This window comes from Rothia aerolata (genome assembly GCF_014635585.1).
Classification (GTDB): domain Bacteria; phylum Actinomycetota; class Actinomycetes; order Actinomycetales; family Micrococcaceae; genus Rothia; species Rothia aerolata.
In genome coordinates this window covers 993,833-1,051,503 of sequence record NZ_BMDC01000001.1, presented here as the reverse complement: position 1 = coordinate 1,051,503, position 57,671 = coordinate 993,833, and the positions used below count along the sequence as shown (strand labels likewise).

Sequence of the window (57,671 nt, the reverse complement as noted above, 5' to 3'; positions counted from 1 at the left end):
GGAGTGCAGAGCAATCCAACCCACGTGGCGGCCCATAACCTCTGCCACCATGGCACGGTGGTGGGACTCGCCGGTGGTGCGCAGGCGGTCCATAGCGTCGGTTGCAATGGAAACCGCGGTGTCGAAACCGAAGGTGTAGTCGGTTGCCTGAAGGTCGTTGTCAATGGTCTTGGGAACGCCAACCACGGGCAGGCCCGCGTCAGCCAGGCGCTTAGCGCCTGCCAGGGTGCCCTCGCCACCGATTGCAACGATTGCATCGATCTCGTTGCGTTCCATCATGATTTCGATGTTTTCGGGGCCGCCGTTGGGGCCGTCGAAGGGGTTGGTGCGGGAGGTACCCAGAATGGTGCCGCCCTGGCGAGCCAGACCGCGAACCTTGGTGCGGGGAAGGTCCATGTAGTCGCCTTCCACAACACCGCGCCAGCCGTCGCGGAAGCCAACGAACTCGTGGCCGTAGGTCTTGACGCCGTTGAGCACGGCACCGCGAATCACAGCGTTAAGGCCGGGGCAGTCGCCGCCTGAGGTGAGTAGACCAATCTTCATGGATTTAGATCTCCTTCTCCGCGAGCTGGGCTCGTGGATTTGTTTATTTTTTACTCCGCGTTGGTGTTGCGTTTATGTGCCTTTTGTCGGTGCGTAACCTAGGGCTACACACCGCAAAATCGCAATTTTTCGCGGAAAATGTCTCGAAACCCATTCTAGTGCTTTTGGGCTTGTGTTGACAGGTGTGGGGTGCGGTGGGTTATGGGTTTTTTGAAGCGCTTAGTCACAGTGTTAGGTGTGTTTTTCACCTGAACTCTTAAACGCGAACGGTGGATTTTAGGCTTAAATCAGCCGGATTTAAGCCTAAAATCCACCGTTGGGCGCAGAGAGATTACTTCGCAGTTGCCAGCAGCTTCTGAATGCGCTCGATTCCCTCGGCAATGTCGTCGTCGCCCAGAGCATAGGAGAGGCGCAGGTAGCCGGAGGGGCCGAAAGCCTCACCGGGCACCACGGCAACCTCTGCCTCTTCCAAGATAATTTCAGCCAGCTCGGCAGAGGTCTGCGGGGTCTTACCCGCAATGGTCTTACCCAGCAGCCCCTGCACGTCGGGGTAGACGTAGAAAGCACCCTTGGGGGTGGGGCAGACGACGCCGTCAATGGCGTTGAGACCCTCCACAATCATCTTGCGGCGGCGGTCGAAAGCCCGGTGCATCTCTTCGACGGCGTCCAGGGAACCAGAAACAGCCGTCAACGCAGCCATCTGAGCAACGTTATTGACGTTAGAAGACAGGTGGGACTGTAGGTTGGTGGCCGCCTTGACGACGTCGGCGGGACCGTAGAGCCAGCCCACGCGCCAGCCGGTCATAGCGTAGGTCTTGGCCACACCGTTGAGAATGACGGCGTAGTCAGCCAGGGCGGGCACAGCCTTGATAATCGAGGTGAAGGGGGTGCCATCGTAGGTGAGGTGCTCGTAGATTTCATCTGAAATCACGAAAACGCCCTTCTCAAGAGCCCACTCGCCAATAGCCTTGGTCTCTTCGGGGGTGTAGACCGCACCGGTGGGGTTAGACGGCGATACAAAAATCAGAGCCTTGGTCTCGGGGGTGTAAGCCTCATCGAGCATTTCGGGGGTGACCTTGTATTCCTGCTCAGAACCGGCAAAGACCTCAATGGGGTTGCCGCCGGCCAGGCGGATAGCCTCGGGGTAGGTGGTCCAGTAGGGAGCGGGGAGAAGGACGTCGTCGCCTTCGCCGATCACGGTGGCGAAAGCCTCGTAGACCGCCTGCTTACCGCCGTTGGTGACCACAATCTGTGAAGGATCAATGCTCACGCCGGAATCACGCAGAGTTTTCTCCGCAATGGCCTTCTTCAGCTCGGGAAGACCCGCAGCCGGGCTGTAGCGGAAGTTCTTCGGATCCTCGAGAGCCGCGCGGGCGGCGTCCACAATATAAGCCGGAGTGGGAAAGTCGGGCTCACCGGCACCAAAGCCGATAACCGGGCGTCCCTCAGCCTTGAGCGCTTTAGCCTTGGCGTCAACGGCCAGGGTGGCAGAGGGGGCAATTGCCGCGATGCGAGGGGAGATACGAGCCGAGGGCATAGTGTCACTTCCTGAATTGAGAGAGTTGGTCTGCTTTCTATCGTAAGTGGGCTGGCGATAAAAAGCAGTAGTCACAAGCGCAGCCACCTAAAAAACTGCCCGAAACCCCGCTGATCTCGTGAAATGCGCAACGCCGAAGAAACTCAAATTGCCAAAGCCGCATAAATACTTTAGAGTGGTACATGTTGTTCGCAACCGAACAGCGCTGGCCTACGCCCAAAAGCATGGCCAACCCGAACGAAAGTTCAAAGGGTGGTGGCTCAATTGGTAGAGCAGCGGTCTCCAAAACCGCAGGTTGCAGGTTCGAGTCCTGTCCGCCCTGCAAAACAGCTCCCATAAAAATTCACTCAAAGCACGCAAGAAATTGCGTGCTTTATGTAAAAGAAATCATGAAAGGGGCGGGCCGATATGGCTGAAACTGCCGCTAACGGAACCGCCGCGAGTAAACGCGATTCCGGCGAAGAGAAGCGTCGCGGATTCTTCGGTCGAATCTTCCAATTTTTCCGCGAGGTTATCGCGGAGCTCAAGAAGGTAGTAACCCCTACCGGTCGCGAGCTCTTTAACTACGTGGTAATTGTTCTGGTTTTTGTGCTCTTCATGATGTTTTTGATTTTTGGTCTGGACTGGGTCTTTGGCCAGCTAGCATTCTGGGTGTTCGGTAACGGACCACTGAGCTAGAATTTATAAGAAAATTTTCAGCGCGTAGATGTAGCGCAAGCTGGTAACTGATCAAGAAAGTAGGAGAGACCGTGTCAGAGCAGGAAGTTCAGCACGAAGCTGAGGAAGTCGCAGAGACTTCCGAGCAGGCTACCGCCGAAGACGCGCCTGTAGAAGCTGTTGAGGTTGCCGCAACCGAGGTTATCGAAGAGGCTGAAGAGGCAGAGGCTGCTGAAGAAGCACCGGCTGTTGACCCTCTCGAAGAATTCAAGTCCAAGCTGCGCCGTCAAGAAGGCGACTGGTACGTGGTTCACACCTACGCAGGCTACGAGAACCGCGTGAAGACCAACCTCGAATCCCGCGCTCAGACCCTGAATGCTGACGACGATATCTTCGAGATTCAGGTTCCTATGGAAGAAGTCGTGGAAATCAAGAACACCACCAAGAAGCTGGTGCGCCGTGTTCGTATTCCCGGCTACGTGCTGGTTCGCATGAACCTTACCGATGAGACCTGGGGCGTTGTTCGCCATACCCCCGGTGTAACCGGCTTCGTTGGCCAGGATGCCTATAACCCGGTTCCCCTGCGCCTGAACGAGGTTGTCGATATGCTGGCACCGGTCTTTGAGGCAGAGCAGGCTGAAGCTGGCGTTGCCGCTGCTCCGGCACCTCAGATTGAGACCGGTTTCGAGGTGGGCGAGGCAGTAACCGTCAAGGAAGGTCCTTTCGAGGGCATGCCCGCAACCATCTCTGAAATCAAGCCCGAGTCTTCATCGCTGGTTGTGCTCATTTCGGTCTTCGAGCGCGAGACCCCGGTAACCCTGAACTTCAACCAGGTTTCCAAGGTCTAAAAACTTTAGCTCTGAGAGCCCGTTGCCCCTTGGGGTGGCGGGCTCTTTTGCGTTGGGGTTGTTTGTACTGGGGTGTCGTGGTGCCGACGGCGGTTTGTACAGGATTGTCTCGGGTGTACAGAGGTAACTCTGTACGTGTGAGATAACCCTGTACAAACGACTTTCGAGTCGGCCTGAGGGGTTCTAGCCAACTGGCATCGGGGCTGGCTTAAGGGAGGTTGGCGGAACCCCTCAGACCGTCTAGGAATCGAAGTGGACGAAGACGGCGCTGTGCTTAAGTAGACACTGCCCGAGCCCCGCACCCGTGGCTTAAAGCAGGGCGAAGCGTTAGAATATTGGTTTGTATGTGCGTTCCCACGCTTGGTTCGCGCATGCCCGGCAACCGCGCCACGGTTGCCACCCGCCAGCGTCACGCTCCTGTGCGTTGGTTCATCAGCTAAGAAAAGGATGCTTACATTGGCTCCCAAGAAGAAGGTCGCAGGCCTCATTAAGCTGCAGATTCAGGCAGGTGCGGCAAACCCCGCTCCTCCAGTTGGTCCCGCGCTCGGTCAGCACGGCGTCAACATCATGGAATTCTGCAAGGCTTACAACGCTGCAACTGAATCCATGCGCGGCAACATCGTTCCGGTTGAAATCACCGTGTACGAAGACCGTTCATTCACCTTTATCACCAAGACCCCTCCGGCATCCGGCCTGATCAAGAAGGCTGCCGGCGTTGCCAAGGGTTCAGGCGTGCCCCACACCCAGAAGGTTGGCTCCATCACCGAGGCTCAGGTTCGCGAGATCGCTGAGACCAAGATGCCCGACCTCAACGCAAATGACATCGACGCAGCAGCGAAGATCATTGCGGGCACCGCACGCTCCATGGGCATCGAGGTTAAGTAACTCGACTCGCTCAACCAAACATCCGTTTGGAATTTTGAACGTATAAAGCCCCGAGAAACGGGGCATGTGGCAGAGTCCAGCGCGGCTCATTGAGACCACAACTGCATAAGGAGATAAGCAGATGGCAAAGCGCAGCAAAGCGTACCAGGCAGCTGTAGCCAAGATTGAAGAGGGCAAGTTCTACACCCCCGCTGAAGCGGTTGCACTTGCTAAGGAAACCTCTTCCACCAAGACCGACGCAACCGTTGAGGTTGCAATGCGTCTTTCCGTTGACCCCCGCAAGGCAGACCAGATGGTGCGCGGCACCGTTAACCTGCCCAACGGCACCGGTAAGACCGCCCGCGTCGTCGTTATCGCAGAAGGCGATAAGGCTGCAGAAGCAGAAGCAGCAGGCGCAGACTTTGTTGGTTCAGACGAGCTGATCGCTAAGATCGCCGGTGGCTGGACTGACTTCGATGCAGCTGTTGCTACCCCCAACCTCATGGGTAAGGTTGGCCGCCTGGGTAAGGTGCTCGGTCCCCGTAACCTGATGCCCAACCCCAAGACCGGCACCGTGACCATGGACGTTACCAAGGCTGTTAAGGACATCAAGGGCGGTAAGGTTGACTTCCGCGTTGACCGTAACGCTAACCTGCACTTCATCATCGGTAAGGCATCCTTCTCCGCTGAGCAGCTGCAGCAGAACTTCGAGGCTGTTCTCGAAGAGGTTAACCGCCTGAAGCCCTCATCCTCAAAGGGTCGCTACATTTCCAAGGTCACCGTGGCAACCACCTTCGGTCCCGGTGTACCCGTTGACCCCTCAGAGGTAGCTGCCTAAGTTTTTCTTAGTGCATAGCTAGCTCAAGGAGCTCCCCTCCCGCCCCGGGAGGGGAGCTTCTTTGTCTTCTGGGGTAGCGGTGAGAGAATAGGAAACTATGGCAGAGTCAGGGCTTGTAATCGAGAATCTCTCAAAGCGTTTTAGCCAGCGGGGCGAGACGGTGGATGTTTTGCGCTCGCTGAATCTTGCTCTGGCTCCCGGTGAGCTCGTGACCGTCATCGGTGCCTCCGGTGCCGGAAAGACTACCCTGCTGAAGGCTATCGCGGGGCTTGAGAAGTCCGATGCCGGAAGTATCACCTTTGCCGGGCAGCCCCTAAAACGCGGGCAGGTCAGCTATATCTTTCAGAAGCCCATTCTCTACCCCCATCTCACCGCCCGGGAAAATATTTTGTTTGGAACCCGGCTGAGGGGTTTTACTCAAGAACTCGACCGGGACTTGCTGGACTACCTGCTGGACATTCTCCAACTCCACGATTTGCAGAACCGTAAGCCCGCCCAGCTTTCGGGTGGCCAGGCCCAGCGGGTGGGTATTGCTCGGGCCCTGATCCGCAAGGCGCCGGTGGTGCTCTTCGATGAGCCGCTCTCGAGCGTCGATGAAGAGCTGTCTGCAACCATCAGAACTGAAATTCAGCAGCTTCACACTGATCTTGGTTTTTTGGGGTTCTACATTACCCACGATCAAAATGAGGCCCTGCAACTGGGCCAGCGCGTGGCGGTTCTCGCCCACGGAGTATTCGAGCAGGTGGGTAGCCCCGCCGAAATCTTGCAGAGACCCGCTAGCCTCTCCGTCGCCCGGCTCACCGGCTACCCGGCGCTGAGCGAAGTTGAAACCAAGGAGGGCACGGTCGCGGTGCGCGCCACCGCGCTCAGCCGCGGTGAGGCGGAGAACCGCAGTGACGTCGTCCTGCGAGAGTCCCGCCTGACCCTCGGTGGCCTGCTGTGCGCCGGCGAGTTGGCGGCCGATACCTTCTGGACGGCGCGCGGGGGAGTGCGCGTGCGCCTTTCGGCAGGGACAGTGCTGAGGTGGCTGGAGAACCCAACCGCCGAGGCAACACCCGCGGAGCACTATGAGGTGGGAATCAAAGCGGCAGACGTTCACCTCTTCACCGAAACACCGTGATTAAGGCCGCTTAAGGCTGGTCGTTCTTGTCTTAGAAGCTCCCGCTGTGGTTGAATAGAAGAACCAAAGACCGCCGGTCTGTGCCCGCATGCGAGAGCAAGCAGGCAGATAAGAGTTCACAAGAACCGCCCGCGTAGGTGATAGAAGTAAACACAGAGGATTCTGAGGAATCTAAAACTATGCCTGTGTTCAACCTCGTCGCTTGCGCGCCGAGGTTTTTTTATTGCCGAAGGTAATGAGAGCTCGACCGGTGACCAAGAATCGGAAGGAATACCATGGCGACACAGGAAAAGATCGCTGCTGTTTCCGAGCTGAAGGAACGCTTCGAAGGCTCAAACGCAGTTGTTCTCACTGAGTATCGTGGTCTCACCGTGGCAAAGCTCAAGGAGCTGCGCCGCGCACTGGGTGCTGAGACCGAATATGCCGTGGTGAAGAACACCCTTGCTGGTATCGCAGCAAAGGAAGCTGGCATCGATGCATTCGAGGGTCAGCTTGCAGGTCCTAGCGCAATTGCATTCATCAACGGTGAATTCATTGACGCTGCTAAGGCACTGCGTGACTTCGCCAAGGAAAACCCCCAGCTGATTATCAAGAGCGGTTACTACGACGGTGAAGCTCTGGATCAGGCTGGCGTTGACCGCTTCGCAAGCCTCGAATCTCGCGAGGTTCTGCTGGCAAAGGTTGCAGGTGGCGCAAAGGGTGCACTCTCCAAGATTGCACGCACTGTCGACGCTCTGCGCATCAAGCTCGAAGAGTCAGAGGGTGCAGCTCCTGCAGCAGCAGAAGAAGCTCCCGCAGAGGACGCCGAGTAAGTTACTCTGCTTCCCCGCTGAGTATTCAGCTCGCTCGCGCATAGCGGGCAAAACCCACAGATTTCAAATGTAGGTCAAGCCCTACACCTGATAAAGAAGGAGCCTAAATAATGGCTAAGCTCTCCATCGAAGAACTCATTGAAGCATTCAAGGAACTCTCCCTCGTAGAGGTTTCCGAATTCGTTAAGGCATTCGAGGAAGAATTCGACGTTACCGCAGCAGCACCCGTTGCAGTTGCAGGCGCAGCAGGCGGCGACGCTGCTGCAGCTGACGAGAAGGATGAATTCGACGTTATCCTCGAGTCCGCTGGCGACAAGAAGATTGCAGTTATTAAGGAAGTTCGCGCACTGACTTCCCTGGGTCTGAAGGAAGCTAAGGACCTGGTTGACGGCGCACCCAAGCCCATCCTCGAAGGCGCTTCCAAGGAAGACGCTGAGAAGGCTAAGGAGCAGCTCGAGGGCGCAGGCGCAACCGTTACCCTCAAGTAATTCGGTTCTTCTCGATAGGTTTTCTATCGAAAGTCTTTGTATCGCAGGGCGGTACCGTGCAAACGGTGCCGCCCTGCGGTTTTTATGTTTGAGAAGTTGGCGTGGGTACCTTAGGCTTAATGTGACAAACGTTTGACACAAAGGATGCTGGGTGTATGTCTGAGCCTACGATGAGTCTGCAAGCTGAGGAAGTTCTTCAGAAAGCTGAAGATGCCTATCAGAAGTATCGCGAGCAGGTGGTAGCCGACCCCGACTATCCCGCCCTGCACCTGGCACCCCCGGTAGGCCGGCTCAATGACCCTAACGGCCTGGTATTCAAAGACGGTGTTTACCACGCCTTCTACCAGTTCTCCCCCATCCACCCCACCCGCTCGGTTTTCTGGCGGCACGCGACGTCCACGGATCTGACCCACTGGAAGGACGACCAGACCGCAGTTGCCCCCACCCACTGGTACGACAAAAACGGTTGCTACTCGGGATCGGGCATCGTTACCCCCGAAGGGCAGCTGGAATTTTTCTACACGGGCAACGTTAAAGATGAGCAGGGCAACCGCGAGACTTACCAGAATCTTTTTACCTCTTCAGATAACGGTGAAACTTTCGAGCGTTATCCGCAGAATCCCCTGATCTCGGGCCCGGCTCAGGGCTATACCGCCCACTATCGCGACCCCCATGTTTTTCTTCGGGACGGCGTGTGGTGGGCTGTTCTCGGCGCGCAGCGGGAGAATGAGACCGGGGCGATTGTCTACTACACCTCCGAGGATCGCCGCCAATGGAGCTTTGGTGGGGAGTTTGAGTTCTCTGACCCCTCGCTGAACAATTTTGGTTATATGTTTGAGTGCCCGGTGCTCTTTCCTCTGAAGGATCAGCAGACCGGCGAGATATTTGACGTTTTGCTGTTTTGCCCCCAGGGCTTGGGGGCCCAGGGCGAGCTGTACAACAATATTTTCCAGTGCGGTTATGTGGTGGGGCACCTGCGGGGGAACCGTTTTGAGGTGACCACCTCTTTCACGGAGCTTGATGCCGGATTCGAGTTCTATGCCCCGCAGGTGATGAGCGGGCTCAACCAAGATGGCGCGAGCGCAACCCTGCTGGCCTGGATGGGCAATGCCTCTCAGGATGACCAGCCCTCCTGGGGCAATCACTGGGTGCACATGCTGACCTATCCGCGTACCCTGACTCTCAGTGGGGGTAAGGTTTTCCAGGCGCCGGTGGAACAGCTGGAAGATGCTCTTGAAGAAGTCTCAGCTGAGCTTGATAAAACCGGTAGCCTGCAGGCGCTGGCGGGGGAGCGGACCTTGAGGATCTCCGCTACCGCTGACGTCTCGGCCGGGCCGGTCGAGCTGGTCATCCGAGACAAAAAAGGGGAGGCCCTGGTGCTCACCCTTGCGTCTTCGTCCGCCGAGATGAGCCGCGCCGGAACCCGCTATACGGTTGGCGGAGAGCGGCGCCGTCGAACCCTGGCTGAGGCGGGCACCCACACCCTTGACCTGCTGGTGGACGCTTCGGCAACCGAGGTTTTTCTTGATGACGGTGCGGAGTCGTTTACCGCGCGAACCTACTTTCACGGGGCTATTGAGTCTATTTCTCTTCGCACAGCCACGGGAGAGTCTGCTGGGGGTTCTGTGAAGGACCTTCGGGTGTGGTCTTTGAAGAAGTCCCGCTAGCGGGTAATAGGCAGCGTAGAGGGCGAGGCAGAATAAGTAACGCCCGTTACAGCTGTCTATTTTTTGTGGTAGTATGTCAAACGTTTAGCATATTCTTCTGAAATGCATTAATCGCACACCGGGGTGCCCTGATGGACTAGCCGGTGCTGACACCCGAGGAGATAGCATGGATCATAAATCCGTGGCTCAACAGGTACTTGCCGATGTCGGCGGTGTAGACAACATTCAGGCTGGCGCCCACTGTGCAACCCGCCTACGCCTAGTGCTCAAAGACCAGAGCAAAATCAACCAGGCTGGCCTGGACAACAATGAGGACCTCAAGGGAACCTTTGAAAATTCCGGCCAGTATCAGATTATTGTGGGCCCCGGCGATGTGAACGAGGTCTACAAGCACATGGCGGCCGCCGGCATGAAAGAGGTCTCGAAAGACGAGCTGAAGTCGGTGGCGGCGTCCAAGGGAAATATCGGCACCCGCTTTTTGAAGATGGTCTCTGATATCTTCCTGCCCATTATTCCAGTGCTGGTGGGCGCCGGTATGCTCATGGCGCTCAACAACGTGTTGACTGCGCCCAAACTTTTTGACCCCGAGCTATCTTTCGTTGAGTTGTACCCCACCTGGGCAGGCTTTGCGGAAATCGTTAATATGCTCTCGGCCGCGGCCTTTGCCTTCCTGCCTATTCTGGTGGGCTTCTCTGCAACCAAGGTCTTTGGCGGAAATCCCTACCTGGGTCTGACCATGGGTGCTGCCATGGTTTCACCCGCTTTGGTCAACGGTTACGAAGTAGCGAATGCTCTCAAAGACGGAACCATGACTTACTGGGATGTCTTTGGTTTGCAGATTGCCCAGTCAGGCTACCAGGGCACTGTGCTCCCCATTCTCTTTGTGGCCTTTATTTTGGCTAATATCGAGAAGTTCTTCCATAAGATTCTGCGCGGGGTTATCGACTTTATCTTTACCCCTACCTTGACCCTGCTGATTACCGGCTTTTTGACCTTCATGCTGGTGGGCCCCATCTTGTTCCGGGCGGGCACTATGCTGGGCGACGGTATCAACTGGCTTTACACCGCGGCGGGTCCCGTGGGCGGCTTCCTTTTCGGTCTCTTCTATTCACCGATTGTGATTACCGGCCTGCACCAGTCCTTCCCGCCGATTGAGCTCCAGCTCTTTACCCAGGGTGGTTCTTTCATCTTTGCTATCGCCTCGATGGCTAACGTAGCTCAGGGCGGTGCTGCTCTGGGCGTCTTCCTGACTACCCGTAACGAGAAGATTAAGGGCGTTGCCGGTGCGTCGGCTCCCTCGGCTTTCCTCGGTATTACCGAGCCTGCCATCTTCGGTGTCAACCTGCGCCTGCGCTGGCCCTTCTTCATTGCGATGGGAGCCTCGGCTATTGCTTCAACCATCATCGCTCTTACCGGCGTGAAGGCTTCTGCCCCCGGTGCAGCGGGTTTCCTGGGCTTTGTTTCTATTGACCCCACGGTGGGCGGAGGCTGGCCGGCTTTCTGGACCGCAATTATTGTCTCGGCTGTGCTGTCTACTGCGGCCTCATTTATCTGGGGACGACGCGTTGCTGCCCAGGAAGCCAAAATCGAGAAGAAAGTCGAGGAGACCAAGGCCGAGGCCGCTGCGGCAGCCCCCGCTATTACTGGTACCCCCGGCTATGAGCTGACAGCCCACATGGCAGGTACCGCTCTGACCCTGGCTGAGGTTTCTGATCAGACTTTCGCCACCGGCGCACTGGGCCCCGGTGCCGCTATTGAGCCTGTCGAGGGTAAGCTGGTAGCACCTGCCGACGGCAAGATTACCGTTGCTTTCCCCACCGGCCACGCCGTGGGTATGCGCACCTCCGAGGGTCTGGAACTGCTGATGCACATCGGCTTCGATACCGTTGAGCTCGACGGTAGGTTCTTCACCCCCAAGGTGAGCAAGGGCCAGGAGGTTGCCCACGGTGAGACCCTGGTGGAGTTTGACATGCAACAGATCGCTGCCGCTGGCTATCCTCTGACCACCCCGCTGGTCATCACCAATGCCAAGAAAGCTGTAGAGCAGACCGGTTTTGCCTCCGGCGTGGGCTCCGGAACTGCCCTCGACGCCGGTGATGCCTTTGTCAATGTTGAGGCCAAGGACGCCGCCGGTGCGGCTTCTGCGGCAGCCACAGGTTCTACCGCTGTGAAATAAGCTCTGTCCTAAAGTTAAGAGAAGCTACAAAACAAGCCTGCCAGATCGACCGGTCTGGCGGGCTTGTTTTATAATTGGTCTTATTATTCACATCACTAGCCAGTAATTCGCAACACCCCCGTGCTGGCTCTACTCCAGCATCTTTACCCCCGGCTGCTGGGCCTAAAAGAGGTAAACCCGTGACCGAGAAAATCCCCTTCACCGTTCGAGAAGCTACCGAGGCCGACTACCCCGGCGTGGTGTCAGCCCTGACCGATGCTTTTGAGGCTGATCCCGTGATGAGCCAGGCCATGGGCGGTGCCCACCGGGCTAAGAAAGTCAAAGCTCTTTTCGAGCACCAGATTTCCTCCACCTACGGCCCCAAGGGAAATATTGATATAGCGGTGGCCGAAGACGGTTTCGTGCTGGGGGCGGCCCTGTGGATTGATCCTCAGGCCCAAAAAGGGGGCTTTCTGGATGACCTGCGCTCCCTGCCCTCCTATGCCAGGGCCCTGGGCTTTGCCCTGCCCGCGGCGGTGGTCACCGAGATGAAACTGCTGGCCATGCGCCCGCGTTTTCCCCACTGGTATCTCTACACCATCGGGGTGCACACCGATGCCCGGGATCACGGTGTGGGCGGAGCCCTGCTTGACTTCCGCACGGCACGGCTGGGGGAGTACCCCGCCTATCTGGAAGCCTCGACCTTCCGCTCGGCTGCCCTCTACCGCAAGCGCGGGTTCGTGGAGCTGGGCCGCTACCGGTCAGAAGTGCCTGCGGTGGGTATGTGGCATCCGGCGCCGGTGAGCGCCATAGATTCCGCCCTCTAGCGGAGTGTAGCCCCCCGATGCAGGGTCACCGGCAGCACCTCGGTCTTACCGGCGCAGGCTGCCGGGTCTGCCTGCTGCTCAATTAGCCGTAGAAGGTGGGTGACTGCCTGCTCGGCTATGGCATCTAGCGGCTGAACCACGGTGGCCAGATGGGGCAGCAAAGAGCGCACGGTGGGGGTACCATCAAAACCCACCACCTGAAAGTCCCCGGGCACAGCTTTGCCGGTTTTATAGGCCCACTGTACCGCCATAGTGGCGTAGGAGTCGTTGGATGCAAAGACCGCATCAATGTCCGGGTGCTGCTCCAGGTAGGCATAGATGTGGGCGCGGTGTTCCTCCGGCGGGGTATCGAAGCCCAGTTCCACCACCTCGGGCTGCAAACCCGCCTCGGCAATCACCTGCCGGTAGCCCCGCTGGCGCAGATTATGGTCAGAAATCCTCGAAGTAAAATGCACCACGCGCCGCGCACCGCCCTCAAGAAGCGCGCGCGTTGCCTGCCGGGCGCCGTCCACATTATCGCAGCGGATATTGGGGTAGCGGCCGGTCTCCTCGCGGTCAATCGTCACCAGGGGAGCGGCCAGGTAGGGGGCGTTAGCTACCACGTCAGAGTGGGCGCCGGTAATTACGCCGTCTACCTGGTTGGCCAGTAGCATGTCCAGGTAGCGGGCCTCGGTTTCGGGGTGGTCTTGGCTGTTGCAGAGCACCACCTTGTAGTCGTGGTCTGCCAGCTTCGACTCAATACGAAAGGCAAGCTCTCCGTAGAAAGGGTTAGCCACGCTGGGAAAGACCAACCCAATCACGTGAGACTTGGACTCCTGCAGGGAGCGGGCAATGGCGTTGGGGCGATAGTTAATCTCGGCCATCGCCTGCTGCACGCGGTCGCGGGTTGCCTGGCTGATATAGCCACGGTTGTTGAGCACGCGGGAGACCGTGGTGGGGGATACGCCGGCAACACGGGCTACGTCGTCTAGCTTGGGCTTAGCCACGGGGAAACTCCTTATGAAACGCGGGCAAACACTTAATTATATGGGTGCTTAGTGCGTTTCGTGCCAACGGACCCTTGCCCGACCACCGCTGAGAAGGCAGAAAAGCTAGATGACTAGGGGAATCATTTCTACCTGCTCACCCGCCGCTGTGCCCTGCGGTGGCACACGAACCAGCGCGTTGGCACGGGCAAAGTCTGAGAGCATGTGGGAACGGGCGTTGTGCAGTAGGGGCTGGGCAGAGTCGCCGGAGACAATGGCGGGCAGCAGGCGGTCGTCTTTCTTTCTAAAAGCGGGAACCGGCTCGGTCAGAGCCACCAGCTCGCGGGCCGGTTCCTCCTGCCCGTTGCGGCCGGCCACAAAGGCCGGCAGGTAGGAGTAGAGGCTGGTGTGGGCCGCAAGCGGGTTGCCCGGTAGACCGAGGACGACGCGCGAGTCGGGCAGCACCGCCATCAGGCAGGGGTGGCCGGGGCGGGCCGAGACCGCCTCAAAGGCATAGGTGCCACCCAGCTCAGCGATGATCTTGCGCAGCATATCCACCTCTGAGGTGGAGGAACCGCCGGTCAGCACCAAAAGTTCTGAGCCCCTGGTTTCTTCAAACCAGGCGGTGAATTCCTGCCAGTCATCGTGCAGGCGGGCTGTGCTTTCCACCCGGGCACCCAGGGCTGAGAAAATAGCGGGGAACTGCACCGAGTAGGCATCACGCACCTCGCCGGGGCCGGGGATGCCCTCGGTAATTACTTCGTTGCCGGTGTAGGCAATGGAGACCGCGGGGGCTGTGAAAACAGGTAGCGTATCAAAACCGCAGACCGCCAGGAAAGCGAGCAGGCGGCTGGTGATGGTCTGCCCGGCACGGGCTGCCAGGCTACCCTCGGCCAGCTCTTCTCCGGCACGGCGCATGTCTTGACCGGGGGCCGGTGCACCCGCGCTGGAATCTAGAACCGCGCCGTCCTCACTGAGCACCGCAGATTCGACCCGTAGAACCGCCTCGGTGCCCGGAGGAATCAGGCCGCCGGTAAGAATCGGGGTGGCCTCGCCGGGGTGCAGCTCAAGGGTCTGCTTGTGGCGGTTGACCTTCTCATCGGCGAAAACCTGGGTCTTGAGGGCCCAGGGGGGCGTGCCCGCCACGGCATAACCGTCCATGGCCGAGGAATCGTAGTGGGGCAGGGGAATGGGCGTGTGCACGTCTTCTGCCAGCACCCGCCCCAGCGTCTGATCAAGCGGCAGGCGGGCAGTTTTCTGCGAGGAAGCCCCCAGCCGAAAGGCGGCAGAGATAGCCTCGTTCCAGGGAGTGTGGTGCATGAAAACCTCGCTTGATGTCTGAGGGGCGGGAAGAACTAGAAGGTGGGCTGGCTGAAGCCCAGGGACCGGGCGCTATCCCAGGTGTCAACATCGTCGGTGGAGCCGGCAGGAAGCTCAAGAGTCTCATAGTCGAGCGCCCCTAGCAGGCGGCGCACCGACTTATTTTCTGTTTCACCGGAAAAGGCCCGGCGCAGTGCCTCGGTACGGTAGATTCCCGCCAGGGGCTGGAAGCTGCCCTCCACCACACCGGCAAAGCCCACGGTGGCCTCGTCTGCCGCTGCGGCGGCGTCCACTAGAACCTCAACAGCGCGCGCTACAGCTGGCATATCGACCGCCAGCAGCAGGGTCCAGGCAGCTGAGTCTGCGGGCAGGGCTGCCAGTCCCGCCGCCAGGGCGGCTGCGGGCCCTGAGAAGGGCGGGTCTTCGCGGGTGAGAATGACGTGCGCGGGCACGGGCAGGGTTTCAGGCCCCACGACGACGGTCTGGGCGGCCGAATCTACCGCCGCCAGGGTGGAGCCCAGCAGGGTCTGGCGACCGTTGGAAAGCCCCGCCTTGGGGGTTCCGCCCAGGCGGGAGGAGCGGCCGCCGGAAACAACAATGGCGTTAAAGTCCACGGGCTATCCTCCGGCAAAGGGCGGCATGACGTCCACGCGGTCGTCTTCTGCCAAGACCTGCGAGAGCTCGGCGGATTCGCCGTTGACCAGAAAGCTGCACTGGGTGAGTACCCGCTCAAGAGTCATTCCCGACGGCGTGCGGCCGGTGTGGCGGGAAGAGAGCAGACGAGAGAGATCGCCCACCGTCTGACCGCCCGCCAGCTCGGCCAGGGATATTTCTTCGCGGGGGATGCCAGCGGCAGAGCGCGCGGCAGCAAAAAAATTAATCTTCACGGGGTTAGCCTCCAATAGCGCTCATGGAGCGGCTTGCTTCAGCAAAATCTTCGGTGTCAAAGCCCACGGAATCTTTACCGTGGGCGGCGGGCTTGGCCCACATGGCCTCGCGCCAGCGGATTGCTACCTGTTCGTCACTGGCATCTGAGCGCAGCAGGTCCATGAGGTCGGTCTCGGTCTGGGAGAAGAGGCAGGAACGAATCTTGCCGTCTGCGGTGAGCCGGGTGCGGGTGCAGGTGGAGCAGAAAGGCTCGGTGACCGAGGCGATGATTCCCACGGTGCCCAGTTTGTTCTCCGCCGAGAATTCCTTGGTGTTGCGGGGGTAAACGTCCCAGATTTCGGCGGGAGCTGACCCGCGAGGGCCCGGCTCCTGGTGCAGGGTGTACTTCTCGGAGAGCAGGTCGCGAATCTGGGCCGCGGTGATGGTGGATTCGCGGGACCAACGGTTATCGGCGTCCAGGGGCATCTGCTCGATAAACCGCAGCTGATAGTCGTGCTCCATAGCCCAGGCGAGTAGGTCGGGTGCCTGGTGGTCGTTGACTCCGGGCATGAGCACCGCGTTGATCTTGATGGGTTTCAGGCCGGCCTGAGCTGCGTAGTCCACCCCGCGCAGAACGTCTTTGAGGCGGTCGCGGCGGGTGAGCTCGGCAAAGGTCTCGGGGCAGATGCTGTCGAGGGAGACGTTAATGCGGGTGAGGCCAGCGGCAACCAGCTCATCGGCCTTTTTATCCAGGCCCATGCCGTTGGTGGTGATAGAGAGGGGAACCTGCGGGGCAAAGGCGCGAATTTCTGCGAGAATCTGCGCTAAATCCCTGCGCAGCAGGGGCTCACCACCGGTAAAGCGGATTTCTTCTACGCCCAGGGTCTCAATGCCAATGCGGGCCAGGCGAACGATTTCGTCTTTGCTCAGAACCCTGTCATTGGGAAGCCAGTCCAGACCCTCGGCGGGCATGCAGTACTGGCAGCGCAGGTTACATCGGTCGGTCAGAGAGATACGCAAGTCGCTGGCGACCCTGCCAAAGCGGTCTTCGAGGGGGCCGGTGAGTCTCTTCTCATCGGGCATCGTGGATGTCTCCCGGGTTACCACCTGCAGGCGGGGGCCTGCAATCAGAGTTCCCGAGTTTGATCCTTGTGCCATATGCCACCTTCGTAAAATTTGCATGTGCCTGGTTATATTTAGACTAGTCGACTTTTAAAGTTTCCCCCACCGCGGGAAGATAAATTGCGACCAGCCACACGTCTTAACCACCGGCACCGAAGGACTATTCCATTGTTCAAGATTTCTTCTTCTCAATCTCTTGTGGCGGTGGCATCTGCGGGTGCTCTAGCGTTGCTTTCTGCCTGCGGTGGGGCCGAAACAGCACAGCAGGGGGAGCTGACCGGGCAGGTGCAGGTGTTTGCTGCTGCCTCCCTCAATTCCGCCGGGGCCGAGCTGGAGAAGACCTTTGAAGAGGAGAACCCCGGGGTGGATGTTTCTTTCAACTATGCGGGGTCTTCTCTGCTGGTGCAGCAGATGGAGCAGGGCGCTGCCCCCGATCTGCTGATTACCGCTGATACGGCGACCATGGACGGCGCCACCGCCTCGGTGCCCGATCTCGCCGATGCACCGGTGCAGACCCTGGCAACCAACCGCCTGGTGCTGGTTGCAGCTACCGGAAACCCGGCGGATATTCACTCGGTGCAGGATCTTGGGCGGCAGGGCGTGACCGTTGCCCTCTGCGCCGCTGAGGTTCCCTGCGGAAACCTTGCCCAGCAGGAACTTGACCAGCAGGGCGTGCAGCTCACCGGAGCCACCGAAGAGCAGAATGTCTCAGAGGTCGCCACCAAGGTAGCAACCGGGGCGGTGGACGCCGGCTTTATCTACTCCACCGACTCCGCCGCCCTCCAGAAGAGCCAGGACGTTACCGAGATAGCCCTGCCCGATCTCGAAAGCAATGTGTACCCCCTGGCCGTGACCGCCAGTGGGCAGCAGAACGAGGCCGCTTCCGCTTTTTCCCGGTGGCTCAGCGAGGAAGAAGCCCAGCGGATTCTCGCTGATTTTGGCTTTGGCTCGCCCAGCTCTGCCGAGTAAACTGAGAAGCCTATGACTTCTTCAGCTCACCGGTCGGTTCCCGCCGCCTTCACTGTGCCTGCCCTGCTGGGCGTTTTGGTGATTGCGGGGCCGTTTCTGGGGCTGATGGTGAACATTCCCTGGACCGAAGCCTGGCAGCTGATGACTTCCCCTGAGGCTCTGAGCTCGGTGAAGCTCTCGGTGGCCACGGCCCTGATTGCCACGGTAATCTGCGGCCTGCTGGGGCTGCCGCTTTCGCTGTATCTGACCAAGGTGATAGACCGAAGCCGCTACCGCAAGCTGGGGCTGGTTCTCTACGCCCTGCTCTACACCCCGGTAATTCTTTCGCCGGTGGTTTCTGGCCTGGCTCTGACCTTTTTCTGGGGTCGGCTGGGGCTGGTGGGTTCTTTGCTGGACGGCGCCGGGGTGGTAATTCCCTTTACCTCCACCGCGGTGGTGGTTACCCAGGTGTTTGTGGGCCTGCCCTTCTTTGTGGCAACGGCTGTTACCAGCCTGCGGGCCGTTCCCGCCGAGTTCGAGCACATTGCTCTGGTCGAGGGGGCTACCCCCTGGGAGGTCACCTCTAAGGTGCTCCTGCCCGTGGCCGCTCCGGGACTGGCCACCGCCTTTCTGCTCTCTTTCGCCCGGGCACTGGGAGAGTACGGCGCCACCGTGACCTTCGCGGGAAACATCGCAGAAAAAACCCGCACTATCCCGCTCAACATTGAGCTCATGCTCTCCTCTAACCTCATGCCCCAAGCACTGGGTTCGGCTCTTCAACTGATGAGCCTCTACCTGATAGTGCTGGGCATTGGGCTGTTTCTGGTGAGCTTGCGCAGAATCAGGAGCCGCGCGTGAACCTCACCCTCAATTCTCGCCCTATCGCTGGTGCTGATAGTTTTTCGCCCGAGGAGTATCGCAGTCTGGTGCAGCAGAACCTGCTTCCCCACCTGCCCAGCGAGAGCGAGACGGTTGCTATAGAAAAAGCGGTGGGCAGGGTTCTGGCCGAGGATTTCTTTGCCCCGGCAGACCTGCCAGCCTTTGCCAATTCGCAGATGGACGGCTACGCGCTCACCGACGCTGCCTGTCTGCGTTCAGACCGCGTCTTTACCGTGGGAGCCGACGTGGCCGCGGGCTCCGCTGCCAGCGGCCTTGAGGTGAGCAATGACCTGGTCTACCCGGTGATGACCGGCGCCCCGCTACCCGCCGGTTACGTGGCGGTGGTTCCCGAAGAAAAGGCGCGCCCGCTGGGGCAGACTCAGGGCTCTTTTGCCGTTGCCGGCTCCCGGGTGGAGCTACCCCGCACCAGCCCCGACTCTTTCGTGCGGCAGGTGGGTAGCGACGTCCGCGCAGGAGAGCTGTTGATTGAGGCCCAGACCCCTCTGACCCCGGTGCACTGCGCGCTACTGGCTGCCCACGGTCAGGCGGAGGTATCTGTACACCGCCGCCTGCGGGTGCTGGTGCTGACCGGCGGAGACGAGGTGACCTCGGAGACGAAGCTGGCGTCGGGAAAGATACGCGATGCTAACGGCCCGCTCCTGGGCCGTCTGCTGGAGGGCGCGGGGGCACAGACCCGGCGGGTGCAGATTAGTGATGACGCCGCCGCCCTGCTGGCTACCCTGCGGCAGGTGCTGGATGAGTTCGGCCCTGACCTGGTGCTCTCCAGCGGTGGGATCAGCCACGGTAAATTCGAGGTGGTTAAAAACGCGGTGGGCCTACTGAAAACCGGAGCCACATCAGGCCTTGAACTGGCTGCCAGCTGGTTTGGCCACGTTGCCCAGCAGCCCGGAGGCCCCCAGGGCCTTATCCTGCTGGGTCGGGGAGATGACCGGCCCTTGCTGCCCTGGCTGGGTCTGCCCGGCAACCCGGTGAGCACCCTGGTGACCTATACACTGGTGGTGGAGCCGCTGCTTGCCCGCTGGCAGGGAATCTCCCTGCCCGCCCGATACGGTAGGCTGGCAGAGCCTGCCGAAATCCGGGGCAGGGCGGGTAAAACAGAGTTCCGCCGAGCCCGGGTGAAGACGGTCTATGCCCCCGACGGTACCTCTTCCAGCGAACTGACGGTAGACGAGCAGACCGGCTCCCACCTGCTCCACCGCGCCTCCCGAGCAAACGCCCTGGTAGAAATAGAACCGGAGGCCACCTACAGCGCCGGAGCCAGCCTGCGCTGGTACCCCCTGAACACCCCGCCCCTCACGCAGACTCTCTAAGGAGATCACATGGCAGAAGAATCTCACCTGACCCACGTGCGAGAAGACGGCTCGGCTCACATGGTCGATGTCACCGAGAAGAAAGAGACCACCCGCACCGCGGTGGCGGAGGCGACCGTGACCACTCGCAGCGACGTCGTCCAGCAAATTTTTGAGGCAGACCTACCCAAGGGCGACGCCCTTCCGGTGGCGCGCGTCGCCGGAATTATGGGGGCCAAGAAGACCCCCGAGATTATTCCGCTCTGCCACCCGCTACCGCTGGGCAAAATCACCGTGGACTTTGAGCGGTTAGAGGACGGCATGCGGATTGAGGCCGCCGTGAAAACCCGCGGGGTTACCGGGGTCGAGATGGAGGCGCTGACCGCGGTCTCCACCGCCGCGCTGACCGTCTTTGACATGATTAAGGCAGTAGACAAGCACGCGGTTATCTCAAATATCCGCGTGCTGGAGAAGTCCGGCGGAAAATCCGGCGACTGGTCGGTAGAACGGTAAAGCCATGAGCAGAGATTTTGTCATGCCCACCGATTTGACCGGCCTGGTGATTGTGGCATCCACCCGCGCTGCCCGCGGTATCTACGAGGATAGGTCGGGGCCGCTGGCGGTGGAATGGCTGCGCTCGCAGGGTATCGAAACCCCCGATGCCACGGTGGTTGAAGACCGCGAGATTGAAGACTATTTTGCCCGGCTGGTGGCAGACCGTTCGCAGCTGCCCACCGTGATTCTCACCAGCGGCGGAACCGGGCTGAACTCCGACGACCGCACCGTGGAGGCGGTGCGCCCCCACCTGGATAAAGAGATACCGGGGGTTATGCACGCCTTCTGGACTGAGGGGCTCAAAACCACCCCGGCCGCGGTGCTCTCGCGCGGAGTTGCCGGAGTGATTGATAAAACCTTTGTGATGACCCTGCCCGGCTCCCGCGGAGGAGTCAAAGACGGCTGCACGGTGCTCGAACCCATGCTCAGCCACATTATTCGCCAACTAGAGGACTACCATGACCACTAATTCATCCCCCGAAGCTGACCCCAACGGTCTGGAACCCACCGAGTCCACCGTGGTGCACACCGCCATTACCGAAGAGCCGCTGGAGCCTCTGATGCTGGCGGCTCGCGCCGAGGTGATGACAGAGAAGATGGGCGCCCTGGTGGTCTTTGACGGTATTGTGCGCAACCACGATCACGGCGAGTCTGTGGCCGGGCTTTCCTACTCTGCCCACCCTCAGGCAGACCGCTTTATCGCTAGGGTGGTGGAGTCGGTTGCCGAGTCCTTTGAGGGGGTGCGCCTGTGGGCGGTGCACCGGGTGGGCCCCATCGCTATTGGCGAGTCTGCTCTGACTGTTCTTGCCGCTGCCGCCCACCGGGGCCGGGCCTTTGAGGCCTGCCAGAAGGCGGCAGACCGGATCAAGGCCGAAGTGCCCATCTGGAAAGAGCAGGAGCTGACAGACGGCCGCATCGAGTGGGTGGGCATTGACACCCAGACCGAGAAAAATCATGACTGAGACCTTCACCTCCACCGAGTACAAGCTCTACGGGCGGCAGATGCTCCTGCCCGAACTGGGTACTGCGGGCCAGCTCAAGCTCAAGAAGGCCCACGTGCTGGTGGTTGGCGCCGGGGGACTGGGGGCACCGGCCCTGCTCTATCTGGCCGGGGCGGGCGTTGGAACCATCACTGTGGTGGACGACGATCAGGTGGAGCTCTCTAACCTGCACCGCCAGGTGGTTCATTCCTTTGCCACGGTGGGCAACTCCAAGGCCGAATCGGCAGCAGCTAGCCTGCGCGCGCTGAACCCGACCATCGCCGTCCGCACTATCAAAGAGCGCCTGACCGAAGCTAACGCCCAGCGACTGCTGGGCGGGGTGGACGCGGTGCTCGACGGCAGCGATAACTTTTCCACCCGCTACACCGTTTCTGAGGCGGCAGCCCGCTTCTCTATTCCGCATATCTGGGGTGCGATTCTGGGTTTTGACGCGCAGATGAGCGTTTTCTGGGCGGGCAGGGGGCCGGTCTACGAAGACCTTTACCCGATGGCTCCCGCAGAGGGCTCCGTTCCTACCTGCTCCACCGCCGGAGTCATGGGAGCTATGGCGGGGGTGGTGGGAACCTCGATGGCGATGGAGGCTATCAAGGTGCTTGCCGAAATCGGTACCCCGCTGATGGGGCAGGTTGGCTACTATTCGGCGCTTGAGGGTCGCTGGGATTACATTCCGCTCAAGGCTAGACAGCGGGAAGTTGCGGCGGAGGAGAAGGAAGCTGCCAATACTCCTCAAAATGCAGAACCGCAAAAAGTAGCTGTAACAAAACGTCATATTGTGGATGAGTTCATGGTTACACCTGTCCAGGCGGAGAAAACAAGGTGCACTTATGTAGAATATCGGGAACTGGCCCAGCTAGAAGATATTGTGCTTCTTGACGTGAGGGAACCTGCTGAGTTTGCCGCCCTCTCCCTTCCTGGAGCGCAGAACCTCCCCCTGTCGGTGCTTGAAGAGCTCAAGCAGAAAAATCAGTTGAAGAGCTTTGTTTCTGGGAAATATCGCTTGGGCTATCAAGTAATTGTTGTCTACTGCGTGGGTGGCCCTAGGGCAGGTCTTGCTGCCCAGATGCTCCGCGATGCGGGAGGTCGAAAAGTCTACGAAATGACAGACGGTTTGCCGGGTTGGCTGATGAGCCAAAAAAGCCAGTGATGCAAGGGTGGAGCCCCTCTAATTAGCGCACATTTTTATTTGGTATTTTTGATGCTCAATTGCCGATAAGGTAAGGGCATGACTCAAGTATCATCATCACGCCGTGCCACCGGCGCCGAGGTTTCAGGCCCCGATGGTCCGGTCTCAGACCAGCTGATTAAGTTCGGAAAGTTCTTCTCAAAGTGGGATGAAACCCAGGACGGCCGCGCGGTATTCCGCGAGGGCGGCCGCCGCGGCGACGTCTTCTACCGTGACCGCTGGAGCTACGACAAGGTAGTCCGCTCCACCCACGGTGTGAACTGCACGGGCTCTTGCTCCTGGCAGGTGTTCGTCAAAGACGGCGTGATCACCTGGGAGGCCCAGGCCACCGACTATCCCACCGTTGGCCCCGACCGCCCCGAGTACGAACCCCGCGGTTGCCCCCGCGGTGCTTCTTTCTCCTGGTACACCTACTCGCCCTCCCGCGTGAAGTATCCCTACATCCGCGGCCCCCTGCTGGAGATGTACCGCGAAGCCAAGGCCATGCACGGTGGCGACCCCGTTCTGGCCTGGAAGTCTATCGTGACCGACCCCGCTAAACGCGAGCGCTACGTCAAGGCCCGCGGTAAGGGCGGGCTGGTGCGGGGCACCTGGACAGAGGCCCTGGAAATCGTTGCGGCGGCGCAGATTCACACCATTCAGGAGTACGGCCCCGACCGCAATATCGGCTTCTCACCGATCCCCGCTAAGTCCATGACCTCCCACGCCTCCGGTGCTCGCTATATTGAGCTCATCGGCGGTGTGATGACCTCCTTCTACGACTGGTATGCGGACCTTCCGGTGGCTTCTCCCCAGGTCTACGGCGACCAGACAGATGTGCGCGAGTCCGGCGACTGGTGGGATGCCACCTACCTGATGATGTGGGGCTCTAACATTCCGGTCACCCGCACCCCCGATGCCCACTGGATGGCTGAGGTGCGCTACCGCGGCACCAAGGTTGTTACCGTCTCTCCGGACTACGCCGATAACACCAAGTTCGCCGATGAGTGGCTGCCCGCCCAGCCCGGTTCTGATGCTGCTCTGGCGATGGCGATGGGCCACGTGATTCTCAAGGAAAACTTTGTGGACCGGCGCGTGGAGTTCTTCGAGGACTACACCACCACCTTCACCGACTTCCCCTTCCTAATTCGCCTGGAAACCCGCGAAGACGGCAGCAAGGTTCCCCACAAGTTCGTCAAGGCTTCTGATCTGGCGGCCGGCCGAGATTTGGCTGACCCCGACTTCAAGACCGCCCTGCTCGACCGCGCGAACGGCGAGGTGGTGATTCCCAACGGTCAGATGGGCCACCGCTACAACGAGCAGGATATGGGTAAGTGGAACCTGGACTTGCAGGGGGTCAAGCCCGCCCTGTCTGTTGCTGACATTCCCGGCGGCGCTACCGGCGTCACCGAAATCTCCATGCCCGCCTTCGACACCCCCAACGGCGAGGGGCAGGTGGTTAAGCGTGGCGTACCCACCATCCATGTGGAGGGTATGGAAGTCTGCACCGTCTTTGACCTTATGCTGGCCCAGTACGGCGTCGACCGGCCCGAGCTGCACCTGCCCGGCCGCTTCGCCCGCGACTTCGACGACGTCGAGGTGCAGTACACCCCGGCCTGGCAGGAGGAAATCACCTCCGTGCCCGCCGAAGCCGTGATTCGCGTGGCCCGCGAGTTCGCGCAGAACTCCATCGACTCTGGCGGCCGCACCATGATTATTCTGGGTGCCGGTATCTGCCAGTGGTACCACGGTGATGCTACCTACCGAGCTATTCTCTCCCTGCTGCTCATGTGCGGCTCCGAGGGCCGTAACGGCGGCGGCTGGGCCCACTATGTGGGCCAGGAAAAGGCCCGCCCCATCACCGGCTGGCAGAACATGGCAAACGCCCTGGACTGGGTTCGGCCGCCGCGCACCCAGGCAGCAACCTCCTTCTGGTACATGCACACCGACCAGTGGCGCAACGACGGTTACTCCACCGACTACCTGCAGTCGCCCCTGGCCAAGGGCGAGCTCAAGGACGTGCACACCGCCGACATCGTGGCGCGAACCGCCCGCATGGGCTGGATGCCCTTCTACCCGCAGTTCAACCAGAACTCCACCGTACTGGCAGAAGAAGCCGAGGCCGCGGTGGCAGCCGGCACCGCGTCGTCCCCGGCGGACTACGTGGCGCAGAAGCTGAACAACGGCTCCATGGAGTTCTCTGTGGAGGACGTCGATAACCCGGTGAACTGGCCGCGCACCCTTATGCTGTGGCGCAACAACCTGCTGGGTTCCTCGGCGAAGGGCGAGGAGTACTTCCTCAAGCACCTGCTGGGCACCCACAACTCCGTGATGGGCGAAGACACCGTGGAGTCTAAGCCCCGCGAGGTTGTCTGGCACGAGAACGCCCCCGAGGGCAAGCTGGATCTGTTGGTGACCGCGGACTTCCGCATGACCTCCTCGACCCTGTCTTCAGACGTGGTATTCCCGGCTGCTACCTGGTACGAGAAGTACGACATTTCCTCGACCGATATGCACCCCTACATCCATGCCTTCACCCCGGCAATCGACCCGCCCTGGGAGACCAAGACCGACCACCAGACCTTCAAGGAGCTGGCATGGATCTTCTCGCGCTTGGCGGCCAAGCACCTGCCGGCGCGTAAAGACATTGTCTCGGTACCCCTTCAGCACGATACCCCCGGCCAGCTGGCCCAGCCCGGCGGCCACGCTCCCGACTGGAAGAACCAGGGCGTTGCCGGTGTGCCCGGCAAGAACATGCCGGTCTTTGCCCTGGTGGAGCGCGACTACCCGGCCCTCTACGATATGTACACCTCGATTGGCCCCCTGCTCTCCAAGCTGGGTACCACCATCAAGGCTGTGACCGTGGATGTCAACGACGAGCTGGCGAAGCTGGCCGAAGAAAACGGTGTGATGAACTCGGGTAAGGGCGCTGGCATGCCCGCCATCGATACCGACTGGAAGCTCTCCGACGCCATCTTGGCGCTCTCGGGCACCTCTAACGGCCCCGTGGCTGTCAAGGGCTTCAGGGAGCTGGAGAAGCGGGTGGGCAAGAAGTTCCTGCACCTGGCTGAGGGTAACGAAGAAAAGCGCATTACCTTCCGCGATACCCAGGATCGGCCCTGCCCCGTCTTCACCTCCCACGAGTGGTCGGGTTCAGAGACCGGAGGACGACGCTATGCCCCCTTCACCCTGAACACCGAGCAGCTCAAGCCCTTCCACACCCTGACCGGCCGTATGCACTTCTTCCTCGACCACGACTGGATGTTCGAGATGGGGGAGCAGATGCCCATCTACCGCCCGCCGCTGGATATGACCAAGCTCTTCGGCGACCCGGTACTGGGAGACCAGCAGGACGAAGTGACCATCTCGGTGCGCTACCTGACCCCGCACAACAAGTGGTCAATCCACTCCTCCTACCACGACAACCTCTACATGCTGGCTCTCTCTCGCGGCGGCTCCCACGCCTGGATGTCCCCGGGCGATGCCGCAAAGATCGGCGTCAAAGACAACGACTGGATTGAGTGCGTCAACAACAACGGCGTCTTCGTGGGCCGCGCGGTGGTCTCCCACCGCATGCCCGAAGGCGTGGTCTACGTGCACCACGCCCAGGAACGCCTGGTTGACATTCCCAAGTCAGAAACCACCGGTAAGCGAGGCGGTATCCACAACTCCGTCACCCGAATCCTGGTTAAGCCCACCCACCTGATCGGCGGCTACGCCCACCAGGCATATGCATTCAACTACCTCGGCGCAACCGGTAACCAGCGCGATATCGTCTCGGTTATCCGTCGTCGTAAGCAGGAGGTCACCTACTAATGCGAGTTATGGCTCAAGTTTCCATGATTATGGCACTGGATAAGTGCCTGGGTTGCCACACCTGTTCGGTGACCTGTAAGCAGGCCTGGACCAACCGTGCCGGTACCGAGTACGTGTGGTTCAACAACGTTGAAACCCGCCCCGGCCTCGGCTACCCCAAGCGCTATGAAGACCAGGAGCAGTGGAAGGGCGGCTGGACCCTGAACAAGCGGGGCCGGCTGGAGCTGAAGGCGGGTAACCGCTTCAAGAAGCTCTTTACCATCTTCGCCTCACCCATTCAGCCGCAGATGAGCGACTACTACGAGCCCTGGACCTACGACTACCAGAACCTCATTAACGCCCCCCTGGGCGATGACTTTCCGGTAGCTAAGCCCAAGTCTCTAATTACCGGCGAAGACACCGCCATTGACTGGTCTGCTAACTGGGACGACGATTTGGGCGGCACCTTTGAGACCGGCGATCAAGACCCCATTGTGCAGAAGATCCGCCGCGAGTCAGAAGAGAAGATCAAGTTCGAATTCGAAAAGACCTTCATGTTCTACCTGCCTCGCATCTGCGAGCACTGCCTGAACCCCTCCTGCATGGCATCCTGTCCCTCCGGCGCAATCTACAAGCGCTCTGAAGACGGTATTGTGCTGGTAGACCAGGATCGTTGCCGCGGCTGGCGCCAGTGCATCACCGGCTGCCCCTACAAGAAGATTTACTTCAACCACAAGTCGGGTAAGGCAGAGAAATGTACCTTCTGCTACCCCCGTATTGAGCACGGTATTCCCACCGTGTGCGCGGAGACCTGTGTGGGCCGTATGCGCTACATCGGCATCTTCCTCTACGACGCAGACCGGGTTTCCGAAGCGGCGTCCGTGGCCGACGAAAAGGAGCTCTACCAGGCTCAGCTGGACATCATGCTCGACCCCTTTGACCCCGAGGTACTGCGCGAGGCCAAGAAGCAGGGTATTCCCCAGTCCTGGCTTGAGGCCGCGCAGAAGTCGCCGGTCTACAAGCTGGCCAAGGAATGGAAGATCGCCCTGCCGCTGCACCCCGAATACCGCACCATGCCCATGGTCTGGTACGTGCCGCCGCTGTCTCCGATTATCGACCTGCTCAAGGAGCAGGGCCACGATGCCGAGTCTAAGGACAACCTCTTTGGCGCCATTGATTCTCTGCGTATTCCGGTGGAGTACCTGGCGGAACTCTTCACCGCTGGTGACACCACCGTGGTGGTCAACGTGCTGAAGAAGCTGGCTGCCATGCGCGCCTACATGCGCGACATCACCCTTGGCGGCGTGGGCAAGGAGGAAATCGCCCAGGCTGTGGGTATGACCGGCGAGCAGATCTACGAGATGTACCGCCTGATGGCTATCTCTAAGTACTCTGAACGCTACGTGGTTCCCAAGGCCCACATGGAAGACGCCCACAACCTTGAGGAAATCGGCTGCTCCCTGGATACCGACGGTGGCCCCGGCATGCTCTATGACGATGCCTTCTCCGGTACCGGCGAGCGCCCGACCCCCATCTCCACCGGCTCCTACGCCAACACGGCCCGTGCCGATGGGAAGGTGAACATCTTCGCCTGGGACGGCAAAACCCGCCCCGACGCCATGTTCCCCGATACCAAGGGTTCAACGAGGGTCTAATCGTGGCAGGTTTCTTTTCTAAACTGCTGGGCAAGGCGGGTGCGGTAACTGAACCGGCCCGCCCCGCCAGCGGTGACCCTTTTGATATTGACTGGGGCGAGGGTGCTGAGACTGACGCGGTGATTTACCAGGTCTCCTCGGTGCTAATGCGCTACCCCTCCGAAGAGGTGCGCGACCTTCTTCCGGAGCTGAGCCGACTGGCGTCGTCCATCGATAACCCCGCCTTTGAGCAGGCGGTGGCTGACGTGGCCGACTGGTATCATTCGGCCCCGCTGGCCGACATTGCCGCGGAATTTACGCAGGAGTACGACCTCTCGCGGCGTCACGCCTTCCACCTCTCCTACTGGACCGAGGGCGATACCCGCCGCCGCGGTGAAGCCCTGGCCCGCTTCAAGAAGATGTACCGAGACTCCGGTATGGTTACCGACCTCCACGGTGAGCTACCCGACCACCTGCCGCTGGTGCTTGAGTTTGCGGCGCTGGTGGATCGAAAGGCAGGACGCGCGGCGCTTCAGGCCTACCGGCCCTCTTTGGAGATGCTGCGCTTGGCTTTGCGCGACGACGCACTGGCCTTCCACGGTCTGCTCGAGTGCATCTGCGCAACTCTGCCGGGCGAGTCGCCGGAGAACGCGCAGCAGATCCAGGAGATGGCTGGCTTTGGACCGCCCACAGAACAGGTGGGTCTGGACTCCTCTGACCCCCGTCTTCTACCTCTTCTTCAACCCTCAACTACCCCCTCTGTAAGGAGCAACCCATGAGTATCCTAGATATCTTTCTCTGGGGTGTGTTGCCGTATGTTGTAGTAGTCATTCTGGTGGGTGGCACCATTTGGCGTTACAAGTATGATCAGTTCGGCTGGACCACCCGTTCTTCTCAGTTCTACGAATCTAAGCTGCTGAAGTTTGCCTCGCCGCTCTTCCACTACGGCATGCTGGGTGTTTTTGGCGGCCACGTGGTGGGCCTGATGATTCCCCAGTCCTGGACTGAGGCGGTGGGCATTACCGAAGACATGTACCACATTGGTGGTGCTTTGATTATGGGTATTCCTTTTGGCCTGGTCACCCTGCTGGGTCTGATTGTGATGGTCTTCCGCCGCCGCACCAACAAGTCGGTTTTTGCCGCCACCACCGTCAACGACAAAATCATGTACGTTCTGCTGATGGCCACCATCGCCTTTGGCATGGCTGTTACCGTCATTAGCGCTTTCCAGGGGCCCCACGGCCACAACTACCGGGCCGATATTTCCCCCTGGTTCCGTTCCCTCTTTATCTTCCAGCCCGAAGTTTCGCTGATGCACGACGTCCCGCTGGAATTCAAGATCCACATCATTTCAGCCTTTGTGCTTTTTATTCTGTGGCCCTTTACCCGCCTGGTGCACGCTTTCACCGCACCCTTCCACTACCTCTTCCGCCCCTACATCGTCTACCGCTCCCGCGGTGGCGAAAAGCCCGGTGGCCGTCGAGGTTGGGACCCGGTGGGTACCTCAGACCGAGAATCACTTCTGAAATAGTTTCTTTGAGATAGATTGCGAAAATAATGTCTACACACACCGCTGAGCGCGACCCGCAGCTCAAAGGTCAGCTCAAAAACGTCATCATGGCAACCCTCGCCTCCACCATTGGCTTCTGGGGTTGGACCATGATTGGCCCCCTGGCGAAGTCCTACTACAAAGAGGCTTTCAACCTCACCCCCGGTCAGCTATCGGCCCTGATTGCTATGCCCGTGATTGTTGGTTCGGTAGCGCGTATTCCCGTGGGCGCTCTCACCGATAAACTGGGCGGCCGAATTATGTTCACCTGCCTGCTGGTACTCACCTCAATCATGGTGCTGGTTACCGCTCTGGTGGGCCAGACCGGTAACTACCCGCTGTTGATGGTCTCGGCCTTCTTCCTGGGTATCGGCGGCTCTATCTTTGCCGTGGGTATTCCTTTCTCGGCCTCCTGGTATGAACCCCACCGCAAGGGCCTGGCAACCGGTATCTTCGGCATGGGCATGATCGGTACCGCGGTGGCAGCTTTCTTCAACCCCCGCATGGTCAATGCCTTTGGCTACTTTCCCACCCACCTCATCATCGCTGCCATTGCGCTGATTTACGCGGTGATCGTGTGGTTCTTTATCGAGGACTCTCCGACCACCAAGGGTAAGAAAGCCCAGCCCATGCTACCCAAGATCAAGCACGCCCTGGGCGATATCGCCACCTGGCAGCTGTGCTTCATCTACGGCGTGATCTTCGGTGCCTTTGTTGCCTTCTCCAACTACCTGCCCACCTACATGGGCAACGTCTACAACTTTGACGGCGTTGCAGCGGGTACCTTCGCAGCTATGTTCGCTGCCTTTGCCGTGATTGCCCGCCCCTTCGGTGGCATTGCAGCAGATAAGCTGGGCCCCCGCCCCGTGACCCTGGTGATGTTCACCGCCGTCATTGTGCTCTCGCTTTTGATTGCCCAGCAGTTTGCTTCCCCGGCTATCTACTACGCCCTCTTTATCATCATGGCGATTTTCGTGGGCTTTGGCACCGGTACTGTCTTTGGCTGGGTAGGCCGGGCAGCCAAGCCCGAGGACACCGGAACCGTGGGCGGCCTGGTTTCTGCTGCCGGCGGCCTGGGTGGCTACTTCCCGCCGTTGGTGATGGGCGCTGTCTACGGCGCTACCACCCATTACTTCTGGGCGCAGGTTGCCCTGGCAATTACCGCCGGTGTGGCTCTGCTGATTTCGCTCTTTATCAAGAACGGAAGCAAGCCCAAGGCTAAGTAAGCGGGATTGACAGTATGGTAGCTGGCTCGCTCAGTCGCCACCCGGCTAGTTGACTAACGGTGCGCTGGCAGGCTAGTTGGACCCCAAGCCTCCTCTGCTAAGGAGCCGGCTTCTACACACATGTGCTGTGTAGGAGCCGGCTTTTTCATGTCGGCTCCCGGTTTGTACAGGTTTGTCTCGGGTGTACAGAGATATCTCTGTACACCCGAGACAAACCTGTACAAAATGACGGCGTGCCTTATGCCCAACCGGCCACATTTGGACGGGCTGAGGAATACTTCACACAGAAAATCTGTGGATAACCCTAAAAGAAGAAGAAAAACGCCGGGTTTTATCCACAGATTTTGAGCTGGGCCACCGCGAAAGGTTATAGCGGGGCACACTGTTCTCATGAAAACAATCGACGAAATTTTCCCGCTGATTCACACCTATCGGGATTTGAGGGAAGCACGGTTTTCCGATGCCACCATTCAGAGTCTGGTCTATCGGGGAGAGCTTGCAAGAATCCGTCGTGGGGTCTATGTCTACCCGAGCCAGGTGGCAGAGCTTAAGAAGTGGGAGCATCCGCTTCTGCACGTGGTGGGGTACTTCAAATCGGTGCCGAGAACAGTCTTTTCTCATCAGTCTGCTGCTATGCTCAATTCGCTTTCACTGATTAGCCTGCCCCAGAGGATTCATGTGTACTGTAGGCCAAATTCCAGGGGCTCAACGCCGGGAATTGTAAAACACGTGAAGCTCAAACCTACTACCGAAACACGGCTGACCCGGTGTGGTGCGGTAACCACCGATATTGCAACAACCGTGATTGATTGTTGCTGTGTGCTGTCTTTCCGCGAAGCGGTGGTTTTGGCAGACTCGGCCCTGAGGATGCAGCTCATCGAGATAGAGACTTTGAGAACCAAGATGCTGGAATACCAGGGCCACCATCGAAAAGCAGTGGCAAGGGTGGCCAGGAGCATGAGTAACAAGTCTGAGTCGCCGGGGGAGACCCTTACCCGCTTGCTTCTTGACGAAATGGGGGTTTCCTACCATGAGCAGGTGTGGATTTCGCTCGGGGGTCGAATGTATCGGGCTGACTTTTATCTGCCTGACTTCTCGGTTTATGTGGAGTACGACGGTCTGATCAAGTACACCTCTTTCGGCCCCACCGATCAGGCGGTGATGCACGAGAGACAGCGGGAAAAAGACTTCCTTAACTCGGGGGAGAGGATTTTTCGGGTCACCTGGAATGAGGTCTTTAAAAATCCGGGTCTCTTCAAAAACCAGCTTTCGCGCTACCTCGCCAGCTTATAGCGGCGTCGTCGCTGGCTCCGCGGGGAGAGAGATTCCCCTTTTGTACAGGTTTGTCTCGGGCGTACAGGGTTACCTCTGTACACCCGAGACAAACCTGTACAAAATGACAGCCTCCAAGATAACCCTGTACAGAATGACGGCGAGCCGGGTAGTACCCTCCCCGAGGTCTAGGGGAACTGGTGCTTACCTCTGTTGTGTGGCACACTTTAAGAGTTGTTAATAGCCGCTCATCACGCGCGGGAGAGACCGGTCTTTTGTGAGGCTAACCCAGGCAAGTCCGGGTAGGCCGCAGAAAAGCTGGCGCCGAAGGAGCAAGATCTTCCCGGGAAACTCTCAGGCAAAAGTACCGCGTAGTGTAGGCGACTCTGAAGAGGGGCACACGAGCCCCACCGCAGGGGCAAACCTGGCTTTTGCCGTCAAAGGCAGAAACCGGGCTAAAACTCTCAGGTTAGGAACAGAGCGGGGAGATCAAGACCCCAGAACCGGGGTCGAGAATCTGACCAGGAGTTTGCTCTATGTCATTCATTGACCGCCACCTTGGCCCCCGCGAATCCGACCGTGATTTTATGCTCAAGACCGTGGGTTTTGAGACCCTCGACGAGTTGGTTGACACCGTTGTTCCCGACTCCATCAGGCTTGAGGATGACCTTGATTTGCCCGCACCGCTGAGTGAGAGCGAGGCCCAGGCGAAGCTGGCTGAGTACGCAGCGCAGAATACGGTGATGAACCAGATGATTGGCGCGGGCTACTATGATTCCATCACTCCCGCGGTGATCCGCCGCAATATTCTGGAGAACCCGGGCTGGTACACCTCTTACACTCCCTACCAGCCGGAGATTTCCCAGGGCCGCCTGGAAGCCCTGCTGAACTTCCAGAACGTGGTCATGGAGCTGACCGGCCTGGAGATTGCCAACGCCTCCCTGCTCGATGAATCCACCGCTGTAGCCGAAGCGGCTGTAATGATGCACCGGGCAAATAAGAAGGTTAAGAACGGCTTCTTTGCTATTGATTCCCGTTGCCTTCCCCAGACTCTTTCTGTGGTGCGCGGTCGAGCTGAGGCTCTCGGCATCGATTTCGTGGTGACCGATTTTGCTGACGGTCTGCCCGAGGGCGACCTCTACGGCGTCGTCCTCTCCTATCCCGCTCACGACGGCGAGATCCGCGACATCAAGCCCCTCATCGACCAGGCCCACGAGCGTAACGCCCTGGTGACCGTTGCCGCTGACCTGCTGGCGCTGACCCTGCTGAAGTCCCCGGGCGAGCTGGGCGCAGACGTGGCGGTGGGCAATACCCAGCGCTTTGGCCTGCCGCTCTGGTACGGTGGCCCTCACGCTGCCTACATGGCGGTGCATAAGGGTATGGAGCGTAACCTGCCCGGCCGCCTGGTGGGTGTTTCTACCGACACCGCCGGTAAGCCCGCCTACCGCCTGGCCCTCCAGACCCGCGAGCAGCATATCCGCCGCGAGAAGGCCACCTCCAACATTTGTACCGCCCAGGCTCTGCTGGCTATTGCTGCCGGTGCCTACGCGGTTTACCACGGCCCCGAGGGCCTGCGGGCGATTGCCAACCGCCTGCACGATAACGCCGCCCGAGTTGCCGCTGCCGGTGTTGAAGCAGGTCTGAAGCTGGTGCACCAGAACTTCTTTGACACCGTTGCTTTCGATACCGAGGGCAAGGCCGATCAGCTGGTTGCGGCCGCACTGAAGGCTGGTATCAATATCCGCAAGATTAACGATGACCGCATCTCTATTTCGGTGGGTGAATCTCACGGGGACGACGTTCTGGCGGCTCTCGTAGAGGCTCTCGGCGGTGAGCTGGGGGAGACCGACGAATACGGTATCGCCGAAGAGTTCCTGCGCACCGATGAGTTTATGCAGCACCCGGTCTTCCACACCTACCGCTCGGAGACCGCCATGATGCGCTACCTGCGCCGCCTTTCCGATAAGGATTTGGCGCTGGACCGCACCATGATTCCGCTGGGTTCCTGCACCATGAAGCTCAACGCAGCCGCCGAGATGGAGCCCATCTCCTGGCCTGAGTTTGCCACGATTCACCCGCTTGCTCCTGCTGACCAGGCGAAGGGTTGGAAGGCTCTGATTGATGAGCTCTCGACCTGGCTGGTTGCCATTACCGGCTACGATGCGATTTCTCTGCAGCCCAACTCCGGTGCTTCCGGCGAGTACGCGGGCCTGCGCGCTATTCGGGCCTACCACAAGGCAAACGGCGATGACCAGCGCACCGTGGTGCTGATTCCCATGTCTGCTCACGGCACCAACGCCGCCTCGGCTGCTCTGGCCGGCCTTTCGGTCGCCGGCGTGGCAACCGCTGAGGACGGCTCTATCGACGTTGACGATCTCAAGCTCAAGATTGAGAAGTACGGCGATACCGTTGCCGGCATCATGATTACCTACCCCTCCACCCACGGCGTGTTCGAGGAGCAGGTGGTTGAGGTCTGCCAGCTGGTGCATGACGCCGGCGGTCAGGTGTATGTGGACGGCGCCAACCTCAACGCTCAGATGGGTCTGGCCCAGCCCGGCAAGTTCGGTGGCGATGTCTCGCACCTGAACCTGCATAAGACCTTCTCTATTCCTCACGGCGGCGGTGGTCCCGGCGTTGGCCCCGTGGCGGTGCGCCAGCACCTGGAAAAGTACCTGCCCGGTAACGGCTATGAGGCAGATGCTGAGGGTAAGCTGGCGAAGGCCCCCCTGCCGATTTCGCAGGCGATGTTTGGTTCTGCCGGTGTGCTGCCTATTTCCTGGATGTACATTGCAATGACCGGCGCTGAGGGGCTGAAGTCCTCTTCCGAGTACGCTATTCTCAACGCCAACTACATTGCCCACGAGCTCAACGAGCTCTTCCCGGTTCTCTACACCGGCGACCACGGTCTGGTAGCCCACGAGTGCATCCTGGATCTGCGGCAGCTCACCGCCGAGTCGGGAGTCACCGCAGAGGATGTCTGCAAGCGCCTGATTGACTTCGGCTTCCACGCTCCCACCCTGGCCTTCCCCGTTCCCGGAACCCTGATGGTGGAGCCCACCGAGTCTGAGAACCTTGAAGAACTCGACCGCTTTATCGAGGCAATGCGCACGATCCACGCCGAGATTAAGGAAGTCTCGGCAGGTACCGTCGCCCTCGAAGAGTCGGTGCTGCGCAACGCCCCCCACACCGCCGACGTCCTCACCGCAGATACCTGGAACCGCCCCTACACCCGCGCCCAGGCCGCCTACCCGGTGAGCGCCCTGCGCCTGGCCAAGTACTTCCCCTCGGTGGGACGTATCGACGGCGCCGGTGGCGACCGCCACCTGGTCTGCGAGTGCCCTCCCCTAGAAGCCTTCGATCTGGAAGCAAAGTAGGTTCTGATAGACATGACTAAGCACACTGCACTGCACGAAAAGCACGCTGAGCTGGGAGCCTCCTTCACCGACTTCGGTGGCTGGGATATGCCGCTGAAGTATGAGAATGACGTCGCTGAACACCACGCCGTGCGCGAGGCCGCCGGGCTCTTTGACCTCTCCCACATGGGCGAGTTCCGTATCAAGGGCCCCGACGCCGCAGCGTTCTTGGATTTCACCCTGGTTTCTAACATGGGTGTGCTCAAGGTGGGCAAGGCCAAGTATTCGATTCTGGTAAACGAAGCCGGGGGAGTGATCGACGATCTGATTACCTACCGCCTGGCTGAGGACGAATTCCTGGTGGTGCCTAACGCCGCCAACGTTGAGGTGGACTTTGAGGCCTTTAGCGCTCGCAAGGGTGACTTTGACGTGGAGCTCACCAACGAGTCTGAGCTCACCGGCCTGGTGGCTGTTCAGGGCCCCAAGGCAGAAGAAATCCTGCTGGAGATGGAGCCCTCTGACCCGCAGGCGGTCAAGGAGCTGCGCTACTACGCCGCCACCCCGATGAAACTGGCAGGCGTTGAGGTGCTGCTGGCCCGCACCGGCTACACCGGCGAAGACGGCTTTGAGATCTACGTGCCCAATTCACAGGCGGAGCAGATCTGGGACGCCGCTTTAGCAGCTGGCCAGCCCCACGGTCTGAAGCCCGCCGGTCTGGCAGCTCGCGACTCTCTGCGTCTGGAAGCGGGCATGCCCCTCTACGGCCACGAGCTGGGCCTGGAGATCACCCCCTTTGAGTCAGGCCTGGGCCGGCTGGTAGAGATTGCCCTGGACAAGAAAACCGCGGACTTCGTGGGTCGCGAGGCCCTGGCCGAGGCGGCGAAAACCGAAGCCCCGCGCGTCCTCATCGGACTCAAGGCACAGGGAAAGCGCCCCGGGCGCGCCGGCGCCAAGCTGATGGACGGCGAGGCGGAAGTTGGCGAGATTACCTCCGGTATTCCCTCCCCGACCCTGGGCTATCCGATTGCCATGGCGTTGCTAGAGAGCAAGTACGCGAAAACCGGCTCCACCATCGAGGTGGATATCCGCGGAAAGAGGGCTCCCTTTGACGTGGTAGAGCTGCCCTTCTACTCACGCTCACAGTAGAGCCGCTCACCCGCACACAGTAAGAAACGGGCGCCAGCACACCCCGCTGGCGCCCGTAACCCGCTCACCCACCAAGGAGCGAACATGAACATCAGTTCAGAACAGGTTCAGGCAGAAGCCCTGGACTACGATATTTCCGTCTTCGAAATGTTCTCGATTGGCGTTGGCCCCTCATCCTCCCACACCGTGGGGCCCATGCGCGCCACCAACCGCTTTGTCACCGAACTTATTGAAACCGGCCAGCTAGATCAGGTAGCAAAGGTGCACATTGATCTCTACGGCTCCCTCGCCGCCACCGGCGCAGGCCACGGCACGATGTCGGCAGCGCTGAAGGGCCTGGCGGGCTTTGTACCCGAAATCATTGATATTGCCGAATCCGAGCAATTTATCAACCGCAACCAGGTAGACGGAACTCTGCCGCTGGCGGGTTTCCGCGCCGCCGAATTTGAGGGCGGCCACCCCAAAAATAACAGCGGCAAAATTTCTGGGCCCACCGTTAACTACCGTGAGGCCGACATGACCCTGCGCCCGCTCACCGTGCTCCCTCGCCACACCAACGGTATTAAGGTCGCGGCCTGGGACTCCGCAGAGAAACTGCTTCTTGAACGAACTTACTTCTCTATCGGCGGCGGCTTCGTGGTGGAAGAAAACGAAGATAACACCGCCGGTAGCGGCCTGACCGAGGCGCCCTATCCCTTCGGATCCGGCGAAGAACTGGTCGATATGGCCAACGGCGCCGGCCTCTCCATCGCCCAGCTGAAGATGCAGAACGAACTCTCAGCCCGCAGCGAGGAGGAAATTCGAGAGGGTATTCTCTCCATCCGCAAAGTAATGCAGGAGTGCATTGGATCTTCCCTCTCCCGCGTGGGCTACCTGCCGGGCCCCCTGAAAGTGCGCTGCCGCGCCGGTGCCTGGCACCGCGACCTTCTCAGCGAAGACCCCAGCAAATCCCCCGAATACTGGATGGAATGGGTCAACCTGATTGCGCTCGCCGTCAATGAGGAAAACGCCTTTGGCGGCCGCATCGTCACCGCGCCGACCAACGGCGCCTCCGGCATCATTCCAGCGGTGCTCCACTACACCATGAACTACCTGCCCGGTATTCGCCACTGTGGCGAGGCCAAGCGCAACCAGACCGTGGTGGACTTCTTCCTTGCGGCCTCAGCGGTGGGAGCCCTCTACAAGAAGCGCGCTTCTATCTCCGGCGCAGAAGTGGGGTGCCAGGGGGAGGTGGGCACGGCGTCGTCCATGGCGGCAGCCGGCCTCGCCCAGGCGATGGGTGGCACCAACGAGCAGATCGAAAATGCCGCCGAAATCGCCATGGAACACAACCTGGGCCTGACCTGCGACCCGGTGGGCGGCCTGGTACAGATTCCCTGCATCGAGCGCAACGCTATGGCGGCAGCCAAGGCTATCAACGCCGCCAAGATGGCGCTACGCGGGGACGGCGAGCACCGGGTTTCGCTTGACCAGGTCATCGAAACTATGCGCCAGACCGGCGAAGACATGTCTAACCGCTACAAGGAAACCTCGATGGGCGGCCTGGCGGTGAACGTGGTGGAGTGCTAGTAAAGTTGCAAAATCCTTCCGCAGACTGTATAGACACACACCCTCGTTTGGTGTATTGTGAATATTTGCGCTATCCCTAACCTGAGTGCCTTCATATAGCGGTGGGCATGGGTGATACAGAGCCGAAAATAGTCCAGTTTTGTCTACGATCCCAGCAGCCCAACACTCTTTTAGTGCTGTGCGTGTTGTGATTTTCAGCAGAAACCTGCGGCTTTCTTCGTGTTTTGCGGGGTAGTGAGTACGAAGAAAAGGTCTGTGGAAGGATCCAACTTGGTCGCCTCGAGCACCTCTAACAACGAAGCCGCTAACGGCGCACTGAACCCTGACGGTTCACCCCGCCGTATTTCATTCGCAAAAATTTCAGAGCCGCTGCAGGTTCCTAACCTGCTCGCTTTGCAGACTGACAGCTTTGACCGCCTCGTGGGCAACGAGCGCTGGGCAGAAAAGGCTGCCAAGGCTGTAGAGACCGGTGATACTTCGGTGCAGACCATCTCAGGTCTGGCTGAAATCTTCGAAGAAATCTCACCGATCGAAGACTTCCAGGGCACCATGTCCCTGTCATTCTCCGACCCCGAATTCGCTGACCCCAAGTACAGCATGGAAGAGTGCAAGGATCGCGATGCGACCTACGCAGCTCCGCTGTACGTCAAGGCCGAATTCATGAACAACAACACCGGCGAAATCAAGCAGCAGACCGTGTTCATGGGTGACTTCCCGCTCATGACCGAGTCCGGTACCTTCGTGATTAACGGTACCGAGCGCGTTGTTGTTTCCCAGCTGGTTCGTTCTCCCGGCGCCTACTTTGAGAAGTCGGCTGACCGCACCTCTGATAAAGACATCTACTCAGCCAAGATCATCCCCTCCCGCGGTGCATGGTTCGAGCTGGAAATTGATAAGCGCGACCAGGTGGGCGTTCGCCTGGACCGCAAGCGCAAGCAGTCGGTGACCGTTCTGCTGAAGGCTCTCGGCTGGACCGAAGCTAAGATTCTTGAGGAATTCGGCGAGTTCGATTCGATTCGCGCGACCCTGGAGAAAGACACTGTCTCCAACCGCGATGAAGCTCTGCTGGATATCTACCGCAAGCTCCGCCCGGGCGAGCCCCCCACGGTTGATGCAGCTCAGGCGCTGCTGGACAACATGTACTTCACCCCCAAGCGCTATGACCTGGCCAAGGTGGGCCGCTACAAGGTCAACCGCAAGCTGGGTATCGACATGCCCCTGAACGATCCTTCGGCAATGGTTCTGTCTCAGGACGACATCGCCGCAATGATTCGTTACCTGGTGACCCTGCACGCCGGTGGCACCTCCATCAAGGGCATTCGTGACGGCGAAGAGACCGACATCCGCGTTGATACTGACGATATCGACCACTTTGGTAACCGCCGTATTCGCGCTGTTGGCGAACTGATCGAGAACCAGATCCGCACCGGCCTCTCCCGCATGGAGCGCGTCGTCCGCGAGCGTATGACCACCCAGGACGTTGAGGCAATCACCCCGCAGACCCTGATCAACATCCGCCCGGTGGTTGCATCGATCAAGGAGTTCTTCGGTACCTCGCAGCTCTCCCAGTTCATGGATCAGAACAACCCGCTGGCTGGTCTGACCCACAAGCGCCGTCTTTCCGCTCTGGGCCCCGGCGGCCTCTCCCGTGATCGCGCGGGCATGGAAGTGCGAGACGTGCACCCCTCCCACTACGGCCGTATGTGCCCCATTGAAACCCCTGAAGGCCCCAACATTGGTCTGATTGGTTCGCTGGCAACCTACGCCCGTATCAACCCCTTCGGTTTCATCGAGACCCCCTACCGCCGCGTTGAGAACGGCCAGGTCACCGACAAGGTTGTTTACCTGACCGCCGACGACGAAAAGGGCGCGATCATCGCGCAGGCTAACGCACCCCTGAACGACGAGATGCGTTTTGCCGAGGACGAGGTTCTCTGCCGTGCAGGCGATGGCTCCGGTGAGGCGGTGCTGGTTGAGGCAACCGACGTTCAGTTCATGGACGTTTCGCCCCGCCAGATGGTGTCCGTTGCAACCGCTCTGATTCCTTACCTGGAACACGACGACGCTAACCGAGCACTGATGGGTGCTAACATGCAGCGCCAGGCTGTGCCGCTGTTGCAGTCTGAGGCTCCCGTGGTTGGTACCGGTATGGAGCGCTACGCAGCTATTGACTCCGGTGACTCCGTGCTGGCTAAGAAGGCAGGCGTGGTTTCCGAGGTTTCGGCTGATCTGGTGATTGTTCGTAATGACGACGGCACCACCTCCTCCTACCCGATTTCTAAGTTCCAGCGTTCTAACCCCGGTAACTGCTACAACCACCGTGTGGTTGTTAAGGTGGGCGACCGCGTTGAGGCTGCCGGCCTGATTGCAGACGGCCCCTCCACCGACAACGGTGAGCTGGCACTGGGTAAGAACCTGCTGGTTGCTTACATGTCGTGGGAAGGCTTCAACTTCGAGGATGGCATTATCCTCTCCCAGCGCATGATCTCCGATGATGTGCTGACCTCGATTCACATTGAGGAACACGAGATTGATGCTCGCGACACCAAGCTTGGTGCCGAAGAGATTACCCGTGACATCCCCAACGTGTCTGAGGACGTTCTCTCTGCCCTGGACGAGCGCGGCATCATCCACATTGGTGCTGAGGTTGAGTCCGGTGACATCCTGGTGGGTAAGGTAACCCCCAAGGGCGAGACCGAGCTGACCCCCGAGGAGCGCCTGCTGCGCGCTATCTTCGGCGAGAAGTCCCGCGAAGTTCGTGACACCTCCCTGAAGGTGCCCCACGGCGAGTCCGGTACCGTGATCGGCGTTCGTATCTTCGACCGCGAGACCGACGAAGAGGATCTGCCCTCGGGCGTCAACCAGCTGGTGCGCGTCTACGTTGCCCAGAAGCGTAAGATCACCGTTGGCGATAAGCTGGCGGGTCGCCACGGTAACAAGGGTGTTATTACCAAGATTCTTCCCGTGGAAGATATGCCCTTCATGGAAGACGGCACCCCCGTTGACATTATTCTGAACCCGCTGGGTGTTCCCGGCCGTATGAACATCGGTCAGGTACTTGAGGTTCACACCGGCTGGCTGGCTAAGCAGGGTTGGAAGATTGACGGAAACCCCGCCTGGCTCGACAAGCTGCCGAACTTCCCCAAGGAAACCGGCCCCACCAACGTGGCAACCCCGGTCTTCGACGGCGCTGGTGAGGACGAACTGTTCGACCTGCTCGACCACGCGAACCCCAACCGCGACGGCGATCGTCTGATCAACAGCTCCGGTAAGGCTCGCCTGCTCGACGGTCGCTCCGGTGAGCCCTTCCCCGAGCCCGTTTCCGTGGGTTACCAGTACATCCTGAAGCTGCACCACCTGGTAGACGACAAGATTCACGCTCGTTCCACCGGTCCTTACTCCATGATTACCCAGCAGCCCCTGGGTGGTAAGGCTCAGTTCGGTGGCCAGCGCTTTGGTGAGATGGAAGTGTGGGCGCTGGAAGCATACGGCGCCGCCTACACCCTGCAGGAAATCCTGACTATCAAGTCCGACGACGTCAACGGTCGCGTGAAGGTCTACGAGGCGATTGTCAAGGGCGAGAACATCCCCGAACCGGGTGTTCCCGAGTCCTTCAAGGTTCTCATCAAGGAAATGCAGTCCCTGTGCCTGAACGTTGAGGTGCTCTCAACCGAGGGTAAGACCATCGAAATGCGCGATGCTGAAGATGAAGGCTTCCGTGCAGCAGATGACCTGGGCATTGACCTTTCCCACGCAGAGCCCAGCTCTGTTGAAGAGGTCTAAGCCGGTTCATTACTTCTATACGAATAAGTCTTCACAACTACTGAAAAGAGAAAAGGACACATGTCCAACGAATCTTCACTCGGTTTGATGCGTATTGGCCTGGCCACCGCTGAGGATATCCGCAGCTGGTCTTACGGCGAGGTCAAGAAGCCGGAAACCATTAACTACCGAACCCTGAAGCCGGAGAAGGAAGGCCTCTTCGACGAGCGTATCTTCGGCCCCACCCGCGACTGGGAATGCTACTGCGGTAAGTACAAGCGCGTACGCTTCAAGGGCATTATCTGTGAGCGCTGTGGCGTTGAGGTGACTCGCGCTAAGGTTCGCCGTGAGCGCATGGGTCACATTGAGCTGGCAGCTCCTGTTACTCACATCTGGTACTTCAAGGGTGTTCCCTCCCGCCTGGGCTACCTGCTGGATTTGGCTCCGAAGGATCTCGAGAAGATCATTTACTTCGCTGCCTACATGATTACCGACGTCGACGAAGAAGCTCGTCACGACGATCTGCCTAACCTCGAAGCCGCTTACCAGCGCGACCGCAAGGCTCTGGAGGACCAGCTGGCTTCGGACATCAACGCGATTGCTGTTGAGACCGAGCAGGAGCTGGCTCGTATTGAGGCCGAGGGTGGCAAGGCTGCTGAGAAGCGCAAGCTGCGCGAGTCGGCAGAGCGCCAGATGGCCTCCGTACGCAAGAACGCTGAGCGCGAGCTTGAGTTCGAGGAAAAGGTCTGGGATCGCTTCAAGAACCTCAAGGTCGCTGACCTTGAAGGCGATGAGGCTCTCTACCGTGCCATGGTCGATAAGTACGGCATGTACTTTGAGGGCTCCATGGGCGCTGAGGCTATTAAGAAGCGCCTGGAGAACTTCGATATGGAGGGCGAGGCAGAAGCTCTTCGCGAGATTATTCAGACCGGTAAGGGCCAGCGTAAGACTCGTGCCCTGAAGCGTCTGAAGGTTGTTAACTCCTTCCTGACCACCACCAACTCACCTCTGGGTATGGTGCTTGAGGCTGTTCCGGTTATCCCTCCGGAACTGCGCCCCATGGTTCAGCTGGACGGCGGCCGCTTTGCGACCTCCGACCTCAACGACCTCTACCGTCGTGTGATCAACCGTAACAACCGCCTGAAGCGTCTGCTGGATCTCGGTGCTCCCGAAATCATCGTGAACAACGAGAAGCGTATGCTACAGGAAGCTGTGGACTCGCTCTTCGATAACGGTCGCCGCGGCCGCCCCGTGACCGGCCCCGGTAACCGCCCGCTGAAGTCTCTGTCAGACATGCTCAAGGGTAAGCAGGGTCGTTTCCGTCAGAACCTGCTGGGTAAGCGCGTTGACTACTCCGGTCGTTCGGTGATCGTCGGTGGCCCCCAGCTGCAGATGCACCAGTGTGGTCTGCCCAAGCAGATGGCTCTGGAGCTCTTCAAGCCCTTCGTGATGAAGCGTCTGGTTGACCTCAACCACGCTCAGAACATCAAGTCCGCTAAGCGCATGGTGGAGCGTTCCCGCTCCCAGGTGTGGGATGTTCTCGAAGAGATCATCACCGAGCATCCCGTGCTGCTGAACCGTGCACCCACCCTGCACCGTCTGGGTATCCAGGCCTTCGAACCCCAGCTGGTTGAAGGTAAGGCTATTCAGCTGCACCCGCTGGTGTGCTCGGCGTTCAACGCTGACTTCGACGGCGACCAGATGGCGGTTCACCTGCCCCTCTCACCTGAGGCTCAAGCTGAGGCTCGCATTCTGATGCTGTCCTCCAACAACATCCTCAAGCCCTCCGACGGTCGTCCCGTTGCTGTGCCTGACCAGGATATGATTATCGGTCTCTTCCACCTGACCACTCCTCGCGATGATGCTCCGGGTGAAGGCCGTACTTTCTCTTCTCTGGCTGAGGCCCTGATGGCTCTGGACCTGCACGAGGTAGAGCTCTACTCCAAGATCAAGATCCGCTTCACCGCAGAGGAATTCGTTGCTCCTGAGGACTTCGAGTTCCCCGAGGGCTACACCGAAGGCGATGACATTCTCTTCGAGTGCACCCTGGGTCAGGTTATTTTTAACCAGGCTCTGCCCGCTGATTACCCCTGGTACTCTGGCGTTGCCGCCAAGAAGTCCCTGGGCGCGCTGATTAACGATCTGGCTGAGAAGTACCCCATGGACGTCGTCGCGCGTTCACTGGATAACCTGAAGAACACCGGTTTCTACTACGCATCTCGCTCCGGCGTGACCGTGGCTGTGACCGATATTGCTGCTCCTCCGACCAAGCCTGAGATTATGGCTAACTACGAGAAGCAGGCAGCAGATATTCAGGGTCAGTTCGACATGGGTCTGATTGACGATAATGAACGTCGTACCGAGCTTATCGACATCTGGACCAAGGCAACCGATGAGGTTGCGGATTCCATGAAGGAAAACCTGGCTAACCTGAACACCACCATTAACCGTATGGTGACCTCGGGTGCGCGTGGTAACTGGATGCAGGTTCGTCAGATTGCCGGTATCCGCGGTCTGGTGGCAAACCCCAAGGGCGAAATTATGCCCCGTCCGATCAAGTCTTCCTACCGCGAAGGCCTGACCGTTCTGGAGTACTTCATCGCAACCCACGGTGCGCGTAAGGGTCTGGCTGATACCGCGCTGCGTACCGCAAACTCCGGTTACCTGACCCGTCGTCTGGTGGACGTCTCTCAGGACGTAATTGTGCGTGAAGAGGACTGCGGTACCCGCCGCGGTCTGAACCTGCCCCTGGTCGAGGTTGACGAAGAGACCGGTGCAGTTTCCCTGCACGAAAACGTTGAGTCTTCCATCCACGGTCGTGCGCTTGCTGTTGATGTCAAGGCTGAGGACGGCACCGTTCTGGCTGAGGCCGGTGCGGATGTTTCCGATCTGGTAATCGACAAGCTCTTCAAGGCCGGCGTGAAGGAAGTCAAGGTTCGCTCCGTGCTGACCTGTGAGTCCGCTGTTGGTGTGTGTGCCCACTGCTACGGTCGCTCCATGGCTTCCGGCAACCTGGTAGACATCGGCGAGGCTGTGGGTATTATCGCGGCTCAGTCCATTGGTGAGCCCGGTACCCAGCTGACCATGCGTACCTTCCACACCGGTGGTGTGGCATCGGCAGATGATATTACCCAGGGTCTGCCCCGTATTCAGGAGCTCTTCGAAGCGCGTACCCCCAAGGGCGTTGCTCCGATCTCCGAGGTGGCAGGTCGTGTGACCATCGAGGATACCGAGAAGTCCCTGAAGGTTATCGTGACCCCCGATAACGGCGACGAGCCTATGGCTTACCCGGTTCTGCGCCGTGCCCGCCTGAACGTTGCTGAGGGCGACCACGTAGAGGTTGGCGATCAGCTGGTTGCCGGTGCTGTTGACCCCAAGGAGGTTCTGCGTATTCGTGGTCCCCGTGAGGCTCAGAAGCACCTGGTGGACGAGGTTCAGAGCGTCTACCGCTCCCAGGGTGTGGGTATCCACGACAAGCACGTTGAGGTGATTGTTCGCCAGATGCTACGTCGTGTAACCGTGATTGACTCCGGCGATACCGACCTTCTGCCCGGTGAGCTGGTGGAGAACATCGTCTTCCAGACCGCTAACCGTAAGGCACTGTCTGAGGGCAAGCGTCCGGCTGCCGGTCGCCCCGAGATGATGGGTATTACCAAGGCATCGCTGGCTACCGAGTCCTGGCTGTCCGCGGCGTCCTTCCAGGAGACCACCCGAGTTCTGACTCAGGCGGCTATGGAGCGCAAGGAAGATCCGCTGGTTGGACTGAAGGAGAACGTCATCATCGGTAAGCTGATCCCGGCCGGTACCGGCCTGGCTCGTTACAACGATGTTGAGGTTGAGCCCACCGACGAGGCCCGTGAGCAGCTTTTCCAGGCTTCCTCCACCGGCTTCAACGATTTCAGCTACGCAGCTGAGAACGAGGGTTCCATCTCCGCTGAGTTCCAGGCAATTCCCCTGGACGACTACGACTTCGGTAAGTAAACCGAGCGAGCTCCGGCTGAGATAAAGTAAGCGCGGCCCCTCCCGAAAGGGAGGGGCCGCGCTTGTTTCTTATGGGAAAGAGAGGACGGCGCTAACCCTCTAAGAGCGAAAGGAAGTGGGTGGTCATTGCCTTTATATCGGGGCGGTGCCCGGTAATCAGCTCGAAGGCATCGACTGCCTGGCCCACTGCCATCAAGCCACCGGGCAAAACCCGAGCACCCAGGGAACGGGCATGGGCAATCAGCGGGGTTTCCTGGGGCAGGTAGATGACGTCGGCTACCCAGAGGTCAGCGCGAAGAAGGTTGAGGTCTAGGGGAGAGCCGGGGTGGTGGTGCATACCGATGGGGGAGGCATTGACGAGTCCCCGGGCTAGCGGCATAATCTCGGGTAGGTTCTCGGGAGTAATCGCGTTGACCTCTGATGCGGGGAAGAGGGTTTGAAGATGATGAGCCATTTCCTCGGCCTTGGTCAGCGAAAGATCAGAGATGAACAGTTGACGGGTGCCTTGAGAGAGCAGGGCATAAGAGGTGGCTGAGCCAGCACCCCCGGCTCCGAGCTGAACCACTGCCTCAAGGTCTTCGGGTGAGGGGGCCAGCCCCTCCTGTAGCGCGGTCACAAATCCGGAATAGTCGGTGTTGTAGCCAACGGTTTTTCCCTCGCGCAAGACCACGGTGTTAACAGCGCCCATCTGAGCCGCGCTGGCTGAGATTGAATCAAGGTGCTGCATAATCAGCTGCTTACAGGGGTGGGTAACGTTGAAAGCGTTGAAACCCAGTTCGAGAGCGTGCTCAAGAATCTCCCCGCATTCTTCGGCGGCATAGGCGGAGTGGTTAGGGCCCAAAGAATCTATATCGAGTGGTCGGTAGAGGTAGCGTAGGCCCAACAGGTCGGCGGCCCTCTCGTGCATGGGAGGTGTGAGAGAGCGGGAGATACCGCTACCGATTAATCCCACCAGATATGACTCGCCTACCCGGCTCATGAGTCTCCTTTCACCGCTAATGTTTTGCGCTCCTCATTGTAGACCGCTGAATATCCTGACCTTGAACGAGGGCCGGAATGCGAGATTGAGACAGCTCGCATAAGTAGGGACATCCAAGGGAGAGCGGTAAAACTTGCCAGCCGGTAACCTGGCTGTGTGACACGCTGGCGTAACCAGCAACACACATCATATTTCTATTGGGGGAACCATGGTCACTGAATCAGTACGCGCCGGAGGTAGGAGCTGGAGCCCTACCGTTGGTGAGAAGAAAATCCGTCACTCCTTGAGGGCCAAAGGAGCTTTCGTTTTGCTCGCCGCCTGCGGTCTTGCCCTGGGGCAGCTGCCGCTAGCGGAACCTACAGCGGCAGTAACCCAAGAGAACCCCTACCTGGTGGGGGCAGGAGTTGCCGATATGACCGGCGAGCCCGCCGAGGTAGGTTTCATGGGCTACGGCGATAGCTCTCAGACGGGAACCGGGCTGATGAACCGCCAGTTTGCCCGTGCCTTTGAGGTGAAAGACCCGGCAAGCGGACAGTCCAACCTGATTGTGGTGCTCGATCAGCTCACCGCCACCGAGAGCGTGCGCGATGAGGTTATTCGGCGAGTTCAGCAACAGTGGGGGAGCGACTACGGCGAATCCAACATTATGATTACCGCCAGCCACACCCATGCAGCGCCGGGCGGGGTCACCCGCTATTCCCTCTATAACGTCACTACCCTGGGCTGGCACCAAGATACCTTTGAAGCCACCGTTGACGGCGCCATGGAGGCTATCAACCGGGCCCACGCCGATTTGGCGCCGGGCAATCTGACTGTTTCTCAGTCGAAGCTGACCGGAGTTGGCGCGCAGCGTTCTGCTGAGGCTCAGGCGAATGACCCCGCCTATCTCACCGATGAGCTGGTGGACGGTGCCGACCCCACCAATATCACTCTACGACTCGAGCGTGACGGGCAGACCCGGGCTCTCATCAACTGGTTTGCAATTCATCCCACCTCGCTCACTAGCAAAAACACCCTGGTTTCCACCGATAACAAGGGCTATGCCCAGTGGCTGATTGAGCACGAGGACCACGGGGTTGACCACTACAGCGGCGCCGGCGACGGTTTTGTGGCCGCCTTCGCCAACTCCAACACCGGCGACGTCTCGCCCAACACCAACCTGCGGCCCGGTTCAGGCCCCACCGAAGACCAGGTGGAGAACATGAAGATTCAGGGCACAAAGCAGGCTGATGCCGTGCGCGCGCAACTTGTTGAGAATGGCGACCCGGTGGGCCAGGGCCTAGATTCTGCAATCCACTACGCCGACTTTTCAAACATTCCGGTGATGCCCAAGTTCTCCGGCACGGGAAAGGTGCAGCATACCTGTGACGCCTCGCTGGGGCAGTCTTTCGCCGCGGGTTCTGTTGAGGACGGCGGCGGAGGGCTAGACGTCTTCGGCGAGGGGGTCGGCGCCAACCCCTTCTTCGGTGCCTTGGCAGAGGCCACCTACAAGATATCGCCTGAGCTTAAAGAATGTCAGGCGCCCAAGGATAATCTGCTTGCAGTGGGAGCGGTTGATGCTGTACAAGAGAAACTTCCCGTGCAGATTATGCGCTTTGGCGACTACTACATTCTGGGTCTTCCCGGTGAAATGACGGGCGCGGTGGGCGTGCAGTACCGCAAGGATATGGCGGAGCTCTTCGGGGTGGATGAATCCCACATTATCGTGCAGGGCTATACCAACGCCTATGCCCACTACGTCACCACCCCCGAGGAATACGATGCCCAGCAGTATGAGGGCGGGGCTACTATCTTTGGCCGGTACTCCATGGGAGCCTTCCGGCAGGTGCTCAACACCGTTGGGCTTTCAATGAGGGAGAACCGAGAACTTGAACTGGGGGAGAAGGCGCCTACTCCCGCCACTGTTTCCTCTGCCCAGGGCAAGGTACTCTATGATCTGCCCGGAGCTGGAAAGCAGTTTGGTGAGCAGACCGTCGCCCCTGCCGATACCTCTCGTGGGGAGACTGTTTCGGCCGAGTTCGTGGGGGCACACCCCAACAATAATCTCAAGCACGGAGGAAGCTACCTAGAGATTCAGCGCTTCGACGGTCAGCACTGGGTTTACGTGACCGGAGACAACGATCCAGAGACGACTTTTAGTTGGCAGCGCAGGCTGGCTGCCCAATCCAGGGTTACCATTAGCTGGAATATCCCCGCCGATGCAGAGGCCGGGACCTACCGGATTGTCTACCACGGAGACTCCAAAGATTCCTCGGGCAAAATCACGCCCTTTACCGGAACCAGCTCTGAATTTCAGGTTAAGTGACTGATATCTCCGTAGCTGGGCGGTTAAAGCCCTTTTTAATCGCCTGGCACGGGTAGATTAAGGTGCCAATTACCGATATAGTTTCATACGAAGTACTTAGCTTCAGTGCACCAATACGTCATCAGAACGTGTTGAGAGTCGGCGCAAACCAGCGTTGAACGGTCAAGCTAGGTGGGCTTCGAATCAATGGCAGTATGGATACAGTCCTTTGGTGTTGATCGGTTTGATCTGACTCCTAAATGCCATCTTTACGCATGCCCAGAAAGTTTTTCTACTTTAGCGCTGACTAAGAAAGCAAACCTAAACGCTGACTTCGTCGAAACTCAACTGCGCAAGCAGCTGAAGCAATCAAAGATGTAGGGCCGTGAAAAGCCGGCCCGAATATCAGGAGATAATGTGCCTACAATTCAGCAGTTGGTCCGTAAGGGCCGTACTCCTAAGGTCGTAAAGACCAAGGCGCCCGCACTTAAGGGCAACCCCATGAAGCGTGGCGTATGCACCCGTGTATACACCACCACCCCGAGGAAGCCGAACTCAGCACTGCGTAAGGTCGCACGTGTTAAGCTCAACGGCGGCGTCGAGGTTACCGCATACATCCCCGGTGAGGGCCACAACCTTCAGGAACACTCCATCGTGCTCGTTCGCGGTGGTCGTGTGATGGACCTCCCCGGTGTTCGTTACAAGATTGTACGTGGCGCACTGGATACCCAGGGCGTTAAGGGCCGCGGTCAGGCTCGTTCACGCTACGGCGCAAAGAAGGAGAAGAAGTAATGCCTCGTAAGGGTCCCGCTCCTAAGCGTCCCCTCGTAAACGACCCCGTTTACGGCTCACCACTGGTTACCCAGCTCATCAACAAGGTTCTGCTGGACGGCAAGAAGTCAACCGCTGAGCGCATCGTTTACGGTGCCCTCGAAGGTGTTGCCCAGAAGACCGGCGCAGACCCCGTAGTAACCCTCAAGAAGGCAATGGACAACGTCAAGCCTTCACTCGAGGTCCGCTCACGCCGCGTTGGCGGCGCGACCTACCAGGTCCCCGTCGAAGTTCGTGCAGGCCGCGCAACCGCTCTGGCCCTGCGCTGGCTCGTTGGCTTCTCAAAGCTCCGCCGCGAGAAGACCATGACCGAGCGTCTCATGAACGAGATCCTGGATGCATCCAACGGTCTCGGTGCCGCTGTGAAGCGTCGCGAAGACACTCACAAGATGGCCGAGTCCAACAAGGCCTTCGCACACTACCGCTGGTAATTTCTTCGTAGCCTGCCGTTATTACATACGTACATAGCGGCAGGCTTTCGGAGTTTCTCACAAGGGAGAACAAAGTGGCACTAGACGTGCTTACCGACCTGAATAAGGTCCGCAACATCGGTATTATGGCGCACATTGACGCCGGTAAGACCACCACCACCGAACGCATCCTCTTCTACACCGGTATCAACCACAAGATCGGTGAAACCCACGACGGTGCGTCCACTATGGACTGGATGGCTCAGGAACAGGAACGCGGTATTACCATTACCTCCGCGGCAACCACCTGCTTCTGGAAGAACAACCAGATCAACATCATCGACACCCCCGGCCACGTTGACTTCACCGTTGAAGTTGAGCGTTCACTGCGCGTCCTCGACGGCGCTGTTGCAGTGTTCGACGGCAAGGAAGGCGTTGAGCCCCAGTCTGAAACCGTTTGGCGCCAGGCTGACAAGTACGAAGTTCCCCGCATCTGCTTCGTCAACAAGATGGACAAGCTGGGTGCAGACTTCTACTTCACCGTAGACACCATCGTCAAGCGCCTCGGCGCTAAGCCCCTCGTTATGCAGCTGCCCATCGGCGCTGAAAACGACTTCATCGGCGTCGTTGACCTGCTCACCATGCAGGCCTACGTCTGGCCCGGCGATGCCAAGGGCGACGTGACCATGGGTGCTTCCTACGAAATCCAGGAAATCCCCGCTGACCTGCAGGAAAAGGCAGAGCAGTACCGTGCCGAGCTCGTTGAAAACGTAGCAGAAGCTTCTGAGGAACTCATGGAGAAGTACCTCGAAGAGGGCGAGCTGTCTCTCGAGGAGATCAAGGCAGGCGTTCGCCAGCTGACCATCAACAACGAGGCATACCCTGTCTTCTGTGGTTCTGCATTCAAAAACCGCGGCGTTCAGCCCATGCTGGATGCTGTGATTGACTACCTGCCTTCACCTCTTGACGTACCCGCGATGGTCGGTCACGCCGTCAACAATGAAGAAGAAGAGATGACCCGCAAGCCTTCCTCGGCAGAGCCCTTCTCTGCTCTGGCTTTCAAGGTTGCAGCTCACCCCTTCTACGGCCAGCTGACCTACATCCGCGTTTACTCCGGTAAGGCTACCCAGGGAGAGCAGGTTCTGAACTCCACCAAGGGCAAGAAGGAGCGCATCGGTAAGCTCTTCCAGATGCACTCCAACAAGGAGAACCCTGTTGAAGAGATTCAGGCAGGTCACATCTACGCAGCGATTGGTCTGAAGGACACCACCACCGGTGATACCCTCTGCTCCATTTCAGATCCCATCGTTCTGGAGTCCATGACCTTCCCCGCTCCCGTGATCTTCGTGGCTATCGAGCCCAAGACCAAGGGTGACCAGGAGAAGATGTCAACCGCAATTCAGAAGCTTTCTGCTGAAGACCCCACCTTCACCGTTTCCCTGAACGAAGAAACCGGTCAGACCGAAATCGGTGGTATGGGCGAGCTTCACCTCGACATCATTGTTGACCGCATGAAGCGCGAATTCAAGGTTGAGGCTAACGTTGGTAAGCCCCAGGTTGCTTACCGCGAGACCATCAAGAAGGCTGTCGAGAAGGTCGACTACACCCACAAGAAGCAGACCGGTGGTTCTGGCCAGTTCGCAAAGGTGCAGGTTTCCTTCGAGCCTATTCCGCTGGATTCCGAAGAGCTCTACGAGTTCGATAACGTCGTGACCGGTGGCCGTGTTCCCCGCGAATACATCCCCTCCGTTGACGCCGGTATCCAGGACGCCATGCAGCTCGGTATCCTCGCTGGCTACCCCGTTGTTGGTGTTAAGGCAACCCTGATCGATGGTGCTTACCACGACGTTGACTCCTCTGAAATGGCCTTCAAGATCGCCGGTTCAATGGTCTTCAAGGAAGGCGCTAAGCGCGCTAACCCTGTACTGCTTGAACCGCTGATGGCCGTTGAGGTTCGTACCCCCGAGGAGTACATGGGCGATGTGATTGGTGACCTCAACTCCCGTCGTGGTCAGATTCAGTCCATGGAAGATGCAGCCGGTGTGAAGATCGTTCACGCTCTGGTTCCGCTGTCTGAAATGTTCGGTTACATTGGTGACTTGCGTTCCAAGACTCAGGGTCGCGCGGTGTACTCAATGACCTTCGATAGCTACTCTGAGGTCCCGAAGGCTGTTGCTGACGAGATCATTCAGAAGAGCCGCGGCGAGTAATTCGTACCGCTTTCGCGGCTCTCGAAACCTTTGAAGTGAGCCGCAACTCTTTTCAAGAAAAATAATCATTGGAATCGTGCAAGTGGTTTCAACTCATCGGCGTAATCCGCTAATGTAGACGCTAGACCGTTTAATTACGGACTGCGCCGGTGAGAAACCCGAGTGCATTTTTTCAAAATCGTTCTAGGAGGAACACCCTTGGCTAAGGCTAAGTTCGAGCGCTCCAAGCCTCACGTAAACGTTGGTACCATCGGTCACGTTGACCACGGTAAGACCACCCTGACCGCTGCAATCTCCAAGGTTCTGGCAGACAAGTACCCCGACCTCAACGAGCAGCGCGACTTCGGTATGATCGACTCCGCTCCCGAGGAGCGCCAGCGCGGTATTACCATTAACATTGCTCACATTGAGTACCAGACCGAGAAGCGCCACTACGCACACGTTGACGCTCCCGGCCACGCTGACTACGTCAAGAACATGATCACCGGTGCTGCTCAGATGGACGGCGCAATCCTCGTGGTTGCTGCTACCGACGGCCCCATGGCTCAGACCCGTGAGCACGTTCTGTTGGCTCGCCAGGTTGGCGTTCCCAGCCTGCTCGTGGCTCTGAACAAGTCCGACATGGTTGAGGACGAAGAACTCCTCGACCTGGTTGAGATGGAAGTTCGCGACCTGCTCTCCTCGCAGGAGTTCGACGGCGACAACGCTCCCGTTATCCGCGTTTCCGCTCTGAAGGCTCTCGAAGGCGATCCCGAGTGGGTTGCTAAGGTTGAGGAACTCATGGAAGCTGTCGATGAGTACATCCCCGATCCGGTTCGTGAGACCGACAAGCCCTTCCTGATGCCCATCGAGGACGTCTTCACCATTACCGGTCGCGGTACCGTTGTTACCGGCCGTGCAGAGCGCGGTACCCTCGCAATCAACTCTGAGGTTGAGATCGTTGGTATCCGCCCCATCCAGAAGACCACCGTTACCGGTATCGAGATGTTCCACAAGCAGCTCGACGAAGCATGGGCAGGCGAGAACTGCGGTCTGCTGCTTCGCGGTCTGAAGCGTGACGACGTTGAGCGTGGTCAGGTTGTTGTAGCTCCCGGCTCCATCACCCCCCACACCGACTTCGAGGCTAACGTCTACATCCTGTCCAAGGATGAGGGTGGCCGTCACAACCCCTTCTACTCCAACTACCGTCCTCAGTTCTACTTCCGTACCACTGACGTAACCGGTGTTATCACCCTCCCCGAGGGCACCGAAATGGTTATGCCTGGCGACAACACTGAGATGACCGTTGAGCTCATCCAGCCCATCGCTATGGAAGAGGGCCTCGGCTTCGCTATCCGTGAGGGTGGCCGCACCGTTGGTTCAGGTCGCGTTACCAAGATCATCAAGTAAGTTTGAGATCTTTCGCGAACTGGCTGTAGCTAGTTAGAAAAATCCCCCGGCTGTATGCCGGGGGATTTTTCTGTTTAAGGCTGAGCTTCCCCTGCTCAGGAGCCGGGTTATAGGCAGAAAAGCGTGTCTAGCCCGGGGTGCCTCACCTGAGAAAGTGGCAGAAAAGCGGTTCACTAACGTGTTGGGCGTTTATCGAGAATGGGGCCAATGTACTGAGTCGCCGCTTCGGTTGCATATCGCCGTTTCAGCGACGTTTCGCCGGTTCGTGACCGGCGAAACGTCGCTGAAACGGCGACTCAATGAGACAGTGGCAACTGCACATGCTGCCATGATCGCCGAGCGGCCATTTTTAGACCGTTTTTCTCCGATTTTTGGTATAAAAATGGCCTCTCGCTGAAGCTCGATAGGTAAAGTACACGTTTCTTCTTGTCGGGCTGGCGTAGGTACACCTGTATTCCCTGGGTACACGTCTAGACGTGTACCCAGGGAATACAGGTGTACCTTTGGCCTTTCAACCGGGCTTTGCTTGTACCTTAGGTCTATCTACAGGAATCTAGGTGTACGGGAGTTTGTTTCCGCAGGTAATCCAGGAATGCTCCATATCGCAGGTGCTGGGTTTGGGGTGTTGGGGACATACTTTTCTGCCTATAACCCAGAGTTTCCGCTACTCAGGAGCCGGATTCTGGACAAAAGGCCGTTTATCTACCGGTTCTTTGCACAGAAGCCGGCTCCTGAGCATTTATGATGTTAGTGTCACCTTATTCGGGTGGCATGAATCACAAAGGAACCACAAAAATGAATATTGGAATCATAGGCTCAGGCTATGGAGGCGCTGTTGCGGCTCTCCGCCTGGCAGAACAGGGATATGACGTCGACGTCATTGAAATGGGTGTGGACTGGGAGACCATGCCTAAGAAAAACGGGCTCGTCTTTACCAAGATGACAGCTCCCAACGAGCGGTCAATGTGGTTTAAGACCAAGACCCAGATGCCGTTTGGGCGTCTATTCGATATTCCCCTGATTGATAAAAATATCGGTTGGGGCGCCGGAGTTTTAGACGTGGAAAACTTCGGCTTTATGAATGTTTACCTGGGGCACGGCGTTGGCGGCGGCTCGTTGGTGAACGGAGGCATGGCGGTTGTTCCCCGGCAGTCCTACTTTAGAAAAATCCTGCCGCAGATTGACGCCGGTGAAATGTTCGCCAAGTATTTTCCCCGGGCAAATGACACCTTGGGCGTCGCTGAACCACCGAGAGACATAATCGGCGCCTCTAAATACTACAACTTCGCTCGAGTGGCAGCTAACCAGGCCGTTAAGGCAGGCTTTCAGACTGCCTTTGTACCGAATGTCTACGACTGGGACTACATGCGCCAAGAGAGCTTCAATAACGTTGAGCGCTCAGCCCTGAATGGTCAGGTGATCTTTGGCAATGACCACGGTAAGAAAACCCTTCCCAAGACCTACTGGGCAAAGGCTAAAGCCACCGGAAAGGTGCATCTTAAACCGCTGACCGAAGTTCTGAGCATCACCCAGAACCCAGATAATACCTTTACCCTCAAAACCAAAACTATCGACTTCGATGGTAGGGTCTTGAAAAATGAAGAGCTTACCTACGACCGCCTGATTATGGCGGCGGGTAGTATCGGCACGAGCAAACTGCTGGTTCGAGCGAAGAATACCGGCACTATCAAAAATCTTCCCAATGAAACCGGTAAACGCTGGGGCCCGAACGGAAACGTGATGGTGGCCCGCAATATGGGCACTGCTACCGGCGTTTACCAGGCAGGAATACCTGCTATGGGCGTGACAAACTGGGATGATTCGCCCAATTCGGTCTTTGCTGAGATCGCTCCTTTCCCCGCCGGTATAGAGCTAAAAACCGGCCTCTACCTGGCGATTACAGAGAACCCGACCCTGGGTGAATTTACCTGGAACGGGGCAGACCAGTCGGTGGGACTGAACTGGACCCAGCAAATGTCGGCTCCCTCGGTGGCAGCGGCTAAGGCTTTTATGGAGAAAATGAACGCTGCTAATAGGGGAACCAGCAACCGTTCGGATCTCTTCGAAGACAACAAGGCATTCTCGGACTACTTCAGCTACCACCCACTGGGCGGAATGATTATTGGTGAAGCTACCGATCTCAACGGTGAGGTAAAGGGCGTGCCGAATCTCTTTGTGATGGATGGTTCGCTTATTCCTGGTCGAATCGGTGTGAACCCGTTTGTGACCATTACTGCGCTTGCTGAGCGCAATATCGATAAGCTCATTAGCGCTAGAAAGTTTGGGTAAGGGGAAAGCTGATGATTCACGACATGAAGAAAGTTCAGGTAACACGACGTCAGGCTTTGCTGGCCTCCGCTTGTGCGCTGCCCGCGGCTTTGCTCCCAGCAATAACCCCGGCATTTGCTGATGTGGTCTTTGCTGGGGAGGCCGGCGGAATCTCCATCGAGGTGGCGGACCCACCCATTAATTGGGACTCTTATGAGCCGAACTACACCCTGGCCATTTACAACGGTCAGAACGGAGACCAGGTGGGCGACAAGGAGCTGGGCTACGGCTGCCTTCCTCAGAATCTTGTGCTGACCAATAAGGGAACTTCCCCCGTTTCGGGAATCAGCGGCACCTTCTCCCTGCAGATGAGGGATCTAGGAACCGACGCAAAATCTTCGGCTGGAACCGATGCTACGAGGGCGACCTCTAACGGTCGTGAAGGTTTCACCGTGGTTGATACCCACAGCAAAAATTCAAACGGCGGTGGAGTATTCACCTGGAGATACGCGGGTACCGTGCAGCCGGGGGAGAGGGTTGAGCTTCCGCTCAAGTACTACGTGAACTACCCCTTCGCTAACGTCGATTATGAGGTGTTGCTGACCGCTAGTGTAGACGGTCAGGACGACGCCGCTAGTCGGCTGGGTACTGTCAAAGGATTTGCCTACTACTGGTAAAAACTAGTATTTATTCAGTCGGACGGCTGCTACCCCTACCCTGTTTGTGCTGGCTGGGGTAGTAGCCGTATTCGGTAGTGGCGGCTTGTTGTTTTACCTGTTCAGAAGACGTTTTAGCCCAGGGAATAACCGGTGAAGCGTCAGTTGAGGGCCGGGCAAAAACTGCTGAATTTGCTGGCTCATCATCTGATCTTGAGAGCAGTCGCCAAATTACCAGGCCAATAAGAATTGCACCCAAAATAAAGAGAGTAATTGCGTTCAGGCTGCCGAGTAACCAGAGCACCTGGACCGTGATGAGAACGGCGCTGGAAATAATCAGCGTTTTGTTGAGGGCGTAGCTACTGGAAGCAACGAGTACAACCGAGACGGTAATGAAGAAAGCAATGGAAACCCAGCTATAGATGTAGCTTGCCGGTACAAACCAGAGGGTAGTCAGCGCCTGTACCGCGAAAGCCCACCAGAGGTAAGGAACCGCCTGTTTCCGCCCCCGGGGCTTGGACGAACGGGGAACCAGAGCCGAGATAATCAGAACCAGCACAGTAAATTCGGAGAGCACTAATCCCGCTGGGAAATCACTGACGGCCACCATAACCCGAATAATGGCGAGGAAAGTTCCGATAACAGCGAGGGGAGCTCTGAAGGAAGCTGGCACCTGAATACACCAGAGTGCGGTGAGAATAATGATTTGGGTGGCGGCCCACCAGTCATTGATAAACGCGTTGGTGATAAGAAGGGCTATCAGCAAGCTGAGGAGCAGAGCAAGAATCATGCCCGGAGTATTGAACCTGCCCCAGAGCGAGGCCTGCTGCCTAGAATTCTGAGGTTTCGTATAAAAATGCGGAAACCCGGCT

At 58.7% G+C, this 57,671-nt stretch carries 44 protein-coding genes, 1 tRNA gene and 1 riboswitch (2 of these 46 running past the window's edge); of the genes, 36 read left to right on the top strand and 9 right to left on the bottom strand.

Annotation, left to right across the window (positions count from 1 at the left end; genetic code table 11):
* On the bottom strand, positions 1-543 hold the 5' portion of the coding sequence (locus IEV00_RS04685; protein WP_188359126.1) for a 6-phosphofructokinase. It extends 489 nt beyond the left edge of the window; the window shows 543 of its 1,032 coding nt (coding positions 1-543); it begins with the start codon at positions 541-543; its stop codon lies beyond the left edge, outside the window.
* A gap of 331 nt (positions 544-874) precedes the next feature.
* Positions 875-2,080, bottom strand: a complete 1,206-nt coding sequence (locus IEV00_RS04680) for a pyridoxal phosphate-dependent aminotransferase (protein WP_188359125.1) — start codon at positions 2,078-2,080, stop codon at positions 875-877.
* A gap of 249 nt (positions 2,081-2,329) precedes the next feature.
* On the opposite strand from IEV00_RS04680, the gene IEV00_RS04675 reads away from it, so the two are divergent.
* The 11 genes from IEV00_RS04675 to IEV00_RS04625 all read left to right on the top strand — a co-directional run bounded on the left by IEV00_RS04675 (position 2,330) and on the right by IEV00_RS04625 (position 12,356).
* A tRNA-Trp gene (locus IEV00_RS04675) sits at positions 2,330-2,402 on the top strand.
* Positions 2,403-2,488: 86 nt separating this feature from the next.
* Complete coding sequence (gene secE / locus IEV00_RS04670; RefSeq protein ID WP_188359124.1) at positions 2,489-2,758, top strand: preprotein translocase subunit SecE; 270 nt, start codon at positions 2,489-2,491, stop codon at positions 2,756-2,758.
* 71 nt (positions 2,759-2,829) lie between these two features.
* Entirely contained in the window at positions 2,830-3,585 is a 756-nt protein-coding gene (nusG, locus tag IEV00_RS04665; protein ID WP_188359123.1) for a transcription termination/antitermination protein NusG, read from the top strand.
* A 456-nt stretch (positions 3,586-4,041) separates the two neighbouring features.
* A complete protein-coding gene (gene rplK, locus IEV00_RS04660; RefSeq protein WP_188359460.1) occupies positions 4,042-4,470 on the top strand; it encodes a 50S ribosomal protein L11 in 429 nt (142 codons plus the stop codon).
* Positions 4,471-4,591: 121 nt separating this feature from the next.
* Positions 4,592-5,287: a 50S ribosomal protein L1 gene (gene rplA, locus IEV00_RS04655; RefSeq protein WP_188359122.1), complete on the top strand. Its 696-nt coding sequence runs from the start codon at positions 4,592-4,594 to the stop codon at positions 5,285-5,287.
* A 97-nt stretch (positions 5,288-5,384) separates the two neighbouring features.
* Entirely contained in the window at positions 5,385-6,407 is a 1,023-nt protein-coding gene (locus IEV00_RS04650; RefSeq protein ID WP_188359121.1) for an ABC transporter ATP-binding protein, read from the top strand.
* Between the two features lie 275 nt (positions 6,408-6,682).
* Positions 6,683-7,219, top strand: a complete 537-nt coding sequence (gene rplJ, locus IEV00_RS04645) for a 50S ribosomal protein L10 (RefSeq protein ID WP_188359120.1) — start codon at positions 6,683-6,685, stop codon at positions 7,217-7,219.
* 110 nt (positions 7,220-7,329) lie between these two features.
* On the top strand, positions 7,330-7,707 hold the full coding sequence (gene rplL, locus IEV00_RS04640) for a 50S ribosomal protein L7/L12 (protein WP_188359119.1): 378 nt from the start codon (positions 7,330-7,332) through the stop codon (positions 7,705-7,707).
* Between the two features lie 155 nt (positions 7,708-7,862).
* A complete protein-coding gene (locus tag IEV00_RS04635; RefSeq protein ID WP_188359118.1) occupies positions 7,863-9,374 on the top strand; it encodes a glycoside hydrolase family 32 protein in 1,512 nt (503 codons plus the stop codon).
* Between the two features lie 166 nt (positions 9,375-9,540).
* Positions 9,541-11,550 carry a sucrose-specific PTS transporter subunit IIBC gene (locus tag IEV00_RS04630; protein WP_188359117.1) on the top strand — a complete coding sequence of 670 codons (2,010 nt, stop codon included), beginning with the start codon at positions 9,541-9,543 and terminating at the stop codon, positions 11,548-11,550.
* A gap of 179 nt (positions 11,551-11,729) precedes the next feature.
* Positions 11,730-12,356, top strand: coding sequence for a GNAT family N-acetyltransferase (locus IEV00_RS04625; RefSeq protein ID WP_188359116.1), 627 nt, complete (start codon positions 11,730-11,732; stop codon positions 12,354-12,356).
* Here IEV00_RS04625 and IEV00_RS04620 read toward each other — a convergent pair.
* The 5 genes from IEV00_RS04620 to moaA form a co-directional block, all read right to left on the bottom strand.
* On the bottom strand, positions 12,353-13,342 hold the full coding sequence (locus tag IEV00_RS04620; RefSeq protein WP_188359115.1) for a LacI family DNA-binding transcriptional regulator: 990 nt from the start codon (positions 13,340-13,342) through the stop codon (positions 12,353-12,355). The two genes, IEV00_RS04625 and IEV00_RS04620, sit on opposite strands and share 4 nt — an antisense overlap.
* A gap of 105 nt (positions 13,343-13,447) precedes the next feature.
* Positions 13,448-14,641 carry a molybdopterin molybdotransferase MoeA gene (locus IEV00_RS04615; RefSeq protein WP_188359114.1) on the bottom strand — a complete coding sequence of 398 codons (1,194 nt, stop codon included), beginning with the start codon at positions 14,639-14,641 and terminating at the stop codon, positions 13,448-13,450.
* Positions 14,642-14,676: 35 nt separating this feature from the next.
* A complete protein-coding gene (gene mobA, locus IEV00_RS04610; protein WP_188359113.1) occupies positions 14,677-15,255 on the bottom strand; it encodes a molybdenum cofactor guanylyltransferase in 579 nt (192 codons plus the stop codon).
* A gap of 3 nt (positions 15,256-15,258) precedes the next feature.
* Complete coding sequence (locus IEV00_RS04605; protein WP_188359112.1) at positions 15,259-15,528, bottom strand: MoaD/ThiS family protein; 270 nt, start codon at positions 15,526-15,528, stop codon at positions 15,259-15,261.
* Between the two features lie 4 nt (positions 15,529-15,532).
* Positions 15,533-16,591: a GTP 3',8-cyclase MoaA gene (gene moaA, locus IEV00_RS04600; RefSeq protein WP_373868230.1), complete on the bottom strand. Its 1,059-nt coding sequence runs from the start codon at positions 16,589-16,591 to the stop codon at positions 15,533-15,535.
* 207 nt (positions 16,592-16,798) lie between these two features.
* Here moaA and modA point away from each other — a divergent pair, with 207 nt between their 5' ends.
* The 18 genes from modA to IEV00_RS04510 all read left to right on the top strand — a co-directional run bounded on the left by modA (position 16,799) and on the right by IEV00_RS04510 (position 45,772).
* On the top strand, positions 16,799-17,599 hold the full coding sequence (gene modA / locus IEV00_RS04595; protein WP_188359110.1) for a molybdate ABC transporter substrate-binding protein: 801 nt from the start codon (positions 16,799-16,801) through the stop codon (positions 17,597-17,599).
* Between the two features lie 12 nt (positions 17,600-17,611).
* Positions 17,612-18,436 carry an ABC transporter permease gene (locus tag IEV00_RS04590; RefSeq protein ID WP_188359109.1) on the top strand — a complete coding sequence of 275 codons (825 nt, stop codon included), beginning with the start codon at positions 17,612-17,614 and terminating at the stop codon, positions 18,434-18,436.
* Entirely contained in the window at positions 18,433-19,788 is a 1,356-nt protein-coding gene (locus tag IEV00_RS04585; protein ID WP_188359108.1) for a molybdopterin molybdotransferase MoeA, read from the top strand. Before IEV00_RS04590 ends, IEV00_RS04585 begins: the two co-directional genes overlap by 4 nt.
* 9 nt (positions 19,789-19,797) lie before the next feature.
* On the top strand, positions 19,798-20,280 hold the full coding sequence (gene moaC / locus IEV00_RS04580; RefSeq protein WP_188359107.1) for a cyclic pyranopterin monophosphate synthase MoaC: 483 nt from the start codon (positions 19,798-19,800) through the stop codon (positions 20,278-20,280).
* A 4-nt stretch (positions 20,281-20,284) separates the two neighbouring features.
* Entirely contained in the window at positions 20,285-20,791 is a 507-nt protein-coding gene (locus IEV00_RS04575; protein ID WP_229723056.1) for a MogA/MoaB family molybdenum cofactor biosynthesis protein, read from the top strand.
* The gene (locus IEV00_RS04570) at positions 20,781-21,284 is read left to right on the top strand and encodes a molybdenum cofactor biosynthesis protein MoaE (protein WP_188359106.1); all 504 of its coding nucleotides are present in this window, start codon (positions 20,781-20,783) and stop codon (positions 21,282-21,284) included. The genes IEV00_RS04575 and IEV00_RS04570 overlap by 11 nt, the downstream gene beginning before the upstream one ends.
* Positions 21,277-22,467 (top strand): ThiF family adenylyltransferase, encoded by a 1,191-nt coding sequence (locus IEV00_RS04565; protein WP_188359105.1) that lies wholly within the window; start codon positions 21,277-21,279, stop codon positions 22,465-22,467. The genes IEV00_RS04570 and IEV00_RS04565 overlap by 8 nt, the downstream gene beginning before the upstream one ends.
* Positions 22,468-22,545: 78 nt before the next feature.
* Positions 22,546-26,301 (top strand): nitrate reductase subunit alpha, encoded by a 3,756-nt coding sequence (locus IEV00_RS04560; RefSeq protein ID WP_188359104.1) that lies wholly within the window; start codon positions 22,546-22,548, stop codon positions 26,299-26,301.
* The gene (gene narH, locus IEV00_RS04555; protein ID WP_188359103.1) at positions 26,301-27,935 is read left to right on the top strand and encodes a nitrate reductase subunit beta; all 1,635 of its coding nucleotides are present in this window, start codon (positions 26,301-26,303) and stop codon (positions 27,933-27,935) included. The genes IEV00_RS04560 and narH overlap by 1 nt, the downstream gene beginning before the upstream one ends.
* Positions 27,936-27,937: 2 nt before the next feature.
* Positions 27,938-28,693 (top strand): nitrate reductase molybdenum cofactor assembly chaperone, encoded by a 756-nt coding sequence (gene narJ, locus IEV00_RS04550; RefSeq protein WP_188359102.1) that lies wholly within the window; start codon positions 27,938-27,940, stop codon positions 28,691-28,693.
* Positions 28,690-29,445, top strand: coding sequence for a respiratory nitrate reductase subunit gamma (gene narI / locus IEV00_RS04545; RefSeq protein WP_188359101.1), 756 nt, complete (start codon positions 28,690-28,692; stop codon positions 29,443-29,445). Before narJ ends, narI begins: the two co-directional genes overlap by 4 nt.
* A 26-nt stretch (positions 29,446-29,471) precedes the next feature.
* A complete protein-coding gene (locus IEV00_RS04540; RefSeq protein ID WP_188359100.1) occupies positions 29,472-30,689 on the top strand; it encodes an MFS transporter in 1,218 nt (405 codons plus the stop codon).
* A 390-nt stretch (positions 30,690-31,079) separates the two neighbouring features.
* Entirely contained in the window at positions 31,080-31,982 is a 903-nt protein-coding gene (locus IEV00_RS04535) for a type IV toxin-antitoxin system AbiEi family antitoxin domain-containing protein (RefSeq protein ID WP_188359099.1), read from the top strand.
* 227 nt (positions 31,983-32,209) lie between these two features.
* Positions 32,210-32,341: riboswitch (glycine riboswitch) on the top strand.
* Between the two features lie 156 nt (positions 32,342-32,497).
* Entirely contained in the window at positions 32,498-35,335 is a 2,838-nt protein-coding gene (gene gcvP / locus IEV00_RS04530) for an aminomethyl-transferring glycine dehydrogenase (RefSeq protein WP_188359098.1), read from the top strand.
* 12 nt (positions 35,336-35,347) lie between these two features.
* On the top strand, positions 35,348-36,460 hold the full coding sequence (gene gcvT, locus IEV00_RS04525; RefSeq protein WP_188359097.1) for a glycine cleavage system aminomethyltransferase GcvT: 1,113 nt from the start codon (positions 35,348-35,350) through the stop codon (positions 36,458-36,460).
* Between the two features lie 84 nt (positions 36,461-36,544).
* Positions 36,545-38,029, top strand: coding sequence for an L-serine ammonia-lyase (locus IEV00_RS04520; RefSeq protein ID WP_188359096.1), 1,485 nt, complete (start codon positions 36,545-36,547; stop codon positions 38,027-38,029).
* Positions 38,030-38,299: 270 nt separating this feature from the next.
* Positions 38,300-41,812 carry a DNA-directed RNA polymerase subunit beta gene (gene rpoB, locus IEV00_RS04515; RefSeq protein ID WP_188359458.1) on the top strand — a complete coding sequence of 1,171 codons (3,513 nt, stop codon included), beginning with the start codon at positions 38,300-38,302 and terminating at the stop codon, positions 41,810-41,812.
* Positions 41,813-41,872: 60 nt separating this feature from the next.
* Positions 41,873-45,772 (top strand): DNA-directed RNA polymerase subunit beta', encoded by a 3,900-nt coding sequence (locus IEV00_RS04510; protein WP_188359095.1) that lies wholly within the window; start codon positions 41,873-41,875, stop codon positions 45,770-45,772.
* Positions 45,773-45,863: 91 nt separating this feature from the next.
* On the opposite strand, the gene IEV00_RS04505 is transcribed toward IEV00_RS04510, so the two are convergent.
* Positions 45,864-46,751, bottom strand: coding sequence for a shikimate dehydrogenase (locus tag IEV00_RS04505; RefSeq protein ID WP_188359094.1), 888 nt, complete (start codon positions 46,749-46,751; stop codon positions 45,864-45,866).
* Positions 46,752-46,959: 208 nt separating this feature from the next.
* Here IEV00_RS04505 and IEV00_RS04500 point away from each other — a divergent pair, with 208 nt between their 5' ends.
* The 7 genes from IEV00_RS04500 (at position 46,960) to IEV00_RS04470 (ending at position 56,820) form a co-directional block, all read left to right on the top strand.
* On the top strand, positions 46,960-49,056 hold the full coding sequence (locus IEV00_RS04500; RefSeq protein ID WP_188359093.1) for a neutral/alkaline non-lysosomal ceramidase N-terminal domain-containing protein: 2,097 nt from the start codon (positions 46,960-46,962) through the stop codon (positions 49,054-49,056).
* A gap of 396 nt (positions 49,057-49,452) precedes the next feature.
* Positions 49,453-49,827 carry a 30S ribosomal protein S12 gene (rpsL, locus tag IEV00_RS04495; protein ID WP_188359092.1) on the top strand — a complete coding sequence of 125 codons (375 nt, stop codon included), beginning with the start codon at positions 49,453-49,455 and terminating at the stop codon, positions 49,825-49,827.
* Positions 49,827-50,297, top strand: coding sequence for a 30S ribosomal protein S7 (gene rpsG / locus IEV00_RS04490; RefSeq protein WP_135012878.1), 471 nt, complete (start codon positions 49,827-49,829; stop codon positions 50,295-50,297). The genes rpsL and rpsG overlap by 1 nt, the downstream gene beginning before the upstream one ends.
* 74 nt (positions 50,298-50,371) lie before the next feature.
* The gene (gene fusA, locus IEV00_RS04485; protein ID WP_188359091.1) at positions 50,372-52,486 is read left to right on the top strand and encodes an elongation factor G; all 2,115 of its coding nucleotides are present in this window, start codon (positions 50,372-50,374) and stop codon (positions 52,484-52,486) included.
* Between the two features lie 198 nt (positions 52,487-52,684).
* A complete protein-coding gene (gene tuf / locus IEV00_RS04480; RefSeq protein ID WP_188359090.1) occupies positions 52,685-53,875 on the top strand; it encodes an elongation factor Tu in 1,191 nt (396 codons plus the stop codon).
* Between the two features lie 795 nt (positions 53,876-54,670).
* Positions 54,671-56,164: a GMC oxidoreductase gene (locus IEV00_RS04475; protein ID WP_188359089.1), complete on the top strand. Its 1,494-nt coding sequence runs from the start codon at positions 54,671-54,673 to the stop codon at positions 56,162-56,164.
* A gap of 11 nt (positions 56,165-56,175) precedes the next feature.
* The gene (locus tag IEV00_RS04470; RefSeq protein ID WP_188359088.1) at positions 56,176-56,820 is read left to right on the top strand and encodes a hypothetical protein; all 645 of its coding nucleotides are present in this window, start codon (positions 56,176-56,178) and stop codon (positions 56,818-56,820) included.
* 10 nt (positions 56,821-56,830) lie between these two features.
* On the opposite strand, the gene IEV00_RS04465 is transcribed toward IEV00_RS04470, so the two are convergent.
* Positions 56,831-57,671: the final stretch of a hypothetical protein gene (locus IEV00_RS04465; RefSeq protein ID WP_188359087.1), read on the bottom strand. Its footprint extends 2,339 nt past the window's final position; the window shows 841 of its 3,180 coding nt (coding positions 2,340-3,180); its start codon lies beyond the right edge, outside the window; the stop codon is at positions 56,831-56,833.

What these genes read in the sequence shown, in the direction of transcription:
- IEV00_RS04510 (WP_188359095.1), top strand. Translation starts at nt 41,873, where the DNA reads ATGTCCAACGAATCTTCACTCGGTTTGATGCGTATTGGCCTGGCCACC.
- IEV00_RS04565 (WP_188359105.1), top strand. Translation starts at nt 21,277, where the DNA reads ATGACTGAGACCTTCACCTCCACCGAGTACAAGCTCTACGGGCGGCAG.
- IEV00_RS04575 (WP_229723056.1), top strand. Translation starts at nt 20,285, where the DNA reads ATGAGCAGAGATTTTGTCATGCCCACCGATTTGACCGGCCTGGTGATT.
- rplA (WP_188359122.1), top strand. Translation starts at nt 4,592, where the DNA reads ATGGCAAAGCGCAGCAAAGCGTACCAGGCAGCTGTAGCCAAGATTGAA.
- IEV00_RS04635 (WP_188359118.1), top strand. Translation starts at nt 7,863, where the DNA reads ATGTCTGAGCCTACGATGAGTCTGCAAGCTGAGGAAGTTCTTCAGAAA.
- IEV00_RS04470 (WP_188359088.1), top strand. Translation starts at nt 56,176, where the DNA reads ATGATTCACGACATGAAGAAAGTTCAGGTAACACGACGTCAGGCTTTG.
- IEV00_RS04615 (WP_188359114.1), bottom strand. Translation starts at nt 14,641, where the DNA reads ATGCACCACACTCCCTGGAACGAGGCTATCTCTGCCGCCTTTCGGCTG.
- IEV00_RS04630 (WP_188359117.1), top strand. Translation starts at nt 9,541, where the DNA reads ATGGATCATAAATCCGTGGCTCAACAGGTACTTGCCGATGTCGGCGGT.
- IEV00_RS04650 (WP_188359121.1), top strand. Translation starts at nt 5,385, where the DNA reads ATGGCAGAGTCAGGGCTTGTAATCGAGAATCTCTCAAAGCGTTTTAGC.
- IEV00_RS04560 (WP_188359104.1), top strand. Translation starts at nt 22,546, where the DNA reads ATGACTCAAGTATCATCATCACGCCGTGCCACCGGCGCCGAGGTTTCA.
- IEV00_RS04535 (WP_188359099.1), top strand. Translation starts at nt 31,080, where the DNA reads ATGAAAACAATCGACGAAATTTTCCCGCTGATTCACACCTATCGGGAT.
- narI (WP_188359101.1), top strand. Translation starts at nt 28,690, where the DNA reads ATGAGTATCCTAGATATCTTTCTCTGGGGTGTGTTGCCGTATGTTGTA.
- IEV00_RS04505 (WP_188359094.1), bottom strand. Translation starts at nt 46,751, where the DNA reads ATGAGCCGGGTAGGCGAGTCATATCTGGTGGGATTAATCGGTAGCGGT.
- rplL (WP_188359119.1), top strand. Translation starts at nt 7,330, where the DNA reads ATGGCTAAGCTCTCCATCGAAGAACTCATTGAAGCATTCAAGGAACTC.
- IEV00_RS04570 (WP_188359106.1), top strand. Translation starts at nt 20,781, where the DNA reads ATGACCACTAATTCATCCCCCGAAGCTGACCCCAACGGTCTGGAACCC.
- IEV00_RS04590 (WP_188359109.1), top strand. Translation starts at nt 17,612, where the DNA reads ATGACTTCTTCAGCTCACCGGTCGGTTCCCGCCGCCTTCACTGTGCCT.
- secE (WP_188359124.1), top strand. Translation starts at nt 2,489, where the DNA reads ATGGCTGAAACTGCCGCTAACGGAACCGCCGCGAGTAAACGCGATTCC.
- gcvT (WP_188359097.1), top strand. Translation starts at nt 35,348, where the DNA reads ATGACTAAGCACACTGCACTGCACGAAAAGCACGCTGAGCTGGGAGCC.
- IEV00_RS04475 (WP_188359089.1), top strand. Translation starts at nt 54,671, where the DNA reads ATGAATATTGGAATCATAGGCTCAGGCTATGGAGGCGCTGTTGCGGCT.
- moaA (WP_373868230.1), bottom strand. Translation starts at nt 16,591, where the DNA reads ATGCCCGATGAGAAGAGACTCACCGGCCCCCTCGAAGACCGCTTTGGC.
- IEV00_RS04520 (WP_188359096.1), top strand. Translation starts at nt 36,545, where the DNA reads ATGAACATCAGTTCAGAACAGGTTCAGGCAGAAGCCCTGGACTACGAT.
- rplJ (WP_188359120.1), top strand. Translation starts at nt 6,683, where the DNA reads ATGGCGACACAGGAAAAGATCGCTGCTGTTTCCGAGCTGAAGGAACGC.
- gcvP (WP_188359098.1), top strand. Translation starts at nt 32,498, where the DNA reads ATGTCATTCATTGACCGCCACCTTGGCCCCCGCGAATCCGACCGTGAT.
- IEV00_RS04680 (WP_188359125.1), bottom strand. Translation starts at nt 2,080, where the DNA reads ATGCCCTCGGCTCGTATCTCCCCTCGCATCGCGGCAATTGCCCCCTCT.
- IEV00_RS04500 (WP_188359093.1), top strand. Translation starts at nt 46,960, where the DNA reads ATGGTCACTGAATCAGTACGCGCCGGAGGTAGGAGCTGGAGCCCTACC.
- IEV00_RS04540 (WP_188359100.1), top strand. Translation starts at nt 29,472, where the DNA reads ATGTCTACACACACCGCTGAGCGCGACCCGCAGCTCAAAGGTCAGCTC.
- moaC (WP_188359107.1), top strand. Translation starts at nt 19,798, where the DNA reads ATGGCAGAAGAATCTCACCTGACCCACGTGCGAGAAGACGGCTCGGCT.
- rpsG (WP_135012878.1), top strand. Translation starts at nt 49,827, where the DNA reads ATGCCTCGTAAGGGTCCCGCTCCTAAGCGTCCCCTCGTAAACGACCCC.
- narH (WP_188359103.1), top strand. Translation starts at nt 26,301, where the DNA reads ATGCGAGTTATGGCTCAAGTTTCCATGATTATGGCACTGGATAAGTGC.